This is a genomic window from Enterobacter sp. UNJFSC 003 (genome assembly GCF_036903355.1).
Classification (GTDB): domain Bacteria; phylum Pseudomonadota; class Gammaproteobacteria; order Enterobacterales; family Enterobacteriaceae; genus Enterobacter.
In genome coordinates, this window is record NZ_JBAKHK010000009.1 from 56411 (window position 1) to 113961 (window position 57551).

The following is a 57551-nucleotide window of genomic DNA, read 5'->3' on the forward strand; positions in this document are numbered from 1 at the left end:
GCATGCCCTGCGCCGGATCGTGGTTTTCCCAGAATACCTGCAGCAACTGCTCGTAACTGATAATTGCAGGGTCATATACCACGCGCACCGCTTCGGCATGACCGGTCTCGCCGGAGCACACTTCGCGATAGGTTGGGTTAGGTGTGTAACCGCCTGTGTAGCCCGCCGCGGTGCTGTAAACGCCGGGTAATTGCCAGTAAAGGCGCTCAACGCCCCAGAAGCAGCCCATGGCAAACAGGGCGATCTCCATTCCATCAGGAACGTTTGTCATTGAATGATTGTTGACGGCGTGCAGTGTCGCCACAGGCATAGGGGTGTTGCGTCCCGGTAATGCATCGGCTTGTGAAACCAGATGCTTTTTGTCGAATAAACTCACGGTGGGGCCTCCCGGGTAGCGATGTTTCGGTTAAGGTTGTCACGACGCGTTTAATTGAACACAATAAATGCGCTGAATGAGTCTAGATTTAATCATAAGAAATATTTGGGTGTTACACCCTTTTTCAACCCGTGATGTGGGTTTTTGGCTTAAAGGCCGTATTTTGCCGCGGAGCGGCACTTCATTTGCTTCCAGGGTGGAAACAGGGATATTCAGGAGAAAACGTGACAAAAATCCGCCAGTTATGTTTAGTCAGTGTGCTGCTGACAAGCGGGATTGCCAGCGCGGCGAATGTCCGTTTGCAGGTTGAGGGGTTATCCGGGGCGCTGGAAAAAAACGTGCGCGCGCAGCTGTCGACCATCGAAAGCGACGAAGTGACGCCAGACAGGCGTTTTCGCGCGCGCGTGGATGATGCGATCCGTGAAGGCTTAAAAGCGCTGGGTTATTACGAACCCACCATTGATTTCGACTTGCGCCCGCCTCCGGCCAAAGGGCGACAGGTGCTCATTGCCCGCGTCTCGCCGGGCGAGCCGGTATTGATTGGCGGCACAAATGTTGTGCTGCGCGGCGGCGCGCGTACGGATCGGGATTACCTGGATCTGCTGGGCACGCGTCCTAAAGTGGGCAGCGTGCTGAATCACGGCGATTACGACCACTTCAAACGCTCGTTAACCAACGTCTCTTTGCGCAAAGGGTACTTCGATAGCCAGTTCAATAAAAGCCAGCTGGGCGTGGCGCTCGACCGACGTCAGGCGTTTTGGGATATCGACTTCGACAGCGGCGAGCGCTACCGGTTTGGTGACGTCACCTTCGAAGGATCGCAGATCCGCGAGGAGTATCTGCAAAATCTGGTGCCGTTTAAAAAAGGGGATTACTACCAGTCAAGCGATCTCGGTGAACTGAACCGCCGTTTATCCGCGACCGGCTGGTTTAACTCGGTGGTCGTGGCGCCAGATTTTGCCGATGCGCGCGAAAGCAAAGTGTTACCGCTGCACGGCGTTGTGTCGCCGCGCACCGAGAACACCATTGAGATGGGCGGCGGGTACTCTACCGACGTGGGGCCGCGCGTCAGGGCGACGTGGAAAAAACCGTGGATGAACTCCTACGGCCACAGCCTGACTACCAGCGCCAGCATCTCGGCGCCAGAACAGCAGCTCGATTTCAGCTACAAAATGCCGCTGCTGAAGAATCCGCTCGAACAATACTATCTTCTGCAGGGCGGCTTTAAGCGCACCGATCTGAACGACACGGAGCAGGATTCCACCACGCTTGCCGTGTCCCGTTTCTGGGATCTTTCCAGCGGCTGGCAGCGCGCCATCAACCTGCGCTGGAGCCTCGACCACTTTACCCAAGCCAACGTGACCAACACCACCATGCTGCTTTACCCGGGCGTGATGATCAGCCGTACCCGCTCGCGCGGCGGCCTCATGCCGGTGTGGGGCGATTCCCAGCGTTACTCTATCGACTATTCCAACTCCGCTTGGGGATCAGACGTTGATTTCTCCGTGGTGCAGGCTCAAAACGTCTGGATCCGAACGCTTCTCGACAAGCACCGCTTTGTGATGCGCGGCAACCTCGGCTGGATTGAGACGGGCGATTTCGAACGCGTTCCGCCGGATCTGCGCTTCTTCGCCGGGGGCGACCGCAGCATTCGCGGCTATAAATTTAAATCTATCTCGCCAGAAAACGAAAAAGGCCAGCTGACCGGGGCATCCAAGCTAGCGACCGGATCGCTGGAATACCAGTACAACGTTAGCGGCAAATGGTGGGGCGCCATGTTTGTCGACGGCGGTGAAGCGGTGAACGATATCCGCCGCAGCGATTTTAAAACCGGCGCGGGCGTTGGCGTGCGCTGGCAGTCTCCCGTCGGGCCCATCAAGCTCGACTTCGCCGTACCGGTGGGTGACAAAGACGAACACGGTTTACAGTTTTACATCGGTCTGGGGCCTGAATTATGAGTTTATGGAAGAAGATAAGCCTCGGGGTGCTGATTTTTATCGTGCTGCTGCTTGGTACGGTCGCGTTTCTGGTGGGAACCACCACAGGTCTGCATTTGCTGTTTAATGCTGCCAACCGCTGGGTGCCGGGTCTGGAAATTGGTCAGGTCACGGGCGGCTGGCGCGATCTGCGTCTGAAGAATATCCGCTATGAACAGCCGGGCGTAGCGGTCAACGCGGGTGAATTCCACCTCGCGATAAAGCTGGGCTGCCTGCGTGACAGCAAGTTGTGCGTAAACGATCTGTCGCTAACGGATGTGAACGTGGCGATAGATTCAAAGAAAATGCCAAAATCTGCGCCGGTCGAGGAAGAGGACAGCGGCCCGCTTAACCTCTCTACGCCTTACCCGATTGCGCTCTACCGCGTGGCGCTGAATAACGTCAATATTAAAATCGACGACACCACCGTCTCGGTGATGGATTTCACCTCCGGCCTGCGCTGGCAGGAGAAAAACCTCACGCTGACGCCGACTTCCCTGCAAGGGCTGCTGATAGCGCTGCCGAAAGTGGCAAAAGTCGCGCAGGAAGAGATAGTCGAACCTAAGATCCAGAATCCTAAGCCGGAAGAAAAACCGCTGGGCGAAACGCTGAAAGATCTGTTCGCTAAACCGGTGCTGCCGGAGATGACCGACGTTCATCTGCCGCTAAACCTCAATATCGAAGAGTTCAAAGGTGAGCAGCTGCGTCTGACCGGTGATACCGATCTTACGGTCTACAACATGCTGCTCAAAGTCAGCAGCATTGACGGCAACATGAAGCTCGACGCGCTGGATATCGATACCAATCAGGGGTCCGTTAATGCGTCTGGTCACGCACTGCTGCGCGACAACTGGCCGGTGGACATCACCCTGAACAGCGCCCTTAACATCGACCCGCTGAAAGGCGAGAAGGTGAAGCTGAAGGTCGGCGGCGCGCTGCGCGACAAGCTGGAGTTTGGCGTTAACCTTTCTGGCCCGGTAGACATGGTATTACGCGGGCAAACCCAGCTGGCTGAGGCCGGTTTACCCCTCAATCTGGAGATCGTCAGCCAGCAGCTTTACTGGCCGTTTACCGGTGAAAAACAGTTTCAAGCCGATGACCTGAAGCTGAAGCTGAGCGGCAAAATGACGGATTACACGCTGTCGTTCCGCACCGCGGTGAAGGGGCAAGGCGTGCCGCCCGCGACCATCACGCTGGATGCGAAGGGTAACGAACAGCAGGTTAATCTCGACAAACTGACCGTCGCGGCGCTGGAAGGGAAAACCGAGCTGACCGCGCTGCTCGACTGGCAGCAGGCCATCAGCTGGCGCGGCGAGCTGAAGCTGACGGGGATTAACACCGCCAAAGAAGTGCCCGACTGGCCCTCCAGGCTGGATGGCCTGATCAAAACCCGCGGCAGTTTGTACGGCGGGACATGGCAGATGGACGTGCCGGAAATCAAGCTCACCGGCAACGTGAAGCAGAACAAAGTTAACGTTGAGGGCTCGGTCAAAGGCAACAGCTATCTCCAGTGGGTGATCCCTGGTCTGCACGTGGCGCTGGGGCGCAACACGGCGGACATCAAGGGCGAGCTGGGCGTAAAGGATCTCGATCTGGATGCCACCATCGACGCGCCGGGACTGGACAACGCGCTGCCGGGGCTTGGCGGTACGGCGAAAGGGCTTGTGAAGGTGCGCGGCACGGTGGATGCGCCGCAGCTGCTGGCGGATATTACCGCCAATAACCTGCGCTGGCAGGCGCTGTCCGTCGCGCGCGTTCGCGTGCAGGGGGACGTGAAATCCACCGATCAGATCGGCGGTAACCTCAACCTGCGCGTGGAGCGCATTGCCCAGCCCGATGTGAACATCAGTCTAGTGACGCTGGAGGCGAAAGGCACCGAGAAGCAGCACGATCTTCAGCTGCGCGTGCAGGGCGAGCCGGTGTCCGGGCAACTGCATTTAACGGGGAGTTTCGATCGCAAAGAGGAACGCTGGAGAGGAACGCTGGATAACACCCGTTTCAGCACGCCGGTGGGACCACTGGCGCTGACGCGATCTATTGCGCTGGACTACCGTAACGCCGAGCAAAAAATCAGCATTGGGCCACACTGCTGGACCAACCCGAACGCGGAGCTATGCGTGCCGCAGACTATCGACGCGGGGGCGGAAGGCCGTGCCCAGATCAACCTCAACCGCTTCGATCTGGCGATGCTGAAGCCGTTTATGCCGGATACCACTCAGGCCAGCGGCGTCTTCAGCGGAAAAGCCGATGTGGCGTGGGACACGACCAAAGAGGGACTGCCGCAGGGCAGCGTAACGCTCTCGGGCCGAAACGTGAAGGTCACGCAGGAGGTGAACGACGCCCCGCTGGCGGTGGCATTTGATACCCTTAATCTGAGTGCAGACCTGCATAATAACCGCGCGCAACTGGAGTGGCTGGTCCGTCTGACCAACAACGGACAGTTTGACGGCCAGGTGCAGATAACCGATCCGCAGGGGCGACGTAATCTCGGCGGTAACGTGAATATCCGCAACTTCAACCTGGCGATGGTGAACCCGATATTCTCCCGCGGGGAACAGGCGGCGGGGATGCTCAATGCTAACCTCCGTCTGGCCGGTGATGTGCAGAGCCCGCAGCTGTTTGGTCAAATGCAGCTAAACGGCGTGGATATTGACGGTAACTTTATGCCGTTTGATATGCAGCCAAGCCAGATTGCGATGAACTTTAACGGCAAAAGCTCGACGCTCACCGGCTCGGTGCTCACTCAGCAAGGCCAAATCAATCTGAGCGGTGATGCCGACTGGAGCCAGCTCGATAACTGGCGAGCCCGAATTGCGGCGAAGGGAAGCCGGGTGCGGATTACCGTTCCGCCAATGGTGCGTCTGGACGTCTCACCTGACGTGGTCTTTGTCGCGACGCCGAGCCTGTTCACTCTCGACGGACGCGTGGATGTTCCCTGGGCGCGTATCGTGGTGCACGACGTGCCGGAAAGCGCGGTCGGCGTCTCAAGCGACGAGGTGATGCTTAATGAAAATCTGCAGCCTATCGAACAGAAAAGCGCAGGCATACCGATCAACAGTAATCTGATCGTACACGTGGGGAATAACGTTCGCCTGAATGCGTTCGGACTGAAGGCGAGGCTCACGGGTGACCTGAAAGTAGCTCAGGATAAACAAGGCCTTGGCCTGAACGGGCAGATCACAATTCCTGAAGGGCGTTTCCATGCCTATGGTCAGGATCTGATTGTGCGTAAAGGCGAGCTGCTGTTCTCCGGCCCGCCGGATCAGCCGTTGCTCAATATCGAGGCCATTCGTAATCCGGAAGCCACTGAAAACGATGTGATTGCGGGCGTGCGCGTGACCGGATCTGCCGATGAACCGAAGGCGGAAATTTTCTCCGACCCGGCGATGTCACAGCAGGAAGCCCTTTCTTATCTGCTTCGCGGGCAAGGTCTGGAGAGCGGGCAGAGCGACAGTGCTGCAATGACATCAATGTTAGTGGGCCTGGGGGTTGCACAAAGTGGTCAGGTTGTGGGTAAAATCGGCGAGACGTTCGGCGTAAGTAATCTGGCGCTGGACACCCAGGGCGTGGGTGATTCCTCGCAGGTGGTGGTCAGCGGCTATGTACTGCCGGGTCTGCAGGTAAAATATGGCGTGGGGATCTTTGACTCACTGGCAACACTCACGTTACGCTACCGCCTGATGCCTAAGCTATATCTGGAAGCGGTGTCTGGTATAGATCAGGCGCTTGATGTGCTCTATCAGTTTGAGTTCTAGCAATGCGAATATTTGTCTACGGTAGTTTACGAACTAAGCAGGGCAACAGTCACTGGATGACGAACGCCCAGTTGATGGGTAATTACAATATTGAGAACTACCAGCTGTACAGCCTGGGCCACTATCCAGGTGCGGTTCCTGGTGAAGGAACGGTACAGGGTGAGGTTTATCGTATTGATAATGCCACGCTTGCCGAACTGGATGCCTTGCGCACCAGGGGCGGTGAATACGCACGCCAGTTGATCCAGACGCCATACGGGAGTGCATGGATGTATGTGTACCAGCGTTCGGTCGAAGGGTTAACGCGGATTGAAAGCGGTAACTGGTTAGACAGAGACCAGTACTGATAAACAACAACGCCACCGAAAGGTGGCGTTGTTGTTTTACTCATTCAACTCTCTTCTGTATCCCGTTTTCGGGTTAAAAACAGAGGAACGAACAGCATGATGTATGGGGCTATAAGCCACAACAAACACAATGCGCGTGAACGGCCATAGTAGTTTATGCACCGCGTATTGCTTGAAATGACCGGCAGGAAAAACAGTAAAAACAGCAGAATCGCATAATCGCTTCGATAAGGGATCCACAGGTAAAACAAAAACCAGGCAAGCTGGAATGCCATGATGCAGAGATACTGCCATTTGCTGTCCTTGCCGTGACAGTCAAACGCCTTTATGTAACCCATTTTTATGCTTTGAAGAAAGAAACTTAGCATGTAAAACGCTCACGATCGCGACGGTCAAGAGTGTGCTCGTCAGCAACGCCCCTAAAAAATAGCTGTGGGTGATATCAGTAGCACCCGAGCCTAAAGTATGCAATTTACTATATCCTCTATCTACTGCAACAAAAAGCGTATATAACCCGATGTTAATACAGAACTGAAGCAGACAAGAAGTGACAATATTCCTTGGGATTCTTTTTAATAGAGTGAGTAACGCATAAATAATACTTGCTGATAGAGCGAAGTAAAGCCCGTTAAATAAACTAGATAGTAAGGAGCTGTTTAATTCGCTGAATATTAAATTATCGCTTCCATAGTACCATGACAGATATTCAATATATGTACCTCTGCCAAATATAAAGGAGGCGATAATAAGGACGAATAGGCTCACGATATGGTTTTTCTTACTCATAATTTTGCTCCCTTAGATAGCAGCTCCTTCATCATTTTACTGGCTTCTAGCTGATCTTTGATTATGGCAAGGTCACGAGTATTGTGGTTATATTTTGCAATAGCGGTTGGCGTACCTTTACCACCATTGTCCATAAAGAAGACAATATCCTTACGACCATAAAGAAGAACTTGTGGGATGGGATCTCGCCCATAACTTACCGCCTGCGGCAGGGAGTGGATAGACTCTGTCGTGAGGAACCGAGGAATATTTTCATGCTCAATATTACCTAAAGGTGTTGTGGCAACAAGAGAGCCAATAAAATCGGTCGTATACACTAACGCATCTGTATCTTTGGTCGTTACTTTTGAACCCGTAATATATTTTATCTGTTGCCAAAGGGTAATATCTTTAGGGGTAACCTTAACGCCATCCATAAACATATCTTGCTTGCGTTTGAGCTGAATGACAGTACGGTGCACCTGTGTCAAAGAGGGGCTGATTTCCCCAATAGAAGGCATAAGACCATCGCGAGAATAAAGCCGTTCAATGATAAAATAAATCCCTGTTGGGCGGGCAACATCAATGTTAATGGATGACATAAGAATCCTATAATGAGTGGGGATTAATGTTCATCATGACAGTATGTTGTGAACAGCCAGGCTATTCAACCACTCCCACCATAAATGATAGGGTGTCTTTTCTATTTTTAATATCCAAATCAAAAAGAATGGGATTTATCTTAAATAATCCGTTTGTGCCGATTTTAACCAAAGAAATAAAAAAGCCCCGACCAGCGGGGCTTTATCGACAGGCAGTAAGAATTACTTCTTAGCAGCGCGTTCGAAGGACGCGATGATTTCTGCTTTCGCAGCTTCAGCGTTGTCCCAGCCGTCAACTTTAACCCACTTGCCTTTTTCGAGGTCTTTGTAGTGCTCGAAGAAGTGAGTGATCTGTGCTTTCAGCAGTTCTGGCAGGTCGTTCACGTCTTTGATGTGATCGTACTCTTTGCTCAGCTTGGTATGGGGTACCGCAACCAGCTTCGCATCTTCACCTGATTCGTCGGTCATTTTCAGCACGCCTACTGGACGGCAGCGAATAACTGAACCTGGCTCCAGTGGGTATGGCGTTGGGACCAGCACGTCAACCGGGTCACCGTCCAGAGACAGGGTGTGGTTGATGTAACCATAGTTGCATGGATAGAACATTGCAGTAGACATGAAACGGTCTACGAACAGGGCGCCGCTCTCTTTGTCCACTTCGTATTTGATAGGATCTGCGTTAGCCGGGATTTCGATAACGACGTAGATGTCTTCTGGCAGTTCTTTACCCGCAGGGACGTTGAGTAAGCTCATGTCGGTGTCCTTTAAAATGGATGGTAAACAAGTGGCAGGTATTATAGCCAACTGGCGCTGAATGTCTCCGCCTGTTTTCGCCTTCTCTCCTCGTTTGACTCACTTTTCAGACCGTTACCATGACAGGAAAATCCATAAACTCAGCCGCATTTTAAATGCAAAAATGAAAGCGATTACAAACTTGTGATTAACGTTTCATTCACTTTTCTGAAGTGTGATGTAACGCAATCCGTTACATATTTCATTGGCTATAGTCATTTCGCAGAACATCTTTTAACCAACAATAACTCACCCTACGAGGACGTTCATATGTGGAAGCGCTTACTTCTTGTCACAGCAGTTTCGGCAGCCATGTCGTCTATGGCGATGGCCGCACCTTTAACCGTAGGATTTTCGCAGGTCGGGTCTGAATCCGGCTGGCGCGCGGCTGAAACCAACGTTGCGAAAAGCGAGGCCGAAAAACGCGGTATTACGCTGAAAATCGCCGATGGTCAGCAAAAACAAGAAAACCAAATCAAAGCAGTACGTTCCTTTATCGCCCAGGGCGTCGATGCCATCTTCATTGCGCCAGTGGTTGCCACGGGCTGGGAGCCGGTGCTGAAGGAAGCCAAAGACGCTGAAATTCCCGTCTTCCTGCTCGATCGTTCCATTGATGTAAAAGACAAATCTCTCTATATGACCACCGTTACCGCCAACAACGTGCTTGAAGGGCAGTTGATTGGTGACTGGCTGGTGAAACAGGTGGATGGTAAGCCGTGTAACGTGGTTGAGCTGCAGGGTACCGTCGGCGCGAGCGTGGCCATCGATCGTAAGAAAGGCTTTGCCGAAGCGATCGCGAAAGCGCCAAACATTAAGATTATCCGTTCTCAGTCCGGTGACTTCACCCGCAGCAAGGGTAAAGAGGTCATGGAAAGCTTTATTAAAGCGGAAAACAACGGCAAGAACATCTGCATGGTTTACGCCCATAACGACGATATGGTGATTGGCGCTATCCAGGCGATCAAAGAAGCGGGCCTGAAGCCGGGCAAAGATATCCTCACCGGTTCTATCGACGGCGTACCTGACATCTACAAAGCGATGATGGACGGCGAAGCGAATGCCAGCGTTGAGCTGACGCCAAATATGGCTGGCCCGGCGTTTGACGCGCTGGAGAAATTCAAGAAAGACGGCACGCTGCCAGAAAAAGTGACGGTCACCAAATCCACGCTCTACCTGCCGGATACGGCGAAAGAAGAGTTAGAGAAGAAGAAAAACATGGGCTATTAAAACCCCTCGCTCCTCACCCTGACCCTCTCCCCATTAGGAAGAGGGAAAAAGGCGGGGGGCAGGGACTTAATCATTGGCACAGACATTCCCCTCTCCCCGCCGTGGAGAGGGTCAGGGTGAGGGGGAAAACTATGACCACTGCACAACACCAGGAAATCCTCCGTACAGAGGGCTTAAGCAAATTCTTCCCTGGCGTAAAGGCGTTGGATAACGTCGATTTTAGCCTGCGTCGCGGTGAGATCATGGCGCTGCTGGGCGAGAACGGGGCGGGGAAATCGACGCTGATCAAAGCCCTTACTGGCGTCTATCACGCCGATCGTGGTTCCATCTGGCTGGAAGGTAACGCCATCTCGCCGAAAAACACCGCCCATGCGCAACAGTTGGGCATTGGGACGGTATATCAGGAAGTGAACCTCCTGCCGAATATGTCGGTGGCGGATAACTTGTTCATTGGCCGAGAGCCACGACGTTTTGGCCTGCTGCGCCGCAAAGAGATGGAAGTGCGGGCGACAAATCTGATGGAATCTTACGGCTTCTCCCTCGACGTCCGCGAGCCGCTCAACCGTTTTTCCGTGGCGATGCAGCAGATTGTCGCCATCTGTCGCGCGATCGATCTCTCCGCAAAGGTGCTGATCCTTGATGAACCCACCGCCAGCCTCGATACCCAGGAAGTGGAGATGCTTTTCACCCTGATGCGCCAGCTGCGCGATCAGGGAGTGAGCCTGATCTTTGTGACCCATTTCCTCGATCAGGTCTATGAAGTGAGCGATCGCATCACGGTGCTGCGCAACGGCAGCGTTGTCGGCTGCCGTGAAACCCGCGAGCTGCCGCAGATTGAACTGGTCAAAATGATGCTGGGTCGTGAACTGGAGACTAACGCGCTCCAGCGTGCAGGCCGGACGCTGCTCAGCGATAAGCCGGTTGCCGCATTCACCGATTACGGCAAAAAAGGGGTCATCTCGCCGTTTAACCTGGAGGTCCGCCCCGGTGAAATTGTCGGCCTGGCAGGCTTGTTAGGCTCTGGCCGGACCGAAACCGCTGAAGTGATCTTCGGGATCAAGCCTGCCGACAGCGGCAGCGCCCTGATCAAAGGCAAACCGCAAACGATGCGTTCGCCGCATCAGTCCTCATGTCTGGGGGTCGGCTTCTGTCCGGAAGACAGGAAAACGGACGGTATTATTGCCGCCGCGTCGGTGCGGGAAAACATCATCCTTGCCCTGCAGGCGCAGCGCGGCTGGCTGCGTCCGATCCCGCGTAAAGAACAAAATGCGATTGCCGAACGCTTCATCCGCCAGCTCGGGATCCGTACTCCGAGCGCGGAGCAGCCCATTGAGTTTCTCTCGGGCGGTAACCAGCAGAAGGTATTGCTTTCACGCTGGCTGCTGACCAAACCGCAGTTCCTGATCCTCGACGAGCCGACGCGCGGCATTGACGTCGGCGCGCACGCAGAAATTATCCGCCTTATCGAAACGCTGTGCGCGGACGGTCTGGCGCTGCTGGTAATCTCGTCCGAGCTGGAAGAGCTGGTGGGGTATGCCGATCGCGTCATTATCATGCGCGACCGTAAGCAGGTGGCCGAGATCCCGCTGGATAAACTGTCCGTTCCGGCAATCATGAATGCCATCGCGGCTTAAGGAGTTCAACGTGATGCCCCGTTCTCTTTCACACGCTGGCGAGTCAAAGCGCCGCTTTAGCTGGCCAACCGGCACGCCGCAAATCATCGCGCTGCTGCTGGTGCTGCTGGTGGACAGCCTCGTCGCCCCGCATTTCTTCCAGATAATCGTCCAGGATGGCCGTCTGTTCGGCAGTCCTATTGATATTCTAAACCGCGCCGCGCCCGTAGCGCTGCTGGCCATCGGCATGACGCTGGTGATCGCGACCGGCGGGATTGACCTTTCCGTTGGCGCGGTGATGGCTATTGCCGGGGCCACTGCCGCCTCCATGACCGTCGCCGGGCATAGCCTGCCGGTGGTACTGCTGGCCGCGCTGGGATCGGGTGTCTTAGCCGGGCTGTGGAACGGTATTCTGGTGGCGGTGCTCAAGATACAGCCGTTTGTCGCCACCCTGATTCTGATGGTGGCTGGGCGCGGCGTGGCGCAGCTGATTACCTCCGGGCAAATCGTTACCTTTGACTCGCCGGGCCTGGCGTGGCTGGGCAGCGGCAAGCTGTTCTTCTTCCCGACGCCGGTCATTATTGTGCTGGCGACGCTCATCGTCTTCTGGCTCTTTACCCGCAAAACGGCGCTTGGCATGTTTATTGAAGCCGTTGGAATTAACATTCGCGCGGCACGAAATGCCGGGGTGAACACCCGGCTGATGGTGATGTTGACCTACGTCCTGAGCGGCGTTTGTGCCGCTATCGCCGGGGTGATTGTCACGGCGGATATCCGCGGGGCCGATGCCAACAATGCCGGGCTGTGGCTGGAGCTGGACGCTATCCTGGCGGTGGTGATTGGCGGCGGATCGCTGATGGGCGGGCGTTTTAACCTGCTGCTCTCCGTGATTGGCGCGCTGATTATTCAGGGGATGAATACCGGCATTTTGCTCTCCGGGTTCCAGCCGGAACTCAACCAGGTGGTGAAAGCGATAGTCGTGCTCTGCGTGCTGATCGTCCAGTCGCCGCGCTTTGTCAGCATCATTAAGGGGATCCGTGGCCATGATAAAACGTAATTTACCGTTAATGATCACGCTGGGCGTGTTTGTGCTGGGCTATCTCTACTGTTTGACCCAGTTCCCCGGCTTTGCGTCGACGCGCGTCATTTGCAACATCCTGACGGATAACGCTTTTCTCGGCATCATTGCCGTCGGCATGACCTTTGTGATCCTCTCGGGCGGCATTGATCTCTCCGTCGGCTCGGTGATCGCCTTCACCGGCGTGTTCCTCGCGAAGGCGATTGGCTTCTGGGGGATCTCGCCGCTGCTGGCCTTCCCGCTGGTGCTGGTAATGGGCTGTGCGTTTGGCGCCTTTATGGGGCTGTTAATCGACGCGCTGAAAATCCCGGCCTTTATTATTACGCTCGCCGGGATGTTCTTCCTGCGCGGCGTGAGCTATCTGGTGTCGGAAGAGTCGATTCCGATTAACCACCCGATCTACGACACGCTTTCGAGCCTGGCGTGGAAAATCCCCGGTGGCGGTCGCCTGAGCGCGATGGGGCTGCTGATGCTGGGCGTGGTCGTGATTGGCATTTTTCTTGCCCACCGCACCCGGTTTGGTAATCAGGTATACGCCATTGGCGGGAGCGCTACGTCGGCAAACCTGATGGGGGTCTCCACCCGCAGCACGACGATCCGTATTTATATGCTCTCGACCGGGCTGGCGACGCTGGCGGGTATTGTGTTCTCGGTGTATACCCAGGCGGGCTACGCGCTGGCAGGGGTTGGGGTCGAGCTGGATGCGATTGCGTCGGTGGTGATTGGCGGCACGCTGCTGAGCGGGGGGGTGGGAACGGTGCTGGGCACGCTGTTTGGCGTGGCAATCCAGGGGCTGATTCAGACCTATATTAACTTTGACGGCACGCTCAGCTCCTGGTGGACCAAGATAGCCATCGGTATTCTTCTCTTTATTTTTATCGCGCTGCAGCGCGGCCTGACGGTGCTCTGGGAAAACCGCCAGAGTTCACCTGTTACGCGTGTGAACACATCAGTAACAGGGCGATAACACCCTGAATTTGCTTAAAGTCTAAACATTTTCCGGTAGCGGCCGATACTCTTTTTTTATGCCCAGAAATATCTCGCTACCGGAAATAACATCATGCTGAAAACGCTATCGATTCGTACCGGCTTGCTCTCTTTACTGGCCGTTATGACACTTCTGCTGCTGCTGGTCAGCGGTATTGGCATTTATGCCCTCACCCAGAGTTCCGCTTCGCTCCAGCGCATCAATCACCTTCAGGGTGAGCAGATGGTGCAGCTTAATTCTGGCTATACGCTGATCCTGCGCGCGCGTAATGAAGCGGGCCAGGCCGTCCGACTGATGGAAATCGGCATGCTGGACGATGCGTCCAAATCGGTGAAAACCATCAACCAGGAAGTTGGCCAGGCGCAGAAAACGTTGAAAAGCGTCATTGACGGTGGCGTAGCGGATAAGCAGGGACAGCAGCTGCTGGATAACGTGGCTGCGAGCCTGGCCGCGTATAACCAGCAGGGGATTGCCCCGATGCTGAAAGCCCTGAACGATCAGAGTGCCGACAGCTATTACGACCTGCTGGAGAACAAGCTGATACCGGTGGCGAAGCAGTTTGATAATGATATGCAGGCGTTTCAGACGTGGAGCGAAGCGCGTGGCAAGGCAGAAGTCAACGCCGTGCAGTCGAGCAAAAAACACGTTTTAATCCTGATTATTGTTGCCGCGCTACTAACGGCGGGCATTATCGTGCTCGCCTGGCTGGTGCTTCGCCATATGCTGCTCAAGCCGCTTTCTGCGTCGATTGCCCAGCTGGAAAACGTGGCGGCGGGTGATTTAACCCACATGCTGAACGCCCCGGCGAGCCAGGAATTTAATCGCCTCAACGCGGCCATTGAGGAAATGCGCCAGTCCCTGATGGGATCGGTGCTGCGGGTGCGCGATGCCAGCTCGCAAATTGACACAGGCAGTCGTGAGCTGACGGCAGGAAATATCAATCTTGCCCAGCGCACGGAATCCACCGCGACGTCGCTCGAGCAAACGGCGGCCAGCATGGAAGAGATCACCGCCACGGTGAAACTTAACGCCGATAACGCCGAGCAGGCACACCAGCTGGCGAAATCCGTGTCTGACACCGCCGATCACGGCAGCGAAATGGTCTGCTACGTGATCGAAAAAATGCGCGATATCTCCGGTAGCTCGGCGCGTATCGCTGACATCCTGAGCGTCATTGACGGTATTGCGTTCCAGACCAACATTCTGGCACTGAACGCCTCCGTGGAAGCGGCGCGCGCGGGTGAACAGGGGCGTGGCTTTGCCGTCGTCGCGGGCGAGGTGCGTAATCTGGCGAGCCGCAGTGCCGATGCGGCAAAAGAGATCCGTTCGCTTATCAGCGACTCGCAAGCCCACGTTAGCGAAGGCAGTGAACTGGCGCAGCAGGCTGGCGAAACAATGGATGAGATCGCAACAGAAGTGCTGCGTATGACGAAACTGATGCGTGAAATTGCTACCGCGTCTCAGGAACAGAGTCGCGGCATTGAGCAGGTGAATATTGCTGTGAATCAGATGGATGAAACCGCACAGCAAAATGCGGCGCTGGTGCAGCAGTCTTCTGCCGCGACACGCTCTCTGGAAGAGCAGTCGCGTGAGCTGATGGAAGCGATGTCCTCATTCAAACTGACGGTTCAGACTGCAGCGTAATAATACCAAGCCCTGGTCTATTCTGTGCCAGGGTTTTATTTGTTTCTGAATTTACCGCATTGATATTATCATGAATACCGCCAATCAATATTTCCAGCGAGTGGGTTAAGGCTAATGCTTTTTCGGTTGGCTCAAGATATAAGCCTTTACGGAAAAATAAAGGTTCATCAAAGAATTGATTAAAACGTTTTAATGCCAGACTCACCGCAGGGCGTGACATCTCCAGGCGGATAGAGGCCTTCGCCATGCTGCCACAGCGCACCACTTCAATAAATACAGGGATAAGATTTAAATCAATGCCGGTACTGGCACGAGAATAGTTTTTCATTGCGATTATGCTCCAGAGAATATTTGTCAAACTGTTATGGAAATAATGCAGGAGCAATGCTGAATATTAAAGCGTCATTTTTATAAACACTTATACGGTAAAATATATAAATGAAGCGGGGAGCCGTACTGGCTCCCCGCGTTGAGGCTATTACGCGTCCGGGAATTCACGAATCAAACGTTCAACGTCTTCAACCATATGGTTGTTGCCGACGAAGAATGAACGACGCTGGTGCAGGCTTTCTGGAATGATGTCCAGAATACGCTCTTTACCGTCGCTTGCCTTGCCGCCGGCCTGTTCGGCCAGGAATGCCATCGGGTTGCATTCGTACAGCAGGCGTAGCTTCCCGTCCGGGTGGCTTGCGGTGCTTGGGTACAGATAAATGCCGCCTTTCAGCAGGTTGCGGTGAAAGTCCGCCACCAGAGAACCGATATAGCGGGAGGTATAAGGGCGCTGGGTCGCATGATCTTCTTCCTGGCAGAATTTGATGTATTTCTTCACGCCCGTCGGGAATCGGATGTAGTTGCCTTCGTTAATGGAGTAGGTGTTTCCCTTCTCCGGGAAGCGCATACGCTCCTGGCTCAGGCAGAACACGCCCAGCGATGGATCGTAGGTGAAGGCGTGAACACCACAGCCGGTGGTGTAGACCAGCATGGTGGAGGAGCCATAAACGACGTAACCGGCAGCGACCTGCTGACTGCCCGGTTGCAGGAAATCTTCTTCGGTGACCGGCGTGCCAACAGGCGTCACGCGGCGGTAGATGGAGAAAATGGTACCGACAGAAACGTTAACGTCGATATTGGAGGAGCCGTCCAGCGGATCCATCAGAACGACGTATTTTGCGTGTTCGCAGCCTTCGAATACGACGATTTCATCTTCTTCTTCAGAGGCGATACCCGCAACGATGTCGCGCGCGCGCAGTGCAGCTTTCAGTTTTTCATTTGCGAACAGGTCGAGTTTTTGTTGAACCTCGCCCTGAACGTTCTCGGCACCGCTGGCACCCAGGATATCGACCAGACCGGCCTTGTTGATATCACGGTGGATGATCTTAGCGCCCAGCTTTATTGCCGACAGCAAAGCAGTGAGTTCACCGGTAGCATGAGAGAACTCGTGCTGCTTTTCGACAATAAATTCACCTAACGTTTTCATAACACTTTCCCTGCATCTTATGTGAGTAGAGCGATCGTATGTTCACTAAAACGACTAAAGCCCAACAATCTTAACAAATATTCAAATGTTAGCGCAGAGGTGAATCGCGCCAGCAGGATACGGATTTTCCTGAAATGCGTTTCACACCCGCTGACATGTGAGTAAAATGTGCGCCACATTGAAGAAGGATAGTGACGTATGCGCATTCATATATTGGGGATTTGTGGCACTTTCATGGGCGGGCTGGCAATGCTGGCGCGCTCGTTGGGCCATGAAGTGACAGGTTCGGACGCCAATGTGTATCCGCCGATGAGCACGCTTCTGGAGAAAGAGGGGATTTCTCTCATTCAGGGTTATGACGCCAGCCAGCTTGATCCTCAACCGGATCTGGTGATCATTGGCAACGCCATGACCCGTGGTAATCCGTGTGTCGAAGCGGTGCTGGAACGCAATATTCCGTTCATGTCTGGCCCACAGTGGCTGCATGATTTCGTCCTGCGCGACCGCTGGGTTATCGCGGTTGCCGGTACGCACGGCAAAACGACTACTGCCGGTATGGCCACCTGGATCCTTGAAGCCTGCGGTTACAAGCCGGGCTTTGTGATCGGCGGCGTGCCGGGCAATTTCGACGTCTCTGCGCGTCTGGGTGACAGCCCGTTCTTTGTGATCGAAGCCGATGAATACGACTGTGCATTCTTCGACAAGCGCTCCAAGTTCGTGCATTACTGCCCGCGCACGCTGATCCTCAACAACCTTGAGTTCGATCATGCGGATATCTTTGACGACCTGAAGGCTATCCAGAAACAGTTCCATCACCTGGTGCGCATCGTCCCGGGTCAGGGGCGTATCATCCTGCCGGAGAACGACATCAACCTGAAGCAGACGATGGCGATGGGCTGCTGGAGCGAGCAGGAGCTGGTGGGCGAGCAGGGACACTGGCAGGCGAAAAAACTCAACACCGATGCCTCCGAGTGGGAAGTCTTACTCGACGGCGAAAAAGTGGGTGAGGTGAAGTGGGGCCTGGTCGGGGAGCACAACATGCACAACGGCCTGATGGCGATTGCTGCGGCGCGCCACGTCGGCGTACTGCCTGCGGACGCGGCCAATGCGCTGGGGACGTTTATCAACGCACGTCGTCGTCTGGAGCTGCGCGGTGAAGCCCATGGGGTAACGGTGTATGACGATTTTGCACACCATCCGACGGCCATTCTGGCAACCCTGGCGGCACTGCGCGGGAAAGTGGGCGGCACTGCCCGCATTCTGGCGGTGCTGGAGCCGCGCTCAAACACCATGAAGATGGGGATCTGCAAAGACGATCTCGCGCCGTCCTTAGGTCGTGCCGATGAAGTCTTCCTGCTACAGCCGCAGCATATCCCCTGGCAGGTGGCAGAAGTGGCTGACGCGTGCATTCAGCCCGCGCACTGGAGTGCGGATGTTGACGTGCTGGCGGATATGGTGGTGAAAGCTGCCCAGCCTGGCGACCATATTCTGGTCATGAGCAACGGCGGTTTTGGTGGGATCCATCAGAAGCTGCTGGACGGTCTGGCGAAGAAAGCGGCAGCGGTAGAGTAAGCGCCTCACCCCAGCCCTCTCCCCAAAGGGGAGAGGGGAACAGGCGACGTGTGTATTACTCTTCGTTCTCGGACAGCTCGCGCAGATACTGGAAAATCAGGCGCGCAGACTTCGGCGGCTTATTCCCTTCTTTCTCTTTCTTCGCATTGCGGATCAGCGAACGCAGCTGCTGGCGGTCGGCATCCGGCCACAGGTTCAGCACTTCAGGTACGGCATCATCACCCTGCTCAATCAGGCGGTCGCGGATCTGCTCCAGCTTATGGAACAGCGCAACCTGCTGGTTGTGGCGGTTTTTCAGTTTGTCCAGCGCCTGGCGAATCGGCTCGACGTCGCGCTGACGCAGCATTTTACCGATAAGCTGAAGCTGGCGACGACGACCTTCTTTTTTGATTTTCTGTGCCAGTTCAATGGCATCGCGCAGATCCTGGTCGAGCGGGATCTTATCCAGCGCGTTTTTACCCAGTTCTACCAGTTCTCCGCCAAGCTGTTTTAACTCTTCGGCGTCACGTTTAATTTCACTTTTACTGACCCAGATGATCTCATCATCTTCGTCTTCGATGTCATCACCGGGAACGTCGTCGAGCCAGTCTTCGGGCTGCTTAGTCATGTCAGGCTCCTTTAAAAAAGAGGCTAATGTTACCAGTTAAGACGCGCACTGAAAAACGGTTCTCTGTTAGACTTCAATTAACTCTCTCTTACAGTATGGCATTTGCGATGAAAGTAACCTCACAAGTTGAAGCGCAGCGTAAGATTCTGGAAGAAGCCGTCTCCACCGCGTTGACGCTCGCTTCAGGTAAATCAGATGGCGCCGAAGTGGCAGTCAGCAAAACCACGGGCATTAGCGTGAGCACCCGCTACGGCGAAGTGGAGAATGTAGAATTCAACAGCGATGGCGCTCTGGGGATTACGGTTTACCACCAGAATCGCAAAGGCAGCGCGTCTTCCACCGATTTGAGTCCGGATGCCATTGCCCGTACGGTGCAGGCGGCGCTGGATATCGCCCGTTACACCTCTCCCGATCCTTACGCTGGCGTAGCGGATAAAGATCTGCTGGCATTTGACGCGCCGGACCTCGATCTGTTCCACCCGGCTGAAGTGACCCCGGATGAAGCAATCGAGATGGCCGCGCGTGCCGAGCAGGCTTCTCTGCAGGCCGATAAACGTATCACCAATACCGAAGGCGGCAGCTTTAATAGTCACTACGGCATCAAGGTATTTGGCAACAGCCACGGCATGCTGCAGGGGTACTGCTCAACCCGCCACTCGCTCTCAAGCTGCGTGATTGCTGAAGAGAACGGCGATATGGAGCGTGACTACGCGTACACCATTGGCCGCGCGCTGGGTGATTTACAGTCTCCGGAGTGGGTGGGGGCAGAATGCGCGCAGCGTACGCTCTCTCGCCTGTCACCGCGCAAGCTCTCCACCATGAAAGCCCCGGTAATTTTTGCCAACGAAGTGGCGACTGGCCTGTTCGGTCATCTGGTGGGCGCCATTGCGGGCGGCTCGGTGTACCGTAAATCGACCTTCCTGCTCGACTCGCTGGGTAAACAGATCCTGCCAGAGTGGCTGACGATCGAAGAGCACCCGCATCTGCTGAAAGGACTGGCCTCTACGCCGTTCGACAGCGAAGGCGTGCGTACAGAACGTCGCGATATCATCAAAGACGGCATTCTGACCCAGTGGCTGTTGACCAACTACTCTGCGCGCAAGCTGGGGCTGAAAAGCACCGGTCACGCGGGCGGCATCCATAATTGGCGCATTGCCGGACAGGGCCTGAGCTTTGAGCAGATGCTGAAAGAGATGGGCACCGGCCTGGTCGTGACCGAGCTGATGGGGCAGGGCGTAAGCGGCATTACCGGGGATTATTCTCGCGGTGCGGCGGGCTTCTGGGTCGAAAACGGCGAAATTCAGTATCCGGTGAGCGAGATTACCATCGCCGGCAACCTCAAGGACATGTGGCGCAACATCGTTACGGTCGGTAACGATATTGAAACACGTAGCAATATACAGTGTGGTTCTGTACTTCTGCCCGAAATGAAAATAGCGGGTCAATAGCGATAGTGTTTTCTTAATAATAAAAAAGGACGTGAGCAATGCGTAAACACCTGTTAGCGATCGTCGCAGCTTCAACGCTGGTTCTTGGCTCTTCTGCGTTTGCTGCCGATCTTGAAGACAACATGGACATCCTCAGCCAAAACCTGAAGGTGGTGCAGAAGACGGACAATGCGGCGGACATGAAGGACGCATTGACCAAAATGCGTGAAGCGGCGCTGGATGCCCAAAAAGCGACGCCGCCGAAGCTGGAAAACAAACCGGCTGACAGCGCTGAAATGAACGATTTCCGCCACGGCTTTGACGTGCTGGTCGGTCAGATCGACGGCGCGCTGAAGCTTGCTAATGAAGGCAAGGTGAAGGAAGCCCAGGCGGCGGCCGATCAGTTTGTCACCACCCGCAACACGTATCACAAAAAGTATCGTTAATGGCCTGCCCGAGCGGGGTCGCGTTAAGCGCCTCCGCTCACACTCTTTCCCATCCCCATAAGAAAACCTTATCCACATCACATTTCAACGCGCTTGCCCGTAACCTTTTCCGCTTCGCTTACCCCTTATTTGCCGCGCGATAGCGTGATATTCATCACGTAAATCCAGCGTTTTATCCATATTCAGCGCATTTATGTGGCACAGATCACTGCTGCGGCTCGCCTTTCCACTTCGAAGTGGAAAACAACTCGCTACAAACAATTCCCCTGCAACGTTAGTTTTATTCCAGAGCCATAAACGGGGTAAGACCAGTGATTAACGGAGCGGTAATGAACGACGTTGGGGAACAGTCGCTGCAGACAGAGCAGCTCGCGACCACCATGCTGCAGCAGGTATATGCCCTGCTGGCCCGAAACAACATCATCCCCAATGCGGTACAGGAGCAGATGCTGACCTCCCACGTTCGCGCAATGGCGCACCGGTCCGTGACCGGCGAACCGCTGCCGGAGGTTGAAGCAGAACTGTTCGACGAAATTTCACCCGATTCAATGCGGCTTGCCCGTGAAGTGGTAGCGCAGTTTGGCAATCTTCCTGATGAAGAGGCCTGGCTGCTCTCCGTTCACTTCGAAGTCGCGAAAGACAACCTTTAAGGAGCAACACATGGAACAGATTACAGTCGTGATTGGCGATCGCCTGGGCAAAGGTCAGAAAGTGGCCACTGGTGTCGAAAAAGCAGGTGGACGCGCGGTTGTCGTACCGGGTATGGCTGCCGATATGAAGCTCGGTGACGTGATGAAAGCGGAAAACGCCACCTTCGGCATCTCCTTCTGCGGCAGCGGCGGCGCGGGCGCAATTACTGCTCAGACCAAATATGGCTACAAAGCCAAATACGGCATGCGTTCCGTGGAAGAGGGCGTGACCGCCATCAACGAAGGCTGCAACGTGCTGGGCTTTGGCTTTATGGATAAAGAAGAGCTGGGCGAGCGTCTGGTGCAGGCGTGGCAGAAAAAATACGGCGCATAAGCATGAAAGAACAGTTCACAACCACGGTGAGAGTGAAGGGCAAAGGCGACGCCAAAGCGCGCGCCTTTGCCGACGCGCTCAACCACGTTCAGGCCGCGGTGATGAAAGCCTCACCGCATATCTTACTGCGTATTGAGCCACAGGATGTGCAGGTTGTTCAGGCGCAAGAAGCGGTGCGGAAAGAAGCGTTTCTGTTCTTCTTTTTGCGCCGGGAAAGACGCACCTACAGCGTGGAGCTGGATGTGACCGTCAACGTGACCGCCATCAATCTCGACCAGGTGGATTTCGTCACGCAACGCTGATTATTCATAAAAGGGCAGACTGATGTTCTTAATTATATTAATAAAATCGCTCATCATCGGCGGCCTGGTGGGCGTCGGTGTCGGAGCCGGGGCTGCACGCATGTTTCATGCGCCTACCACACAGGGTATGGGCGCGTTTCGTACGTTGGGGGAACTGAACTCCTGTGAAGGGGATCCGGCTTCTCACTTCTCCTTTGGGTTAGGCTTCTTCTTTAACGCCTGGGCCTCTTCCGTGGCCGCAGGGGCGTTCACACAGGACGTTGACCACCGCATCATCCCGAACTGGGGTGCTGCTGCACTGATGATCAAAAACCGTAACGTCGGCGAAACGCTGCACGATCCCCGCAAAATGGCGATTGCCTGCGGCGTGATTGGCATGATTGTCGTCACCTTCCTTAATCTTACCGCCTCCTCCGTTCCGGCTGCGCTTCAGGTCACCGCTGTTAAGGTGCTGGTGCCTGCGGCTAACCTGCTGGTCAACACCGTCATGCCGGTGATCTTCTGGCTGGCCGCTATCGATGCGGGTAAAAAATCCGGATTCTGGGCCACCGTCTTTGGCGGCGCGGCGCAGCTGATCATGGGGAACGCCGTACCGGGTCTGGTGCTGGGGATCCTGATCGGTAAAGGCGTTGAAGAGAGCGGCTGGAACCACGTTACTAAAGTGATGATGGCCGCCATCGTCGCGCTGTTCGTGCTGAGCGGCTTCTTCCGCGGCTTCGACATGAAGATGATCGAATCCTTCCATCTGACCGTGCCGAACTGGCTCGACATGATCCACAGCTCGCTCAGCGGCAAATAACAGGAGCCTCTACATGGAACAGAATAAAGGTTTTTGGTATGCCGACTGGTCGTTCCCGATCTTCGTTGGCCTGCTTTCCTCCGGCGTATTCGCCGGGACGCACATGTACTACCTCTACGGTATCGGCGCGTTTAACGAAGTGGCCTTCGTGGCGATGCTGAAGGCGGGAATGGATACCGGCGTATACGGCGCGGTTGCGGCGTTCGGCGCCAGCTTCCTGTTCGCGCGCATCATCGAAGGCTCTCTGGTCGGTATTCTTGATATCGGCGGGGCGATCCAGACCGGCGTGGGCCTGGGCGTGCCGGCGCTGCTGCTGGGCGCGGGCATCATGTTCCCGGTGACCAACTTCATTGCCGCGCTGATTACCGGCCTGGTAATTGGTCTGGCGATTGGTTACGTCATCATCCTGGCGCGTAAGTTCACCATCAATCAGAGCAACTCCACCTACGGTGCAGACGTGATGATGGGCGCGGGTAACGCCTCCGGCCGCTTCCTCGGGCCGTTGATTATCCTCAGCGCCATGACCGCCTCCATTCCGATTGGCGTGGGTTCACTCTTAGGCGCGCTGCTGTTCTACATCTGGCAGAAGCCGATTACCGGCGGCGCGATCCTCGGTGCCATGCTGTTGGGCTGGCTGTTCCCGGTCGCCCTTTAATACCCGCGGGCGCTCAGGCGCCCGCCTTATCAGGAGATCCTCATGTTTGATTTACTCCTGCGCCGTGCGCGCCTCACCGACGATACCCTGACCGATATCGCCATTCAGGATGGGAAGATCGCGTCGCTGGGCGAGATTGACGCTCCCGCGCATAAAACGGTTGAGCTTAACGGCGAAGTCTTTGTGAGCGCTGGCTGGATTGACTCACACGTCCACTGTTACCCCAATTCCCCGATTTATCACGACGAACCGGACAGCGTCGGCATTGCGACTGGCGTCACCTCCGTGGTAGATGCGGGCAGTACCGGGGCCGACGACGTAGATGACTTCTACGAGATGACCCGCAAAGCCTCAACCGAGGTGTTTGCCCTGCTGAATATCTCCCGCGTGGGGCTGATTGCGCAGAACGAACTGGCCAATCTGGCCAACATCGACGCCGACGCGGTCAAACAGGCGGTGAAGCGTCACCCTGATTTTATCGTCGGCCTGAAGGCGCGCATGAGCAGCAGCGTGGTCGGTGAGAACGGTATTACGCCGCTGGCGCGCGCGAAAGCCATTCAGGAAGAGAATGGCGATTTGCCGCTGATGGTCCACATCGGCAACAACCCGCCGAACCTCGACGAAATCGCCGAACTGCTGAGCTCGGGCGACATCATTACCCACTGCTATAACGGCAAGCCAAACCGTATTTTGACGCCGTCCGGCGAACTGCGCGCCTCCATCACCTCTGCCCTGAAGCGCGGCGTGCGTCTGGACGTTGGCCACGGCACGGCGAGCTTCAGCTTTGAGGTGGCGAAACGCGCCATCGCGATGGGCATTCTGCCGCACACCATCAGCTCGGATATTTACTGCCGCAACCGCATCAACGGCCCGGTGGGCTCGCTGGCGAGCGTGATGTCGAAGTTTCTCGCCATCGGCATGTCATTGCCGCAGGTGATTGAGTGCGTCACCGCGAACGCCGCCGATGGTCTGCGCCTGACGCGTAAAGGCCGCATTCAGCCGGGTCTCGACGCTGACCTGACGCTGTTCACGGTTAAACGTCAGCCGACGCTGCTGACGGATGCAGAAAACGACAGCCTGCAGGCTGAACACATTCTGGTGCCGCTTGCCGCGATCCGCGCGGGCAAGGGCTACATGACCGAACAAGGGAGCACGGAACATGCCTTCGATTTATGAGAAGTACAACTTAAAGCAAGTCATCAACACCTCTGGCCGCATGACGGCGCTGGGCGTCTCCACGCCGCGCCCGGAAGTGGTACAGGCGGCGATGGACGGCATGAATCACTATTTTGAAATGAAGGATCTGGTCAATAAAACCGGGGAATACATTGCGAAGCTGCTGGATGTGGAAGGGGCGACGGTGGTCTCCTGCGCATCGGCCGGTATCGCCCAGTCCGTGGCGGCGGTGCTGGTCAAAGATAGCGACTGGCTGCTGGAAAACCTGCACGTGACCCCTATTGAGAACAACGAAATCGTCCTGCCGAAAGGCCATAACGTTAACTTCGGCGCGCCGGTGGGCACCATGGTGGCGCTGGGCGGCGGTAAGCTGGTGGAAGCGGGCTACGCCAATGAATGCTCCGCCGATCAGCTGGCGGCGGCAATTACTCCACGCACCGCGGCGATCCTCTACATTAAGTCTCACCACTGCGTGCAAAAAAGTATGCTCAGCGTAGAGCAGGCGGCAGTGGTCGCGCGCAAGCACGATCTGCCCCTGATCGTTGACGCGGCAGCGGAAGAAGATCTGCATACCTACTACCGATCCGGAGCCGATCTGGTGATCTACAGCGGCGCGAAGGCGATCGAAGGGCCCACCAGCGGCCTGGTGATCGGCAAAACTCAGTACGTCGAGTGGGTGAAGCGCCAGACGGCGGGGATTGGTCGCGCGATGAAGGTGGGTAAAGAGGGCATTCTTGGCCTGACCTGCGCCATCGAATATTACCTTACCGCGACCAAGGAGAGCGGTGCAGAGATGGTGGCGAAGATGACGCCGTTTATCGACGCGCTCAACACCCTGAATGGCGTCACCGCGCGCGTGGTCTGGGACAGCGCCGGTCGCGATATCGCCCGTACCGAGATTAAATTTGACGAAGCGACCACCGGCGTCGGCACCGGCGAGCTGGTGAACGCGCTCAAGCAGGGCGAATACGCCATTTACTTCCGTGGCTACAAGGCCAACGAAGGGATTATCGAAGCGGACGTGCGCAGCGTAAACGCAGACCAGCTGAACATCGTGTATCGCCGCATTAGCGAAGTATTAGGACAGGAGAAAAAAGCATGAAACTGACCCCCAACTTTTACCGTGACCGCGTCTGCCTGAACGTGCTGGCAGGCTCGAAAGCCAACGCCAGCGCCATTTACGAGGCGGCGGAAGGCCATGTGCTGGTGGGCGTGCTCTCCAAAAATTACCCGGATGTGGCGAGCGCGGTGGCCGATATGCGCGAATACGCCGCCCTGATTGATAACGCGCTCTCCGTAGGCCTTGGTGCGGGCGATCCGAACCAGTCCGCGATGGTGAGCGAAATTTCCCGCCAGGTACAGCCGCAGCACGTTAACCAGGTCTTTACCGGCGTGGCAACCAGCCGCGCGCTGCTGGGGCAGAACGAATCGGTCGTCAATGGCCTGGTTTCCCCAACCGGCACCGTCGGGAGGGTGAAAATCTCCACCGGCCCGCTGAGCAGCGCGGCGCCGGACGGTATCGTGCCCGTTGAAACCGCCATTGCCCTGCTGAAAGATTTCGGCGGCAGCTCAATCAAATACTTCCCGATGGGCGGCCTCAAGTGCCGTGACGAGTATAAAGCAGTGGCGGAAGCCTGCGCCCGTCACGACTTCTGGCTGGAGCCAACCGGCGGCATCGATCTGGAAAATTATGAAGAGATCCTGCAGATCGCTCTGGACGCGGGCGTGAGCAAAATCATCCCGCATATTTACAGCTCGATTATCGACAAAGCCAGCGGCGATACGCGCCCGGAAGATGTGCGCACGCTGCTTGAAATGACGAAGAAACGCGTGAAGTCATAAACGTTAAAGGAGCCACCATGCACACCCGTAACCTGCTTGTCGCTTCACTCTCTTTACTTGCTGCCTCAGCAGCCGCCCAGACGCAGTTCGCCTGGGTGGGGACCTACAACCCCAACGGTGAAGGGCTGTACCGTTTTACCGTCGACCCGCAAACGGGCGCGCTTGGCAATAAAACGCGGGTGAGTGAACTTCCCAACGCTGCCCAGCTGACGGTCTCGCACGACGGCAAAACGCTGTATGTGGCAAGCGAACTGGAGCAGGGCGTGGTGCAGGCGCTCCGGGTGGATAATCACGGTGAGCTGAGCGTGCTTAACCAGGTGTCCTCCGGCGGGGCCGGGCCGGTTTATCTTTCGCTGACGCCAAATGGCCAGCACCTGCTAGTGGCCAACTACGTCAGCGGGTCGATTGCCGTATTACCGGTCAAGGCAGACGGCAGCCTGGGTGACGCCACGGATCAGCACCAGGATCAGGGTGAGCCGGGCGCAGCAAAACCGGAAGCCGCTGCGGAGGGCAGCTTTGCCATCAGCGACCACAACGGCCCTCACGCGCACATGATCGCCGCCGATCCGAGCGGGAAATACGTGTTTTCCACCGATCTGGGGCTGGATCGCATCTACCAGTACCGCTTTGACGATCGAACAGGCAAGCTGACGCCGAACGATCCGCCGTTTATCCGCGCCTCTTCAAACGGTGCCGGGCCGCGCCACTTCGTTTTTACGCCAAAGGGGGATGCCCTGTGGCTGATTAACGAAGAGGCGTCTACGCTGACCCACTATACCGTTGAGGCAAACGGCACCCTGAAAGAGGGCAAGACGCTCTCCGCGCTGCCAACAGGTTACAAAGGCACCAGTTTTGCTGCCGGACTCGCATTAAGCGCCGATGGCAAGCAGCTGTATGTGGCTAACCGTTTGCATAACAGCATCGGGCACTTTACCGTAACGGCAGAGGGCACGCTGACGCATCAGGACGATGTGTGGACGCGGGGGGATTACCCGCGCACCCTGACGCTGGATAAACAGGGGCGTTGGCTGTACGTCATGAACCAGCGCAGCGACAACATCACCCGTTTTCGCGTGGCGCAGGACGGTAAGCTGAACTTCGAGCCAGACTACACCCCGGTCGGCAGTCCATCCCAGATGGTCATTTCACCCTAAGCTGTAAGAGGACAACCCCGTGCGATTCCCGAACCAACGTTTAGCGCAACTTTTCGATCTGTTGCAAAACGAGACGCTGCCGCAGGACGAGCTGGCGCAGCGGCTGTCGGTCTCCACGCGAACTGTCCGGGCTGATATCACCGCCCTGAACGCGCTGCTGGCAAGCCACGGCGCGCAGTTTATCCTGAGCCGAGGGAATGGCTATCAGCTTAAAATTGACGATGCCGAGCGCTATCAGCAGCTGCAGGCATCGCATCCTCGGGCGCTGCGTATTCCTCGTACGGGGCCAGAACGCGTGCACTATCTGGTGGTCCGTTTTCTCACCTCGGCGTTTTCCCTCAAGCTGGAAGACTTGGCGGACGAGTGGTTTGTCAGCCGCGCCACGCTGCAAAGCGACATGGCGGAAGTGCGCGAGTGGTTTCACCGCTACCACCTGACGCTGGAAACCCGCCCGCGCCACGGCATGAAGCTGTTTGGCAGCGAGATGGCCACCCGCGCCTGTCTGACCGACCTGCTCTGGGAGCTCGCGCAGCAGGACAGCCTGAACCCGCTGGTCACGGACGTTGCGCTCAATGCAGGCGTTGCTGAACAGATGGTGCCCGTGCTGCACGACGCGCTGACCCGCCATCACATCCGCCTGACCGATGAAGGCGAGCTGTTCCTGCGTCTGTACTGCGCGGTGTCGGTGCGTCGTATCAGTGAAGGTTATCCGCTGCCGGAATTCCACGCGGAAGATGTGGAAGAGAACGTGCGTGAAGCGGCAAAAGATATTGCTGTAACCGTCCAGCAGCTGGCGGGCAAAGCGCTTTCACCTTCTGAAGAGAGCTGGCTGTGCGTGCACATTGCAGCGCGGCAAATCCAGGAGATTGCTCCCAGCGCGATCAATGCCGACGACGATGAAACGCTGGTAAATTACATCCTGCGCTACATCAACACCCACTATAACTACAACCTGCTCAGCGACGAGCAGCTGCATGCGGATCTGCTCACGCACATCAAAACCATGATCACCCGCGTGCGGTATCAAATCATGATCCCCAATCCGCTGCTGGATAACATCAAGCAACACTACCCGATGGCGTGGGATATGACCCTGGCGGCGGTGTCGAGCTGGGGCAAATACACGCCGTACGTCATCAGCGAAAACGAGATTGGCTTCCTGGTGCTGCACATTGGCGTTGGGCTGGAGCGCCACTACAACATTGGCTATCAGCGCCAGCCGCGCGTGCTGCTGGTGTGCGATGCGGGTAACGCGATGGTGCGAATGATCGAAGCGGTGCTGCAGCGCAAATATCCACAGATTGAGGTGGCGCGTACCCTCACCCTGCGCGAGTACGAGCTGGCAGACGCGATTGCCGAAGACTTTGTTATCTCCACCGCCCGCGTGAGTGAAAAGTCGAAGCCGGTGGTGATGATTGCGCCGTTCCCTACCGACTACCAGCTTGAGCAGATCGGCAAGCTGGTGCTGGTTGACCGCACCCGTCCGTGGATGCTCGATAAATACTTCGACGCGACCCACTTTCGTATTCTCGACAAATCCGTTGACCAGCAAACGCTGTTCCGCGAGCTGTGCGCGCAGCTTGAGGGCGAAGGCTTTGTTGGCGCGGAGTTTCTGGATTCGGTCGTCGAGCGTGAAGCCATCGTCAGCACCATGCTCGGTGACGGCATCGCGTTGCCGCACTCCCTCGGCCTGCTGGCGCAGAAAACCGTGGTCTATACGGTGCTCGCGCCTCACGGCATTCCGTGGGGAGACGAAACCGCGCACGTCATTTTCCTGCTGGCCATCAGCAAAAGCGAATACGAAGAGGCGATGGCGATCTACGATATCTTCGTCACCTTCCTGCGCGAACGGGCGATGACGCGACTCTGTAGCTGCGGTGATTTTGCCGAGTTTAAGGCGGTGGCGATGGAGAGTTTGAGCCGGTTTTGAGAGGCGTTATCCAGAATTCGATGTAATGCGAATGTAATGCTAAAATGCATTACATATTCGTTTCTACTGGAGGCATAATGGCCACGCTTAACGTCCGTCTGGATGATAAACTCAAAAACGAGGCTTACGCCGTGCTGGAAAAACTCAACATCACCCCTACGGAAGCGGTACGATTACTGTTTCAGTACGTAGCTGAAACAGGGCGCATGCCCGTGAAAACGGTCACGATTAGTGACAGCGAAGATGCGCTGATACAGACGGTCCGGGAGCGGCTGGCTAATCCGCAAAAGGGCGTTAAGGTTAGTCTGGATGACTTATGAACTGGCATTTGACCCGAGGGCGTTAAAGGGAATGATAGTGAAAAAAAGAGAAAGCAGCCGTTTATCATGATGCAAACAAACGGCTCTAATGCTCACCGCAAATGATGCACAACCTGGTTGCTGCTGCCGCGCCAGATTAGCGCCGGGTCTTTTAAATCCTGCACGAACTTGCCGTCGACCAGCACGTTAATCAGATCCACCACTTCCCTTTGCTGCGCGTTCAGTTCATCCAGCTTATATCCCGTCCACACCCAGATATCTTTTCCCGCACATTCGCGGCGAATGCGTTTTACCAGCTTCAGAATATCCGGCACGTTTTGCGGGTGCAGGGGGTCGCCACCGGAGAGCGAAACCCCCTGGCGGTGAATGCGGGTGTCGTTCAGGTCGTTGACGATCCGGTCTTCCATCTCGGCGGTAAACGGCATGCCGGAATTGAGACGCCAGGTGCTTTTGTTGTAGCAGCCAGGGCATTCATGAACGCAGCCTGAGACAAACAGGGTGCAGCGGGTGCCGGGGCCGTTGACGATGTCGACGGGATAGTACTGGTGATATCGCATAGAAAATGTCCAGAGAATGTGTGCGCGCTGATGCCCTCACCCCGGCCCTCTCCCACAGGGAGAGGGGGGAGAACCCGGTGAAGAACTCAACCGATCTGCCCATTCCCCAAATGCTTCACGCGGCGCTTCACCTCTTCTTGCTTACCGGCGTTAAACGGACGCGCATCCGGGCTGCCGAGATAGCCGCACACGCGGCGGGTGACGGAGACGCGAGCGGCATCATGGTTGCCGCATTTCGGGCAGGTAAAGCCTTTGCTGGTGCACTCAAACTCACCGGTAAAACCGCACTCATAGCACTCGTCGATTGGCGTGTTGGTTCCGTAATACGGCACGTGCTGGTAGCTGTAATCCCACACGTCTTCCAGCGCTTTCAGGTTGTGCTGGATATTCGGGTATTCGCCGTAGCAAATAAAGCCGCCGTTGGCGATTGGGGGATACGCCGCTTCAAAGTCAATCTTGTCGTACGGGTTCACCTTCTTCTCGACATCGAGGTGGAAACTGTTGGTGTAGTAACCTTTATCGGTTACCCCTTCCACAATGCCAAACTCGGCGGTATCCAGACGGCAGAAGCGATCGCACAGGTTTTCGCTCGGCGTGCTGTACAGGCTGAAGCCGTAGCCGGTTTCATTCTTCCACTGGTCAACGGCATCACGCAGGCGCTGAACGATCGCGACGCCTTTTTCACGCAGGGCTTCGCTGTCATAGACATGCTTATCGCCAAACAACGCATTGATGGTTTCGTGAATGCCGATATAGCCCAGCGAAATAGACGCACGGCCGTTTTTGAAGATCTCTGAAACGTCATCGTCTGCCTTCAGACGCACGCCGCAGGCCCCTTCCATATAGAGGATAGGGGCGACGCGGGCTTTCACCCCTTCCAGACGCGCGATACGGGTCATCAGCGCTTTCCGCGCCAGCTGCAGACGTTCATCCAGCAGCGCCCAGAAGGCTGCTTCATTGCCTTTGGCCTCCAGCGCAATGCGCGGCAGGTTGAGGCTGATAACGCCGAGGTTATTACGCCCGTCGTGGATCTGCTCACCGTTTTCATCTTCGTACACGCCGAGGAAGCTGCGGCAGCCCATTGGGGTTTTAAACGAGCCGGTCACTTTGACTACCTGGTCGTAGTTCAGAATGTCTGGATACATGCGCTTGCTCGCACACTCCAGCGCCAGCTGTTTGATGTCGTAGTTCGGATCGCCAAACTTGTGGTTCAGGCCGTCGCGGATGGCGAACACCAGTTTCGGGAACACCGCGGTTTTGCGGTTTTTGCCCAGGCCCGAGATACGGTTACGCAGAATGGACTGCTGAATCAGACGCGACTCCCAGCTGGTGCCAAGACCAAAACCGAAGGTCACAAACGGCGTCTGGCCGTTAGCCGTGTGCAGCGTGTTTACCTCATATTCCAGCGACTGGAAGGCGTCGTAGCACTCTTTTTCGGTGCGGGAGCGGGCATAGCCGTCGGCGTCCGGGATATGCCACTCTTCTGCGGTTTTGCGATGTTTGTTGAAGCTCTCGGTCACGAACGGGGCCAGCACTTCATCTATGCGATTAATGGTGGTGCCGCCGTAAATGTGGCTCGCCACCTGGGCGATAATCTGGGCGGTGACCGCGGTCGCCGTGGAGATCGATTTCGGCGGTTCAATCTCGGCGTTACCCATTTTAAAACCGTGGGTCAGCATACCTTTCAGGTCGATCAGCATGCAGTTGAACATCGGGAAGAACGGCGAATAGTCGAGATCGTGGTAGTGGATCTCTCCGCGCTCGTGCGCAGACACCACGTCGCGCGGCAGCAGATGCTGGCGCGCATAATGTTTGGCGACAATACCGGCCAGCAGGTCGCGCTGGGTCGGGATGACCTTACTGTCTTTATTGGCGTTTTCGTTGAGCAGGGAAGAGTTGGTCTGCTCCACCAGGCCGCGAATTTCCTGGTTCAGGCGACCGCGCTTCTCACGTTGAACGTCACGATCGTGGCGGTACTCAATATAGGCGCGTGCCAGCTGCTTATAGGGGCCAGACATCAGCTGGTTCTCAACCGCGGTCTGGATATCGTTGATATCCACCTGACTGCGCGCGTTCATCTGGCTGCTAACGACTTCTGCGACGGTGGCGCAGTAATCTGCGTCATCGACTCCCGCTGCTTTAGCTGCACGCAGAATGGCTTCTTTGATGCGCTCTGATTTAAACGGCACTTTACAGCCATCTCGTTTCATCACATGCGGTGTCATGATCACTCCATTTTAAAAACAGGTTATCCACAGAGGTGGAGAAGTATTCACCGGACTTATTGCCAACCAGGCCAGCGACTTCCCTCGTTCCCAACGCCTGTTATCCACAATTCAAGGAAGGCGGGTCGCCGTCTTGTTGTAGGAATAATAGACGATAAATACAATATATTGGGTCGGCGTGCATTTTAAGTGCTACATATAGTGATTTGCATCAAACATGTTTGCGATTTTTTTGATTCAGAACAAAGTAAAAAGACGAGAGTACAAACGGCGGGCGCTTCAGCGTTTGTAAATTAGGGCTGGAAAAATCTGATTAATTATTCAACAAAAACAGTAAAATAAACCGGGCGCAGGAACGCGCCCGGCAGGATGATTACGACTGTAACCACCAGATGGCTTCAAACGGACGCAGCGCCGTTTCGTGTGGTGAAGGGTAGTTGCTCATGACCACCTCCCACTCGCCGCTGAGGAGGTCTATCTGACACGCCTGAGACGCGTTGCTCAGGTTCGCCACCACGACCAGGGTTTGCCCCTGCCAACGGCGGCGATAGCACCACAAGGAAGGGTGTTCAGGCAGTAAATCCTCATAATCGCCCCACGTCAGCACCGGCAGGGTTTTACGCAGGCGAATCAGGGATTGATAGGCGTAGAACACCGAGTCCGGGTCATCAAGCGCAGCACGGGCGTTGACGATTTCGTAGTTATCGCAGACGCCAATCCAGGGGTCGCCCTCGCTGAAGCCCGCATTGTGTGAGGCATCCCACTGCATCGGCGTGCGGCCGTTGTCGCGAGACTTGCTCGCCAGAATCGCCAGTAATTCATCCGGATCGCGACCGTTTGCCCGCAGTTCGGCGAACATGTTCAGGCTTTCTACGTCGCGGTAATCAGTAATGCGGCTGAAGTGCGGGTTGGTCATGCCGATCTCTTCGCCCTGATAGATATACGGCGTGCCCTGCATCCCGTGCAGCACCATGCCGAGCATCTTCGCCGCCGGCACGCGATATTCCCCTTCGTCGCCAAAGCGCGAAACAATGCGCGGCTGGTCGTGGTTACACCAGAACAGCGCGTTCCACGCTTTGTTGTGCATCCCCTGCTGCCAGTGGGTAAACAGGGTTTTCAGCGCCACGAAGTCCGGTTTCGCCCGGGTCCATTTTTCGCCACCCGGATAATCGACCTTCAGGTGGTGGAAGTTAAAGGTCATTGACAGCTCGCGCCCGTCGAGTGCGGCATACTGCTGGCAGTTTTCCAGCGAGGTCGACGACATCTCGCCCACCGTCATCAGATTGCGCGGCGTAAACACGTCGCGACTCATCTCCTGCAAGTATTCGTGAACGCGCGGTCCGTCGGTGTAGAAGCGGCGACCGTCGCCGATCGTGTCGTCCGGGAACGTCTGGTCTTTCGAGATCAGGTTAATCACGTCGAGGCGTAAACCGTCCACGCCGCGATCGGCCCAGAATTCGCACACCTTTTTCAGCTCGGCACGCACGTCAGGGTTTTCCCAGTTGAGATCCGCCTGCTCGGGGGCAAACAGGTGCAGGTAATATTGCTCGCTCTCCGCGTGCCAGCGCCAGGCGTTGCCGCCAAACTTGGAGCGCCAGTTATTGGGCAGCGCATCCGGCGTGCCGTCGCGCCAGATGTAGAACTGGCGGTACGGGCTCGCTTTGTTCAGCGACTCGCGGAACCAGGCGTGCTGCGTCGACGTGTGGTTAAACACCATATCCAGCACGATGCGGATGCCGCGTTCGTGCGCCTGAGCCACCAGCTCGTCGAAGTCATCCAGCGTACCGTAGGCCGGGTCGATGGCGGTGTAATTCGCCACGTCGTAGCCGTTATCCACCTGCGGTGAGATATAAAACGGCGTCAGCCAGATGGCGTCAATGCCGAGCGTTTTCAGGTAGTCCAGTCGCTGGGTCACGCCGCGTAAATCGCCGGTGCCGCGCCCGGTGGTGTCCTGGAAGCTCTTTGGGTAAATCTGATAGATGACGCCGTTCTGCCACCAGTGAGGGAGGGTATTCATAATGCGTTCCTGCAAATGCGAAGGGGCGCAACTGCGCCCCGAAAGATGAAGTTAAACAATCTGCAGCGTGCCCTGACGGAACTTACGCTGATAAATCACGGTAGTGAGCGCCATGGGGACAATAATCGCGACCGCCATTGCCAGGGCAAACACCTGCCAGAAAGCGGGCTGGATGGAGAGGATACCCGGCAGGCCGCCAACGCCAATTCCGTTCGCCATCACGCCGTTCAGGCCGCACAGCAGGCCTGCCAGACCGGAACCGATCATCGCGCAGAGCATGGGGAAACGGTATTTCAGGTTGATGCCGTACATGGCCGGTTCGGTGACGCCGAGGTAAGCGGAGATGGCTGCCGGAACGGAGATCTCACGCTCGTTATGCTTACGGCTGACGATGATGATGCCGGTGACCGCCGACGCCTGCGCAATATTAGACAGCGCGATGATAGGCCAGACCGGCGTGCCGCCGAGGCTCTGGATCATCTGCATATCAATCGCCAGCGTGGTCTGGTGCACGCCGGTGATCACCAGCGGGGCGTACAGGAAGCCAAACAGCGCGGCACCAATCGGCGCGAAGCTGCCGGTCATCAGGTGACGGACCGCGAAGGCCACGCCGTCGCCAATCATGCGGCCAAACGGACCAATAAACGCATGCGCCAGGAACACCGCCAGAATCAGCGAACAGACCGGCACTACTACCAGATAAAGGTAATCCGGCACGATGCGCTTCAAGCGGGTTTCAATAAAGCCCAGCGCCAGACCGGCCAGCAGTGCCGGAATGACCTGCGCCTGATAGCCCACTTTGGCGATGGTAAACAGGCCGAAGTTCCACACTTCCGGCACTTGCTGACCAAGTAAGTAAGCGTTCATTAACTGTGGAGAGACCAGCGTCACGCCCAGCACGATACCCAGAATCGGCGTACCGCCCATCTTGCGCACCGCAGACCAGCAAATCCCGACCGGCAGGTAGAAGAAGATGGCTTCGCCAATCAGCCACAGGAAATCATAGATGCTTTGCAGCGCGGGATACATCTGCGCCAGGGTTTTGCCGTCGCTCATCGGCACATCGCCAATGACGTTACGGAAACCTAAAATTAAGCCCCCGCTGATCAGCGCTGGCAGCAGCGGGAAGAAGATCTCCGCAAAGTGAGAGATCAGCTGCTCGTGCCACTTCATATTCTGGCGTGCGGCTTTCTTCGCCTGCTCTTTATCGGCAGAAGAGTGCCCGGTTGTCGCCAGCAGAGCTTGATAGTAATCGCCCACTTCGGTACCAATCACCACCTGGAATTGCCCGGCGTTGGTGAAGCAGCCTTTTACCATTTTCAGTTCTTCAATGGCTTTCGGATTGGCCTTGGCCGGATCGTTCAACACGAAGCGCAGGCGGGTAATACAGTGGCTGACGGTCGCGATGTTTTCGCGTCCGCCCACCAGGACGATCAGCTGATCGATATCGGCTTGTTTGACTTTACTCATCATGAAACCTCATGACTGATGGATAGGGGTAATGACCTGAGCGCAAGCCTACTCCTTCAGCGTGACGGCGAAAATGGGAACGTTCCCGAAATCAGGCGACGATCACAATAATCCGTTTAACGGGGGTTACGAAAGATGGGCGGGAATAACGATCTGACGCGGCTCAGCGCGCCCGTTGATCTGCTCGATCAGCTGCGCGGCGGCCTGCCTGCCGGACTCGGCGTAGCCTGGGTCGACGGTGATAATTTCCGGGTGCAAAAACTTCATCAGCGGCGTACTGCCCACGCTCGCTACCTGCAGGTTATCGATGCGTTGTTCCTGAATATATTTACTCGCGCCCAGCGCCAGGGTGTCCGTAGCGCAGACCAGCGCGGTAGTTTGCAGGGTCAATACGCTGGCGACCTGCTCATAACCCTGCTTCATGCCCAGCCCCGGAAGGGAGGCCACGGCGGGCAGGTTATGCTTTTTACAAAACGCCAGGTACGCCTCGTGACGGCGCTTGCCGGTGGTCACGTCCACGTGCGGAACGCCCAGATAGCTAATGTGACGATGGCCATCATCGTACAGACGCTGCATCAGGGTAATAATGGCTCCTTCGTCGTCGTAGCAGACGGAGGCAAAACCGCTGGCATCGCGCGCCAGCAGAACCAGAGACGGCTGCCAGGGTTTCAGCATCTCCTCTTTAATGCCGGTAAAGCCAAACAGCACCACGCCATCAATGTTGCGGCGCTGGAGCATACCCAGATGTTCTTCAACCAGCTGCGGCGAGAACTGACTCTCCATCATGATCGGGTCATAGCCCTGCTCGTAAAAGGCGGGGAGCATGGTCTGAACGGCGAGATTTTCTGAAAGGGAATCCAGGCGCGACACGATAATGGCGACCACTTTATCACTCTGTCCACGCATGGCGCGGGCGGAGCGGGAAGGGGAGAAACCGTGCTGATTCATTACCGCCTCAACGCGCTCGCGCGTGCGCTCGCTAACCCCGCTTTCGTTGTTCAGCACGCGCGAGACGGTGGATTTCCCCACGCCGCTTAAACGCGCGATGTCTTTAATCGTAAGGCGGTTCTGCATGCTGTATTCCCTGTAACAACGATAATATGGTCAATTGAGCCTAACGCCGTAGCGTGATTTCGCTATGGGCAAAGTCTGGTTTACGTTCGGTTTATTTGCGTGGGGTTATAATACCGCCCGAAGCACCGCTAAGGGTACGCTTAAATCCTTATACTGCTCGGCGAAACCTGACTTTTTACTTACCGGAGGCAACATGGATCCCGATCCCACACCTCTCCTCAACGGGAGAATGCATTCTATCCGGTAAGCCAGCCTGTTGCTGACTCACCGGTGATGTGAGGCAGCAACGTCATAAACGTTCCTGCTTGAAAATTTGAGTGCCTCTCAGGTACGGCTTTGCCACGCCTGAAGGTAATGCTGCATCCGCGTTTGCGGGTGCGGAGGAATGACTATGTTTAAAAATATTACCCGTCAGCTGCAGGCGCTGCTGAGCCGCCACCTGCCGCATCGTCTTGTCCAACGCGATCCGCTGCCAAATGCCAAAAACATGGCTGGCGCCGCGATCCCCGCTTCCCTTACCGAACGCTGCCTGAACGTGGCGGCGATGGATGAAAATGAAGTCTGGCGCGCCTTTGGCGGCCACCCCGAAGGGCTGAACGCGTCCGAAGTCGAAAAAATTCGCGCCGTACATGGCGATAATCAAATCCCGGCGCAAAAGCCGTCTCCGTGGTGGGTGCATCTGTGGCTCTGCTATCGCAACCCGTTTAACCTGCTGCTGACCGTGCTGGGCATTATCTCCTATGCCACTGAAGATCTGTTTGCCGCTGGCGTTATCGCCCTGATGGTCGGCATCTCCACGCTGCTGAACTTCATTCAGGAAGCCCGCTCCACCAAAGCGGCGGACGCCCTAAAGGCGATGGTCAGCAACACGGCAACCGTGTCGCGCGTGATTAACGATCTTGGTGAAAACGCCTGGCTCGAACTGCCGATTGACCAGCTTGTTCCGGGCGATCTGGTCAAGCTCGCCGCCGGGGATATGATCCCGGCAGACTTACGCATCATTCAGGCGCGCGATCTGTTTGTGGCGCAAGCGTCGTTGACCGGTGAATCCTTGCCGGTCGAAAAGGTGGCGCGCAGCCGCGACCCGCAGCAGATGAACCCGCTCGAGTGCGACACCTTGTGTTTTATGGGCACCACGGTGGTCAGCGGCACGGCGCAGGCGATCGTGACCGCTACCGGCGGCAACACCTGGTTTGGGCAGCTTGCCGGGCGCGTAACGGAGCAGGAAAGCGAGCCTAATGCGTTCCAGAAAGGCATTGGCCGCGTCAGCATGCTGCTGATCCGCTTTATGATGGTGATGACGCCGATTGTGCTGCTGATCAACGGCTACACCAAAGGCGACTGGTGGGAAGCGGCACTGTTTGCGCTCTCCGTAGCCGTGGGCTTAACGCCGGAAATGCTGCCGATGATTGTCACCTCCACGCTGGCGCGCGGGGCGGTCAAACTGTCCAAACAAAAGGTGATCGTCAAACATCTGGATGCCATCCAGAACTTTGGCGCGATGGATATTCTCTGCACCGACAAAACCGGCACCTTGACCCAGGATAAAATCGTGCTGGAGAACCACACCGATATCGCCGGTAAAACCAGCGAGCGCGTGCTGCACAGCGCCTGGCTGAACAGCCACTACCAGACCGGCCTGAAAAACCTGCTCGACGTCGCGGTGCTGGAAGGGGTGGATGAAGAGTCAGCCCGCACGCTCTCCGGCCGTTGGCAGAAGGTGGATGAGATCCCGTTCGACTTTGAGCGCCGCCGGATGTCGGTGGTCGTCAGCGAGCAGCCGGACGTGCATCAGCTGATCTGCAAAGGGGCGCTACAGGAAATTCTCAATGTCTCAAGCCAGGTGCGTCATAACGGCGATATCGTTCCGCTGGACGAGACCATGCTGCGCCGCATCAAGCGCGTCACCGATAACCTGAACCGTCAGGGGCTGCGCGTGGTGGCGGTAGCCAGTAAATTCTTGCCCGCGCGGGAAGAAGACTATCAGCGTATCGACGAATCCGATCTGATCCTTGAGGGCTATATCGCCTTCCTCGATCCGCCGAAAGAGACCACTGCACCGGCGTTAAAAGCGCTGAAAGCGAGCGGCATCACCGTCAAAATCCTGACCGGCGACAGCGAGCTGGTGGCCGCCAAGGTGTGTCATGAAGTGGGGCTGGATGCGGGCGACGTCGTGGTTGGCAGCGATATTGAACACCTCACCGACGACGAGCTGGCGAAACTCGCCTTGCACACTACGCTGTTTGCCCGACTGACCCCGATGCACAAGGAGCGCATCGTTACCCTGCTGCGTCGCGAGGGGCACGTTGTGGGCTTTATGGGCGACGGCATCAACGACGCGCCGGCCCTGCGCGCGGCGGATATCGGCATTTCCGTGGACGGCGCGGTGGATATTGCCCGTGAGGCGGCTGATATCATCCTGCTGGAAAAGAGCCTGATGGTGCTGGAGGAGGGCGTTATCGAAGGGCGTCGCACCTTCGCTAACATGCTCAAGTACATCAAAATGACCGCCAGCTCCAACTTCGGTAACGTTTTTAGCGTGCTGGTGGCGAGCGCGTTTCTGCCGTTCCTGCCGATGCTGCCGCTGCACCTGCTGATTCAGAACCTGATGTACGATGTGTCTCAGGTGGCGATCCCGTTTGATAACGTGGACGACGAGCAGATCCAAAAGCCGCAGCGCTGGAACCCTTCCGATCTGGGGCGCTTTATGCTGTTCTTTGGCCCGATCAGCTCCATCTTCGACATTCTGACCTTCTGCCTGATGTGGTTTGTGTTCCACGCCAACACGACGGAGCATCAGACGCTGTTCCAGTCCGGCTGGTTCGTGGTTGGCCTGCTGTCGCAAACGCTGATTGTGCATATGATCCGCACGCGTCGAATTCCGTTCATTCAGAGCCGCGCCGCGTGGCCGCTGATCATCATGACCGGGATTGTGATGGCGCTCGGTATCGCGCTGCCGTTCTCGCCGTTGGCGAGCTACATGCAGCTGCAGGCCTTACCGCTAAGCTACTTCCCATGGCTGGTGGCGATCCTCGCGGGCTACATGGTACTGACGCAGATGGTGAAAGGGTTCTATGCTCGCCGGTATGGGTGGCAGTAGCTTTCTTCTCAAATTCAACAACCTGTGATCTCCGTCATGGCATTTGCTTGACGACAAATTAAGCGCATGTTACCAGAATGTTTTGCCTTTTTTGGCCCGTCAAATAAGGAACATTCATGTTACGGTACAGCCTCTTAACCGCCGGGCTTATGCTCGGCGCGTCTGCTTTTGCCGCGCCGGCAGGCGACCTTCCTCTGATGCCCTGGCCCGCCAAGGTCGAACGCCCGACAGCGCAGGGCGCGCTGGTGCTTAACGATAAAATTTCCGTCAGCGTCAGCGGGGATGATCTCGGTGACGCCGTAAATCGTCTTCGCCAGCGTATTGCCCTGCAAACCGGTTGGACGCTGCAGCCGCAGGTCAAGACGCCTCAAAAACCCACCATCCGTATCGCGATTGCCAAAAAGGTCAAGCCGCAGCCGCTGCCGGACAGCGACGAAAGCTACAGGCTTACGGTGGATGCTAACGGCGTTGATATCTCCGCGAACACCCGCTTCGGCGCGCTACGCGCCATGGAAACGTTGCTCCAGCTCGTTCAGAACGGGGCGGAAAACACCTCTCTGCCGTGGGTCTCGATTGAGGATGCGCCGCGCTTCCCGTGGCGCGGGCTGCTGCTCGACTCGGCGCGCCATTTTATTCCGCTGCCGGATATCAAACGCCAGATCGACGGCATGGCGGCCGCCAAGCTGAACGTGCTGCATTGGCATTTGACCGACGATCAGGGCTGGCGCTTCGCCTCGACGCGCTATCCGAAGCTGACCCAGCTTGCCAGCGACGGGCTGTTTTACACCCCGGAGCAAATGCGCGAGATCGTGCGTTACGCCACCGAGCGCGGCATCCGCGTGGTGCCAGAAATCGATATGCCTGGGCACGCTTCGGCCATTGCCGTCGCCTATCCGGAACTGATGAGCGCGCCGGGGCCGTATGACATGGAGCGCCACTGGGGCGTGTTGAAACCGGTGCTGGATCCGACAAAAGAGGCAACGTACACCTTTGCCGACGCGATGGTCAGCGAACTGGCGGCGATCTTCCCCGATCCGTATCTGCATATCGGCGGTGATGAGGTGGACGACACGCAGTGGAAAGCGAGCGCCGCGATCCAGAAATTTATGCGTGACAATAAGCTGGCGGACAGCCACGCGCTGCAGGCGTATTTCAACCGCAAGCTGGAAACGATCCTCGAAAAGCATCACCGACAGATGGTGGGCTGGGATGAGATCTATCATCCTGACCTGCCAAAAAGTATTCTGATCCAGTCCTGGCAAGGTCAGGACGCGCTGGGACAGGTGGCGCAGAATGGCTATAAAGGCATCCTTTCAACCGGTTTTTATCTCGATCAACCCCAGTCCACCGCCTATCACTACCGCAACGAAATCGTGCCGCAGGGCTTAAGCGGCGTGGATGAGATTGGCGATACCGACAGCGCCCAGAGTTGGGCCTTCAGCATGCCGCGCCTGAAGGGCAAGCCGGTTGAGGGAAGCTTCACGCTGGTGAAGGGGGAGTCGGGCTGGCGCGGGTTTATTGATTTCGCCGGAAAATCGCGGCGTGCGGTGGAGAACATTCAGTGGCGTGATGACAACCAGGTCACTTTCACCGTCGATACCTGGATGGGGGAAACGCGCCCGGTGGTGTCTGTCGATAACGATAAGCTGAGCGGCTATTTTCTGGTAGGGAACGCCCGCTACCCGATTAGCGGCACGCGTCTGAATGACGTACCAAAAGGCATTCCGCCTGTGGTGCCGGATGCGGCGAATCAGGCCAATCTGCTGGGTGGCGAAGCGGCACTGTGGGCGGAAAACGTGGTCGCACCGGTGCTGGACATCCGCCTGTGGCCGCGTGCCTTTGCGGTGGCGGAGCGGTTATGGTCAGCGAAGGACGTGAAGGACGTCGACAACATGTATATGCGCCTGCAGGCGATGGACAGCTGGTCGACGGTCTCGGTCGGACTGCAGCAGCATACTCAGCAGCAGGTGCAGTTCACCCGCCTGGCGAATAATGCCGACACGCTGCCGCTGCACATCCTCGCCCAGGCGGTAGAGCCGGCGCAGTATTACACGCGTCAGCACCTCAAGTTCCAGGCCGGAAATTATCATCAGTTCGAGCCGCTCAACCGCTTTGCGGATGCGCTGAACGCCGAAAGCACCACCGTGCGCCAGATGAACAGATGGGCCGATCGTCTGGTGAGCGACGCGGAAGACGCTGAAAGCGCCGACGCGCTGCGTCACGTGTTTACCCGCTGGCAAAGCAATACCAGCGACGCGCTGGCGTTAAGCGAAAACAGCTATCAGCTGAAGGCGATCAAGCCGGTGATTCAGGAAGTCGACAAGCTTTCGTCGATTGGCCTGAGGCTAACGGATTTGGTGGCACGGCAGGGGACGCTTGACGACAACGAGATTGCGTCGATTCAGAGCGAGCTGGATAACGCGGCGAAGGTGCAGGACGAGGTGGTGATTGCGGCGGTGTACCCGCTGGAGACGCTGCTCAGAGCGACGCGGAATCAGTAGTCATAAAAAAGGCAGCCCGGGCTGCCTTTTTTTATCGTCAAAGCGAATTAGCGACGTACGGCAATCGCTTCGATTTCAATTTTCACGTCTTTTGGCAGACGCGCCACTTCAACGCAGGAGCGTGCTGGGAAGGTCGCGTTGTGCTCATTAAAGAAGGCTTCATACGTGGCGTTAACGGTGGCGAAATCGTTCAGATCTTTCACGAAAACCGTCGTTTTGACGATATCACCCACTTTCAGACCCGCGGATTCAACGATAGCCTGCACGTTTTCCAGCGACTGACGTGCCTGAGCGGCAACGTCTTCCGGCACGGCACCGGTTTTTGGGTTAACCGGGATCTGACCAGAGGTGATGATCATGCTGCCCAGATCAACGCCCTGAACGTATGGACCAATAGCGGCTGGTGCATTTTCCGTCGCGAGTACTTTGCTCATGTTTTCTCCAGAATTACAGCGTTAAGAATGTTCCCGGCCATTATAACAGCCGGGATTTCATTACCAACCTCAATTAGTTGGCCAGCACCACATAATGAGAAAACTCTTTTTCGCAGTATTTGCATTTGAGTGCGATGTCATCGGCGCGTTTTTTCACTGCAAAACTGGAGGAAACCGGCTCAGCATGACTGATACAGTTGCTGTTCGGGCAGACCAGCACGCTTTCAATGCGCTCCGGCAGGCTCGGACGGGATTTGCCCACCACGTCGTAATCGTCAATGCGATTAACGGTGGCGTCCGGCGCGTACAGCGACAGCTGGTTGACCTGCTCGTCGGTCAGGAAGGTGTTCTCGATTTTAATCAGGTCCTTGCGGCCCATTTCCCCTGACGGCAGGTTCAGGCCGATGGTGATGCGCTGGTCGGTCTCGGTCAGCTTGAACAGCGTCAGCAGCTTAAAGCCGACCTGCGCAGGGATGTGGTCAATCACGGTGCCACGTTTGATGGCTTCAACCTGGAGTTTATTATCGTGTGTCATTGTCATTTCCCCTTACAGAGCCAATTCGCGATTCAGAACCAGTGCCAGTAACGCCTGGCGGGCGAAGATGCCGTTTCCGGCCTGTTGGAAGTACCAGGCGTGCGGCGTTTTATCCACGTCTGTGGTGATCTCATCGATGCGCGGCAGCGGGTGCAGGACCTTCATGTTGTCGCGCGCGCCCTCAAGGTCGCTGGCGCGCAGCACGAACTGCGCCTTCACGTTGGCGTATTCGGACGGGTCCAGACGCTCTTTCTGCACGCGAGTCATGTAGAGAATATCCACGTTGCCCATCACTTCTTCGATGCTGGCGTGCAGGCTCCACGGGATACCTTTCTCGTCCAGCATATCGAGAATGTATTGCGGCATCGCCAGGGCGTCCGGGGCGATGAAGAAGAAGCGGTTGCCGTTAAATTTTGCCAGCGCCTGGGTCAGGGAGTGAACGGTACGGCCATATTTCAGGTCACCCACCATCGCGATGTTCAGGTTCTCAAGCGTGCCCTGAGTTTCCTGAATGGTGAACAGATCCAGCAGGGTCTGCGTCGGATGCTGGTTGGCACCGTCTCCGGCGTTCAGCACCGGAATACCGCCGGAAAACTCGGTCGCCAGGCGCGCCGCGCCTTCCTGCGGATGGCGCATGACAATCGCATCCACGTAGGTACTGATCACTGAAATGGTGTCCGCCAGGGTCTCGCCTTTTTTACCCAGCGAGGTGTTGCTGCTGTCTGAGAAGCCCACCACGCTAGCGCCCAGGCGATGCATGGAGGTTTCAAACGAGAGGCGGGTGCGGGTCGAGGCTTCAAAGAAGCAGCTCGCAATCACCTTGTGCTTCAGCAGCTCCGGTTGCGGATTGGCCTTCAGTTTTGCCGCGGTTTCCAGAACCAGTTCCAGCTCTTCGCGGCTGAGATCGTTTATGGAAATGATGTGTTTTTGATAAAGCGGATTCATGTTTATCTCCTGACGCCGGGCAAAAAAAAGCCCCTCAAATGAGGGGCTCTGGGAATAGGTTGTGCAACGGGAAGAAAAACGGCAGGCCAGCGTCTGATTTCAGACGCGGTAAGACGTTATGTCGAACACGCTTGACCATGCTTCCTCCCGGCAAATTGTCGGGCATTATACGCAGCTCGCTTTTCGGATCAAGCGATTTAATGCACGCTTTACTCAATGCAAACGGTTCTTTATGAATATTAATGCGTTCTGAGTAAATAATTAATTTGCTTATGCACCAGTGCGGTCCGCTTCACGACCCGGGGGGCAACCCAGACAATACTGCTTCCTGCCACCACGCCTAAAATTTCCGGTAACTGGTGATAATCCAGAATACGCGCCACCGCGCGGCCATATCCGGCGACGGTACGAATAAGGATAAATTCGCTATTATGCTCCACGCTGACCACCATTTCGGAAACGGTCCGCGCGGCGTCAGGGGCAGGGCGCAGTTGAGGATTCAACGAATAAATCTTTAGCCCTTTAGCATTTCGAATTTTTATGACTCCGAGCAACTTGAGCAGACGCGAAACGGTGGACTGGCTGATGGTCTCAAAACCACGCTCCTGTAAATCGCGGCGGATCTCTTCCTGGGAGAGATAACTCTTTTCTGCGATCAGACGCTGGCAAACCGTCAGCTGAAGCTGTTCTTTTGGAGAGTAATCACCATATTCCGTCATAACTATTTCCCATGTAAGTGGCTGAAAAAATGCCCGGCGGACCGGGCCTACAACTTCAAATATTCACAACAACGCCCCCAGGCTTAGCGCCACCATAATCACCACCGTCAAAATCCCCAGCAGCGGCGCCACCCATTTCAGATAACGCACGTAGGGCACGCGGGCGATAGCCAGCCCGCCCATCACAACGGCAGAAGTGGGAGTGACCAGGTTAACGATGCCAGAGGCCGACTGGTAAGCCGTGACCACCAGGTCGCGGTTGACGTTAGCGAAATCGGCAAGCGGCGCCATGATCGGCATCGTCAGAACGGCCAGGCCGGACGAAGAAGGCACAAGAAACGACAACACCACCTCCAGCCAGTACATCACGTTGATAAACGCCACCGTGGATAACCCGGTGACCATGCCCTCGGCGCTGTGCAAAATGGTGTGGGTAATCATGCCTTTATCCATGATCACTACGATACCGCGGGCGATGCCGATAATCAGCGCGACGCCCAGCAAATCTCGTGCGCCGTTGATAAAGGTTGAGGTCAGCTCCTCTTCGCTCATGCGGGCAATCAGGCCGACGATAATGGCGCTGGCGAGGAACACCGCCGAGATCTCCGCCATCCACCAGCCCAGCACCGCCACGCCGTAAATCATTACCGCGAAGGCGAGCGCGAAAATCACGAGGATGATTTTGCGCACCGGGGTAAATTCCAGCGACTGCTCGCCCTTGCTGCCGAGGAAATGGGCGAGGTTCTCTTCCTGCTTGTCGGCGACGATGGAGAGCGACGGATCCTTGCGAACCTTGCGGGCGTAACGCATCACCCACGCCACGCAAATGATCCAGCCGATAACCAGCAGCGCCACGCGCAGGGCGATGCCGTTCGTGAAGGGGATCCCGGCGGCGTTAGCGGCGATCACCGTGGCAAACGGGTTGATGGTTGAGCCAAGCGTGCCGATCCCGGCCCCCAGCAGCACGGTAGAAGCCGCCACCACCGGATCAAAACGGGCGGCCAGCATGACGGGAACCAGCAGGGTGTAGAATGGCAGCGACTCTTCGGCCATGCCGTAAATCGTGCCGCCTGCGGCAAACAGCGCCATCAGGATCGGGATCATCCACTCTTCCCGCCCGCGTAGTCGCGTGGTGACGCGCTCGATTCCGGCGTCAATCGCGCCGGTTTTGGTGACGATCCCGAGAAATCCGCCGATGATCAGGATAAACAGCGCCACGTCGATCGCCCCGGCCTGGCCGGAGACCGGATCGTACAGGCCGGCAATCGGCGCCATCAGCACGGAGACGATCCCCTGCGGATGCGCCGCCACGTGTGCGTAGGTTCCGGCAACCGGGACTTCTTTGCCGAGCGCTTCGTTCATCGCCATCTGATACTGACCGGCGGGGACTATCCAGCTCAGCGCGGCGACAACGGCGATCAGAAAAAAGAGAATGGTGTAAGCGGAGGGAAACTTGAACTTGCCCATGATCTGCTCCTTAAACCCGGCGCACCCCGCGGCGCGCCGGGCGGTAATTAGTCGCCGAGTGTCGCCACCATGACCGCTTTAATGGTATGCATGCGGTTTTCTGCTTCGTCGAAGACGATAGCGTTCGGGGATTCGAAGACCTCTTCGGTCACCTCCAGTCCCTTCAGCCCGTAGGCCATCTCGATTTCGCGGCCGACCCTGGTGTGCTCGTTGTGAAACGCCGGCAGGCAGTGCATGAATTTCACGTTCGGGTTACCGGTGGCCTTCATCACTGAGGCGTTAATTTGGTACGGCGTCATCAGGCTGACGCGCTCGGCCCAGGCCTCTTTTGGCTCGCCCATGGAGACCCACACGTCGGTGTAGAGGAAATCGGCCCCGTGCACGCCTTCTTCCACGTCGTCGGTAAGGGTGATGCGCGCGCCCGTCTCTTTGGCGATGGCGCGGCACTGTTCAACCAGACGCGCTTCCGGCCAGAAGGATTTCGGTGCGACCAGGCGTATATCCATCCCCATTTTCGCGGCGCCGACCATCAGGGAATTGCCCATGTTGTTGCGCGCGTCGCCCAGATAAGCAAAGCTCAGCTCCGGCAGGGTTTTGCCCGGCGCGTGCTCCAGCATGGTCATTAGGTCGGCAAGGATTTGAGTGGGGTGGAACTCGTCGGTCAGGCCGTTCCACACCGGCACGCCCGCGTACTCGCCCAGCTCTTCGACAATCGCCTGGCCGTAGCCGCGATACTCGATGCCGTCATACATCCGCCCCAGCACGCGGGCGGTATCTTTCATCGACTCTTTATGGCCAATCTGGGAGCCGCTTGGGCCGAGGTACGTCACCTGCGCGCCCTGGTCGAACGCGCCCACTTCAAACGCGCAGCGGGTGCGGGTGGAGGTTTTTTCAAAGATCAGAGCGATGTTTTTCCCCACCAGGGTTTGCTTTTCGCGTCCGGCTTTTTTGGCCGCCTTTAGCTCGATGGCGAGGTCGATCAGGTACTGGATCTCTGCCGGGGTGTAGTCCAGCAGTTTGAGGAAGTTACGGTTTTTCAGGTTGATGGTCATGTGAGAAATCCTTTTAAAATAAGTGTTCAGTTACGAATCAACGTGCCTTTCTCGCCCGCCAGAATCTCCGCGCCGTCGGCCAGCGCGCCGATCCCGGCTATCCCATTGCAGGCTTCAACAAATTCACGGCAGGCGGCCACCTTTGGCCCCATCGAACCGGCGTCGAACGGCATGCCCTTGAGCAATTCCGGCGTGACCTGCGCCAGCGGGCGCTGGGTCGGGGTGCCCCAGTCGAGGTATACCGCGTCGGCATCGGTCAGGATCAGCAGGGCATCGGCCTCGATCTGACGTGCGAGCAGGGCGGCGGAGAGGTCTTTGTCGATCACCGCTTCAATCCCGCGATAGCCGTTGGCGTTTTCCACCACCGGCACGCCGCCGCCGCCGTTGCAGATCACCAGATGGTCGCGCTGGATCAGCGCCGTGATGGCGTCACTCTCAACGATGCGTTTCGGCTGTGGTGAGGGCACTACGCGGCGGAAGTGGCTGCCGTCGGCCTTGAATACCCAGCCTTTTTCCGCCTGCAGCGCGTTTGCCTGGGCTTCGCTGTAAACCGGGCCGATGTATTTGGTCGGGTTGCTAAACGCCGGGTCGGCGGCATCCACCTCTACCTGGGTGAGCAGAACGCTCACCTCGCGCTGGGGCAGGGTGTTTTTCAACGCCTGCTGGAGCATGTAGCCGATCATTCCCTGGCTTTCAGCCCCCAGGACGTCGAGCGGGTAGGGGGCAACTTTGTCGTAGGCGCTGTTCTGCAGCGCCAGCAGCCCGACCTGCGGCCCGTTGCCGTGCACCAGCACCACGCGCCACTGCGCCGTCAGCCCGGCGATAATGCGGGCCGCTAGCGCGATGTTCTGGCGCTGGGTCTCCGCCTCCAGCGGCTCGCCGCGTTTCAGCAGCGCGTTACCGCCAAGCGCCACAACCAGAGTGGGTTTTCTTTCCATGATGACTCCTTTAAATTCCGTCGCGTTCCAGTGGGCAGCTCATGCAGCGCGCGCCGCCGCGACCGCGCCCCAGCTCGTCGCCAGGAATCGGCAGCACGGTGATCCCCGCTTTGTCGTATTTCTCGTTGGTCCACACGTTGCGCTCGTAGCCAATCACCACGCCCGGGCGGATGGTCAGCACGTTATTGGCGTCGTTCCACTGCTCGCGTTCGGCTTCAAACGCATCGCCGCCGGTAGTAATCAGGCGCACCTGGTTAATGCCGAGGGCTTTTTCGATAGCGTGCAGCAGGTCAGTTTCCTGGGTGCGCAGCAGGCCGCCGCGGCCGTCCGGGGTGAGCGTCCAGCACTGGGCGTCTTTGCGTACCACTTCCGGGTAGACGGAGAAGGTGTCCACGTCGATGTGGGTCATCACGGTGTCGAGATGCATGCAGGAGCGATGTTTTGGCAGCTCGACGGCGATCACGCGCTCGGCCTGGCGGTGTTTGAACAGGCTGTTGGCGAGAAACTCCACGCCCTGCGGGGTGGTGCGCTCGGACATGCCGATTAATACCGCTCCGCGGCCAATCACTAATACGTCGCCGCCTTCTAGCGTCGCGTGGTCGTAATTAATGTTTTCATCACCGAAATACTTAATAAAATCCCCGTCGGCAAAAGCGGGATGCCAGCGATATATTGCCCGCAGGTTATTGGTTTCACGCTGGCGCGCGGGTTTTGCCATGGGGTTAATCGACACGCCGTTATAAATCCAGCAGGAGGTATCGCGCGTAAATAAATGATTGGGCAGCGGCTTCATAATAAAATCATTCGCCGTGTGGGTATCGACCACCATATTTTTAATGGCCGCAGGGATTTCGCCGTAGGTTAATCCTCCGCTTAACCGGCGGGCCAATTCGCGGTGCGGCATATCCGCCAGCCAGCCGCGGACGTCGCCGGCAAAGGTCGGGCCGAGACGATAGTCGGAGATTTGCGTATCCAGAAGCCAGGCTTTGGCCTCTGTAATATCAAGCGTTTGGGTGAGAAGGTCGGTCAACAGCAGGACTTCCACACCCTGCTCGCGCAGCGTGTTCGCGAAGAGGTCATGTTCTTCACCTGCCCGTTCAACCGAGAGCACATCATCGAATAACAGCTCCTGGCAGTTCGACGGCGTTAGCCGTTTCAGACTTAAATTTGGGCGGTGCAGCATAACGCTACGCAATTGACCAATTTCAGAACCGACGTAATGCTTTTCCATAATTATTCCTTTAACTGTTTTTTCAGAATAAAAAGGGCATGCGCCATGTGACATGTATATTTTCATGGCGGCTAAGCTCAATTGATTTCGTGATTCATACTAGGCAGTTAAATAATCCGTATTGTGATGCTGCTCACGCGAAAACGGATATTAAGGGGTTTGTTTTCATTTGCATGATTCGCATCAGATAATGATTAATTGGTTATTTTGATGAGGTGAATAGCTAAGCAGGATTCGTTGTCATTATTTGTGGTTGTTATTATTTTGTAGAAATTAATCTTTTGAAACGATTAGTTATCACGCTGATTTTAAATGATTTATTATTGATTGAGGAATGAGTATGCAATTATGGTTGTTAACTATTTTTGATTTAAGGAAAATCAATAAATAATTATGGGTTTTTAAAAGCAATTTATTAGAACGGTAAAGTGTGAGGTGGTAGTGGTTTTTGTTATTAAAGGTTATATATCAAAGGATTATTTTTTTGCGCGCCAGCCCGTCGCTGATGTTATGCATAATCACTGCATAAATGCCTGACCGTGATTAACAGGGAATTAACACAATCCCCGATAAACATGCGTTCGCGCAAATCTCGTCTAAAAAGAAGTGGTATGGCAGTGCGAATTCTCGTATAAAAGATAAAAATGAAACGATGTTTTATATTGAGGGTTTGATCATGATTGTTGGCAACATCCACCATCTGCAGTCCTGGCTGCCTGACGAACTGCGTCAGGCCATTGAGCACGTTAAAGCCCACGTCACCGACGCCACGCCGCTTGGCAAGCACGATATTGACGGCAACAGCCTGTTTTATCTGGTGTCTGAAGACATGACCCAGCCGTTTGCCGAGCGCCGCGCCGAGTATCACGCGCGCTACCTGGATATACAGATCGTCATGAAGGGCCAGGAAGGTATGACCTTCAGCACCCTGCCGCACGGTACGCCGGACACCGACTGGCTGGTGGACAAAGACATCGCGTTCCTGCCGGAAGGCGAGCAGGAAAAAACCGTGGTGCTGAGCGAAGGTGACTTTGTCGTCTTCTATCCGGGTGAGGTCCATAAGCCGCTGTGTGCGGTGGGGATGCCGGCTAAGGTTAGGAAAGTGGTCGTGAAAATGCAGGTTGAGTAACCCCTCACCCCTCGCCCCGCTGGGGTGAGGGGTGAGCGGACAATATGTGATCCAGCTTAAATTTCCCACACTCCTTCTTTCCTTCCCATTTACCTGCGCCTTTTCTGCGTCATAGTATGGTCATTAAATTAATGAACGCTGTTCTATAATGTAGAACAAAATGATTCAGCCAGGAGATCTCATGTCGCAGACTGTGTTATTCACGGGAATCATTCCCCCCGTCTCCACCATCTTTACCGCCGATGGCCAGCTTGATAAGCAAGGCACCGCCGCGCTGATCGACGATCTGATCCGCGCGGGCGTTGACGGCCTGTTCTTTCTGGGCAGCGGCGGCGAATTCTCTCAGCTCAGCGCCGAAGAGCGTAAAACCATTGCGCGCTTTGCTATCGGTCACGTCGATCGCCGCGTGCCCGTGCTGATTGGCACCGGCGGCACCAACGCCCGGGAAACCATTGCGCTCAGCCAGCACGCCCAGCAGGCGGGGGCCGACGGCATCGTGGTGATCAACCCTTACTACTGGAAAGTATCGGAAGCGAACCTGATCCGCTATTTCGAGCAGGTGGCCGACAGCGTCACGCTGCCGGTAATGCTCTATAACTTCCCGGCGCTGACCGGGCAGGATCTGACCCCTGCGCTGGTCAAAACCCTGGCCGACTCGCGAAGCAATATTGTCGGCATTAAAGACACGATCGATTCCGTCGCCCATCTGCGCAGCATGATCCTCACCGTCAAAGCGGCGCATCCGCATTTCTCGGTGCTGTGCGGCTATGACGATCATCTCTTTAATACCCTGCTGCTCGGCGGCGACGGGGCGATCTCCGCCAGCGGCAACTTTGCGCCGCAGGTGTCGGTGAATCTTCTGAAAGCCTGGCGGGATAAAGACGTGGCGAAAGCGGCTGAGTATCATCAGACCCTGCTGCAAATCCCGCAGATGTATCAGCTCGATACGCCGTTTGTGAACGTGATAAAAGAGGCGATTGTGCTCTGCGGGCGTCCGATCTCCACGCACGTGCTGCCGCCCGCGTCACCGCTGGATGAGCCGCGTAAGGCACTGCTGAAAACCCTGTTGCAACAGCTCAAGCTCTGCTGAGCCGGAAGACAACCATGACCATCGAGACAATTTTTACCCCGCAGGACGATGCGTTTTATGCCGTCATCACCCATGCGGCGGGGCCGCAGGGCGCGCTGCCGCTGACCCCACAAATGCTGATGGAATCCCCCAGCGGCAACCTGTTCGGCATGACGCAGAACGCCGGAATGGGCTGGGACGCCAACAAGCTGACCGGCAAAGAGGTGCTGATTATCGGTACCCAGGGCGGCATCCGCGCCGGAGACGGACGCCCGGTCGCGCTGGGCTACCACACCGGGCACTGGGAGATCGGCATGCAGATGCAGGCGGCGGCGAAGGAGATCACCCGCAACGGCGGGATCCCGTTTGCGGCCTTCGTCAGCGATCCGTGCGACGGGCGTTCGCAGGGTACGCACGGCATGTTCGACTCCCTGCCGTACCGCAACGACGCGGCGATCGTGTTTCGCCGCCTGATCCGCTCGCTGCCAACGCGCCGGGCGGTCATTGGGGTCGCGACCTGCGATAAAGGGCTGCCTGCGACCATGATTGCGCTGGCCGCGATGCATAACCTGCCGACCATTCTGGTGCCGGGCGGGGCGACGCTGCCGCCGACCGTGGGGGAAGACGCGGGCAAGGTACAGACCATTGGCGCGCGCTTCGCCAACCATGAACTCTCATTGCAGGAGGCCGCCGAGCTGGGCTGTCGCGCCTGCGCGTCGCCGGGCGGCGGCTGCCAGTTCCTCGGCACCGCGGGCACCTCGCAGGTGGTTGCCGAAGCGCTGGGGCTGGCGCTGCCGCACTCCGCGCTGGCACCATCCGGGCAACCTGTTTGGCTGGAGATCGCCCGCCAGTCGGCACGGGCGGTGAGCGAGCTGGATAACCGCGGGATTACCACGCAGGACATCCTGACCGATAACGCCATCGAAAACGCGATGGTGATCCACGCGGCGTTCGGCGGCTCGACCAATTTACTGCTGCACATTCCGGCCATCGCCCACGCGGCGGGCTGCACTATTCCGGACGTTGAACACTGGACGCGCGTCAACCGCAGGGTGCCACGCCTGGTGAGCGTGCTGCCCAACGGCCCGGACTACCACCCGACCGTGCGCGCGTTCCTGGCGGGCGGCGTGCCGGAGGTGATGCTCCACCTGCGCGATCTCGGCCTGCTGCACCTGGATGCGATGACCGTCACCGGCCAGACGGTGGGCGAGAACCTCGACTGGTGGCAAGCATCCGAACGGCGGGCGCGATTCCGCCAGTGCCTGCGCGAGCAGGATGGCGTGGATCCAGATGACGTGATCCTCCCGCCCGGGAAGGCAAAAGCGAAAGGGCTGACCTCGACGGTCTGCTTCCCGACGGGCAATATCGCGCCGGAAGGCTCGGTGATCAAAGCCACGGCAATCGACCCGTCGGTGGTGGATGACGATGGCGTTTACCGCCACACCGGCCGGGTGCGGGTATTTGTCTCGGAAGCGCAGGCGATGAAGGCCATCAAGCGGGAAGAGATTGCGCAGGGCGATATCATGGTGGTGATCGGCGGCGGGCCGTCCGGCACCGGCATGGAAGAGACCTACCAGCTGACCTCCGCGCTGAAGCATATCTCGTGGGGCAAAACGGTGTCGCTTATCACCGATGCGCGCTTTTCGGGCGTGTCGACGGGGGCCTGCTTTGGCCACGTGTCGCCGGAGGCGCTGGCGGGCGGGCCTATCGGCAAGCTGCGCGATAACGACATCGTTGACATTGCGGTCGACCGCCTGACGCTGACCGGAAGCGTGAACTTCATCGGCACGGCGGACAAGCCGCTGACGCCGGAAGAGGGCGCGCGCGAGCTGGCAGTAAGGCAGACGCACCCGGACCTGCACGCCCACGACTTTTTGCCGGACGATACCCGGCTGTGGGCGGCGCTGCAGTCGGTGAGCGGCGGCACCTGGAAAGGCTGTATTTATGACACCGATAAAATCATTGAAGTAATTAACGCCGGTAAAAAAGCGCTCGGCATTTAATTATTTTCTGAGATAAAACCGTCTGCGGGAAATATCCCACGGACGGCTTGGTTGTTTTTGTTATTTAATAATATAAACAATGAGTTGCAATATATCGTTGGCGTCACAAAAGCAAAATAACGTAATTCGAAAATAAGATATGACCATTGCTGAATAATTGAGCAGCTCATTACACTCTATTAACACGATGTTGTGAAATCAGCATACGAAAATAAAGGTGCAATGATGATGCAATTAACGATGAAAGATAAAATTGGCTACGGGCTGGGTGACACCGCCTGCGGCTTCGTCTGGCAGGCCACGATGTTCCTGCTGGCCTATTTCTACACCGACGTCTTCGGCCTGTCGGCGGGGATTATGGGCACGCTGTTTTTGGTCTCCCGCGTGCTCGACGCCGTGACCGATCCGCTGATGGGGCTGCTGGTAGACCGCACCCGCACGCGGCACGGCCAGTTCCGCCCGTTCCTGCTGTGGGGCGCCATCCCGTTCGGCATCGTCTGCGTGCTGACCTTCTACACGCCGGACTTCTCCGCGCAGGGCAAAATCATCTATGCCTGTGTGACCTACATTCTGCTGACCCTGGTCTACACCTTCGTTAACGTCCCATACTGCGCCATGCCGGGCGTGATCACCGCCGACCCGAAAGAGCGCCACGCCCTGCAGTCCTGGCGCTTTTTCCTTGCCGCAGCGGGGTCGTTGGCCATCAGCGGCGTCGCGCTGCCGCTGGTGAGCATCATCGGAAAAGGCAACGAACAGGTCGGTTACTTTGGCGCCATGTGCGTGCTGGGGTTGAGCGGCGTGGTGCTGCTGTATGTTTGCTTCTTCACCACCAAAGAGCGCTACACCTTTGAAGTGCAGCCCGGTTCGTCGGTCTCTAACGATCTCAAGCTGCTGCTGGGCAACAGCCAGTGGCGGATCATGTGCGCGTTCAAGATGATGGCGACCTGCTCTAACGTGGTTCGCGGCGGGGCGACGCTGTACTTCGTCAAGTACGTGATGGATCACCCGGAGATGGCGACGCAGTTTTTACTTTACGGCAGCATCGCTACCATGTTCGGCTCGCTCTGCTCCTCTCGCCTGCTGGGACGCTTTGACCGCGTGAAGGCGTTCAAGTGGATTATTGTGGTGTACTCGCTGATCAGCCTGCTGATTTTCTTCACCCCGGCCGAGCACATGGCCCTGATTTTCGCTCTCAATATTCTGTTCCTGTTTGTCTTTAACACCACCACGCCGCTGCAGTGGCTGATGGCTTCTGACGTGGTGGATTACGAGGAGAGCCGCAGCGGGCGCCGCCTCGACGGGCTGGTGTTCTCCACCTACCTGTTCAGCCTGAAGATTGGCCTGGCGATTGGCGGGGCGGTGGTGGGCTGGATCCTGGCCTACGTGAATTACTCCGCCAGCACTGCCGTGCAGCCGGTCGAGGTGCTGACCACCATCAAAATTCTGTTCTGCGTGGTGCCGGTGGTGCTCTACGTGGGCATGTTCATCATGCTGTCGCTCTACACGCTCAGCGACGCCCGCGTGGAGGCTATTAGCCAGCAGCTGATCAAGCACCGCGCGGCGCAAAGTGACGCCGTTCCCGCCGCTGCGACAGCCGCATCCCATTAACTGGAGGCAACATGACAACCATTACTAACCCGATCCTGACCGGCTTTAACCCGGACCCGTCGCTGTGCCGCCAGGGCGAGGACTACTACATCGCCACCTCGACCTTCGAGTGGTTTCCCGGCGTGCGCATCTACCACTCCCGCGACTTAAACACCTGGTCGCTGGTCAGCACCCCGCTTGACAGGGTGTCGATGCTGGACATGAAGGGCAACCCGGATTCCGGCGGTATCTGGGCGCCGTGCCTGAGCTACGCTGACGGGCAGTTCTGGCTGCTCTACACTGACGTGAAAATTGTCGATTCGCCGTGGAAGAACGGCCGCAACTTTCTCGTTACCGCACCGTCCATTGAGGGGCCGTGGAGCGAGCCGATTCCGATGGGCAACGGCGGGTTTGACCCGTCCCTGTTCCACGACGAGGATGGCCGCAAATACTACCTCTACCGCCCGTGGGGGCCGCGCCACCACAGCAACCCGCACAACACCATTGTGATGCAGGCGTTTGATCCGCAGACCGGCACCCTCTCGCCGGAGCGCAAAACCCTGTTTACCGGTACGCCGCTCTGCTACACCGAAGGGGCGCATCTGTACCGCAAAGAGGGCTGGTACTATCTGATGGTGGCCGAGGGCGGCACCAGCTATGAGCACGCGGTCGTGGTGCTGCGTTCAAAATCCATCGACGGGCCGTACGAGCTGCATCCAGAGGTGACGATGATGACCAGCTGGCATCTGCCGGAAAACCCGCTGCAAAAAAGCGGGCACGGCTCGCTGCTGCAGACGCATACGGGAGCGTGGTATATGGCCTACCTCACCAGCCGGCCCCTGCGCCTGCCCGGTGTGCCGCTGCTGGCCTCCGGCGGGCGCGGCTACTGCCCGCTGGGGCGTGAGACCGGTATCGCCCGCATTGAATGGCGCGACGGCTGGCCGTACGTGGAAGGCGGCAAACACGCGCAGGTCACCGTGCCGGGTCTGCCGGTGGCGGAAAGCCCGGCATCTTCCCCGGCCAGCTGGCGGGACGATTTTGACGGCGGCACGCTCGACCCTGAGCTGCAGACCCTGCGTATCCCGTTCGATGACAGCCTTGGCTCGCTCACCGCGCGCCCGGGCTACTTACGGCTCTACGGCAACGACTCGCTCAACTCGACCTTCACCCAGTCGACCGTGGCGCGCCGCTGGCAGCACTTCACCTTCCGCTCAGAAACGCGGATGCAGTTCTCGCCGGTCCACTTCCAGCAGAGCGCGGGGCTGACCTGCTACTACAACAGCAAAAACTGGAGCTACTGCTTTGTGGACTACGAGGAGGGGCAGGGCAGAACGATTAAGGTTATTCAGCTCGACCACAACGTGCCGTCGTGGCCGCTGCACGAGCAGCCGATTCCGGTGCCGGAACATGCGGAGAGCGTCTGGTTGCGGGTGGACGTGGATAAACTGGTCTATCGCTACAGCTACTCGTTCGACGGCGAGAGGTGGCATACCGTGCCGGTCACCTATGAGGCGTGGAAACTGTCGGATGACTACATCGGCGGGCGCGGCTTCTTCACCGGCGCGTTTGTGGGGCTGCACTGCGAGGACATCAGCGGTGACGGCT

General features: G+C 56.9%; 51 protein-coding genes and 1 pseudogene (2 of these 52 running past the window's edge). 30 read left to right on the forward strand and 22 right to left on the reverse strand.

Features of this window, described 5'->3' with window-relative positions; all coding sequences use genetic code 11:
• Positions 1 to 376, reverse strand: partial view of a peptide-methionine (S)-S-oxide reductase MsrA gene (msrA, locus tag V5P19_RS18215; protein ID WP_334406117.1) — the 5' portion only. It extends 266 nt beyond the left edge of the window; 376 of the gene's 642 nt are visible here — the first part of the coding sequence; it begins with the start codon at positions 374 to 376; its stop codon lies beyond the left edge, outside the window.
• A gap of 224 nt (positions 377 to 600) precedes the next feature.
• On the opposite strand from msrA, the gene tamA reads away from it, so the two are divergent.
• The 3 genes from tamA to V5P19_RS18230 are packed head-to-tail and all read left to right on the forward strand — an operon-like array spanning position 601 to position 6454.
• Positions 601 to 2334, forward strand: a complete 1734-nt coding sequence (tamA, locus tag V5P19_RS18220; protein ID WP_334406119.1) for an autotransporter assembly complex protein TamA — start codon at positions 601 to 603, stop codon at positions 2332 to 2334.
• On the forward strand, positions 2331 to 6107 hold the full coding sequence (gene tamB, locus V5P19_RS18225; protein WP_334406121.1) for an autotransporter assembly complex protein TamB: 3777 nt from the start codon (positions 2331 to 2333) through the stop codon (positions 6105 to 6107). Before tamA ends, tamB begins: the two co-directional genes overlap by 4 nt.
• 2 nt (positions 6108 to 6109) lie before the next feature.
• The gene (locus V5P19_RS18230; protein WP_119935791.1) at positions 6110 to 6454 is read left to right on the forward strand and encodes a gamma-glutamylcyclotransferase; all 345 of its coding nucleotides are present in this window, start codon (positions 6110 to 6112) and stop codon (positions 6452 to 6454) included.
• Positions 6455 to 6490: 36 nt separating this feature from the next.
• On the opposite strand, the gene V5P19_RS18235 is transcribed toward V5P19_RS18230, so the two are convergent.
• The 4 genes from V5P19_RS18235 to ppa all read right to left on the reverse strand — a co-directional run bounded on the left by V5P19_RS18235 (position 6491) and on the right by ppa (position 8574).
• Entirely contained in the window at positions 6491 to 6748 is a 258-nt protein-coding gene (locus tag V5P19_RS18235) for a hypothetical protein (RefSeq protein WP_334406122.1), read from the reverse strand.
• Between the two features lie 21 nt (positions 6749 to 6769).
• Positions 6770 to 7240 (reverse strand): hypothetical protein, encoded by a 471-nt coding sequence (locus tag V5P19_RS18240; RefSeq protein ID WP_334406123.1) that lies wholly within the window; start codon positions 7238 to 7240, stop codon positions 6770 to 6772.
• On the reverse strand, positions 7237 to 7821 hold the full coding sequence (locus V5P19_RS18245) for a hypothetical protein (RefSeq protein WP_334406125.1): 585 nt from the start codon (positions 7819 to 7821) through the stop codon (positions 7237 to 7239). The genes V5P19_RS18240 and V5P19_RS18245 overlap by 4 nt, the downstream gene beginning before the upstream one ends.
• A gap of 222 nt (positions 7822 to 8043) precedes the next feature.
• A complete protein-coding gene (gene ppa, locus V5P19_RS18250) occupies positions 8044 to 8574 on the reverse strand; it encodes an inorganic diphosphatase (RefSeq protein WP_010427397.1) in 531 nt (176 codons plus the stop codon).
• A 309-nt stretch (positions 8575 to 8883) separates the two neighbouring features.
• Between ppa and ytfQ the strand changes: the two genes are divergently transcribed.
• From ytfQ to V5P19_RS18275, 5 genes are all read left to right on the forward strand, one after another.
• Complete coding sequence (ytfQ, locus tag V5P19_RS18255; protein ID WP_334406127.1) at positions 8884 to 9840, forward strand: galactofuranose ABC transporter substrate-binding protein YtfQ; 957 nt, start codon at positions 8884 to 8886, stop codon at positions 9838 to 9840.
• Between the two features lie 131 nt (positions 9841 to 9971).
• Positions 9972 to 11474, forward strand: coding sequence for a galactofuranose ABC transporter, ATP-binding protein YtfR (gene ytfR, locus V5P19_RS18260; RefSeq protein ID WP_334406129.1), 1503 nt, complete (start codon positions 9972 to 9974; stop codon positions 11472 to 11474).
• Between the two features lie 10 nt (positions 11475 to 11484).
• The gene (ytfT, locus tag V5P19_RS18265) at positions 11485 to 12510 is read left to right on the forward strand and encodes a galactofuranose ABC transporter, ATP-binding protein YtfT (RefSeq protein ID WP_334406131.1); all 1026 of its coding nucleotides are present in this window, start codon (positions 11485 to 11487) and stop codon (positions 12508 to 12510) included.
• The gene (gene yjfF, locus V5P19_RS18270) at positions 12497 to 13498 is read left to right on the forward strand and encodes a galactofuranose ABC transporter, permease protein YjfF (protein ID WP_334406133.1); all 1002 of its coding nucleotides are present in this window, start codon (positions 12497 to 12499) and stop codon (positions 13496 to 13498) included. Before ytfT ends, yjfF begins: the two co-directional genes overlap by 14 nt.
• Positions 13499 to 13591: 93 nt before the next feature.
• Complete coding sequence (locus V5P19_RS18275; RefSeq protein ID WP_334406135.1) at positions 13592 to 15163, forward strand: methyl-accepting chemotaxis protein; 1572 nt, start codon at positions 13592 to 13594, stop codon at positions 15161 to 15163.
• On the opposite strand, the gene V5P19_RS18280 is transcribed toward V5P19_RS18275, so the two are convergent.
• Both V5P19_RS18280 and fbp read right to left on the reverse strand, forming a co-directional pair.
• On the reverse strand, positions 15135 to 15491 hold the full coding sequence (locus tag V5P19_RS18280) for a LysR family transcriptional regulator (RefSeq protein WP_334406137.1): 357 nt from the start codon (positions 15489 to 15491) through the stop codon (positions 15135 to 15137). The two genes, V5P19_RS18275 and V5P19_RS18280, sit on opposite strands and share 29 nt — an antisense overlap.
• 150 nt (positions 15492 to 15641) lie before the next feature.
• Positions 15642 to 16640, reverse strand: a complete 999-nt coding sequence (gene fbp / locus V5P19_RS18285) for a class 1 fructose-bisphosphatase (protein WP_334406139.1) — start codon at positions 16638 to 16640, stop codon at positions 15642 to 15644.
• Between the two features lie 198 nt (positions 16641 to 16838).
• Here fbp and mpl point away from each other — a divergent pair, with 198 nt between their 5' ends.
• Complete coding sequence (gene mpl / locus V5P19_RS18290; protein WP_334406141.1) at positions 16839 to 18212, forward strand: UDP-N-acetylmuramate:L-alanyl-gamma-D-glutamyl-meso-diaminopimelate ligase; 1374 nt, start codon at positions 16839 to 16841, stop codon at positions 18210 to 18212.
• Between the two features lie 55 nt (positions 18213 to 18267).
• On the opposite strand, the gene yjgA is transcribed toward mpl, so the two are convergent.
• Complete coding sequence (gene yjgA, locus V5P19_RS18295) at positions 18268 to 18819, reverse strand: ribosome biogenesis factor YjgA (RefSeq protein WP_334406143.1); 552 nt, start codon at positions 18817 to 18819, stop codon at positions 18268 to 18270.
• Between the two features lie 95 nt (positions 18820 to 18914).
• Here yjgA and pmbA point away from each other — a divergent pair, with 95 nt between their 5' ends.
• From pmbA to V5P19_RS18360, 13 genes are all read left to right on the forward strand, one after another.
• Entirely contained in the window at positions 18915 to 20267 is a 1353-nt protein-coding gene (gene pmbA / locus V5P19_RS18300; RefSeq protein WP_334406145.1) for a metalloprotease PmbA, read from the forward strand.
• A 38-nt stretch (positions 20268 to 20305) separates the two neighbouring features.
• Positions 20306 to 20692, forward strand: a complete 387-nt coding sequence (gene cybC / locus V5P19_RS18305) for a cytochrome b562 (RefSeq protein ID WP_334406147.1) — start codon at positions 20306 to 20308, stop codon at positions 20690 to 20692.
• 311 nt (positions 20693 to 21003) lie between these two features.
• Positions 21004 to 21342, forward strand: coding sequence for a glycine dehydrogenase (locus V5P19_RS18310; RefSeq protein ID WP_334406149.1), 339 nt, complete (start codon positions 21004 to 21006; stop codon positions 21340 to 21342).
• Between the two features lie 10 nt (positions 21343 to 21352).
• The gene (locus V5P19_RS18315; protein WP_334406151.1) at positions 21353 to 21715 is read left to right on the forward strand and encodes an SFCGS family glycine-rich protein; all 363 of its coding nucleotides are present in this window, start codon (positions 21353 to 21355) and stop codon (positions 21713 to 21715) included.
• A 2-nt stretch (positions 21716 to 21717) separates the two neighbouring features.
• On the forward strand, positions 21718 to 22017 hold the full coding sequence (locus V5P19_RS18320) for a DUF4312 family protein (RefSeq protein WP_006810338.1): 300 nt from the start codon (positions 21718 to 21720) through the stop codon (positions 22015 to 22017).
• A gap of 22 nt (positions 22018 to 22039) precedes the next feature.
• Positions 22040 to 22816: a DUF4311 domain-containing protein gene (locus tag V5P19_RS18325; protein ID WP_334406153.1), complete on the forward strand. Its 777-nt coding sequence runs from the start codon at positions 22040 to 22042 to the stop codon at positions 22814 to 22816.
• A gap of 13 nt (positions 22817 to 22829) precedes the next feature.
• Entirely contained in the window at positions 22830 to 23471 is a 642-nt protein-coding gene (locus tag V5P19_RS18330) for a DUF4310 family protein (protein WP_006179056.1), read from the forward strand.
• A gap of 42 nt (positions 23472 to 23513) precedes the next feature.
• Positions 23514 to 24647, forward strand: a complete 1134-nt coding sequence (locus tag V5P19_RS18335; protein WP_334406157.1) for an amidohydrolase/deacetylase family metallohydrolase — start codon at positions 23514 to 23516, stop codon at positions 24645 to 24647.
• A complete protein-coding gene (locus tag V5P19_RS18340) occupies positions 24631 to 25749 on the forward strand; it encodes a DgaE family pyridoxal phosphate-dependent ammonia lyase (RefSeq protein ID WP_334406159.1) in 1119 nt (372 codons plus the stop codon). The genes V5P19_RS18335 and V5P19_RS18340 overlap by 17 nt, the downstream gene beginning before the upstream one ends.
• The gene (locus tag V5P19_RS18345; protein ID WP_334406161.1) at positions 25746 to 26489 is read left to right on the forward strand and encodes a KDGP aldolase family protein; all 744 of its coding nucleotides are present in this window, start codon (positions 25746 to 25748) and stop codon (positions 26487 to 26489) included. Before V5P19_RS18340 ends, V5P19_RS18345 begins: the two co-directional genes overlap by 4 nt.
• A 17-nt stretch (positions 26490 to 26506) precedes the next feature.
• Positions 26507 to 27643, forward strand: coding sequence for a lactonase family protein (locus V5P19_RS18350; RefSeq protein WP_334406162.1), 1137 nt, complete (start codon positions 26507 to 26509; stop codon positions 27641 to 27643).
• A gap of 19 nt (positions 27644 to 27662) precedes the next feature.
• Positions 27663 to 29573: a PRD domain-containing protein gene (locus V5P19_RS18355; RefSeq protein ID WP_334406164.1), complete on the forward strand. Its 1911-nt coding sequence runs from the start codon at positions 27663 to 27665 to the stop codon at positions 29571 to 29573.
• Positions 29574 to 29650: 77 nt separating this feature from the next.
• Positions 29651 to 29893 carry a type II toxin-antitoxin system RelB/DinJ family antitoxin gene (locus tag V5P19_RS18360; protein WP_025759087.1) on the forward strand — a complete coding sequence of 81 codons (243 nt, stop codon included), beginning with the start codon at positions 29651 to 29653 and terminating at the stop codon, positions 29891 to 29893.
• A gap of 92 nt (positions 29894 to 29985) precedes the next feature.
• On the opposite strand, the gene nrdG is transcribed toward V5P19_RS18360, so the two are convergent.
• From nrdG to treR, 5 genes are all read right to left on the reverse strand, one after another.
• Positions 29986 to 30450 carry an anaerobic ribonucleoside-triphosphate reductase-activating protein gene (gene nrdG, locus V5P19_RS18365; protein WP_334406170.1) on the reverse strand — a complete coding sequence of 155 codons (465 nt, stop codon included), beginning with the start codon at positions 30448 to 30450 and terminating at the stop codon, positions 29986 to 29988.
• Between the two features lie 86 nt (positions 30451 to 30536).
• Positions 30537 to 32675: an anaerobic ribonucleoside-triphosphate reductase gene (gene nrdD / locus V5P19_RS18370; protein WP_334406172.1), complete on the reverse strand. Its 2139-nt coding sequence runs from the start codon at positions 32673 to 32675 to the stop codon at positions 30537 to 30539.
• A 373-nt stretch (positions 32676 to 33048) separates the two neighbouring features.
• Positions 33049 to 34692, reverse strand: coding sequence for an alpha,alpha-phosphotrehalase (treC, locus tag V5P19_RS18375; protein WP_334406174.1), 1644 nt, complete (start codon positions 34690 to 34692; stop codon positions 33049 to 33051).
• Positions 34693 to 34743: 51 nt separating this feature from the next.
• The gene (gene treB / locus V5P19_RS18380; RefSeq protein ID WP_334406213.1) at positions 34744 to 36162 is read right to left on the reverse strand and encodes a PTS trehalose transporter subunit IIBC; all 1419 of its coding nucleotides are present in this window, start codon (positions 36160 to 36162) and stop codon (positions 34744 to 34746) included.
• A 126-nt stretch (positions 36163 to 36288) separates the two neighbouring features.
• Complete coding sequence (gene treR, locus V5P19_RS18385; RefSeq protein WP_334406176.1) at positions 36289 to 37236, reverse strand: trehalose operon repressor TreR; 948 nt, start codon at positions 37234 to 37236, stop codon at positions 36289 to 36291.
• Between the two features lie 391 nt (positions 37237 to 37627).
• On the opposite strand from treR, the gene mgtA reads away from it, so the two are divergent.
• Together mgtA and V5P19_RS18395 are read left to right on the forward strand one after the other, a co-directional pair.
• Complete coding sequence (gene mgtA, locus V5P19_RS18390; protein WP_334406178.1) at positions 37628 to 40336, forward strand: magnesium-translocating P-type ATPase; 2709 nt, start codon at positions 37628 to 37630, stop codon at positions 40334 to 40336.
• A 116-nt stretch (positions 40337 to 40452) separates the two neighbouring features.
• Positions 40453 to 42837 (forward strand): family 20 glycosylhydrolase, encoded by a 2385-nt coding sequence (locus tag V5P19_RS18395; protein WP_334406180.1) that lies wholly within the window; start codon positions 40453 to 40455, stop codon positions 42835 to 42837.
• 47 nt (positions 42838 to 42884) lie between these two features.
• On the opposite strand, the gene ridA is transcribed toward V5P19_RS18395, so the two are convergent.
• The 4 genes from ridA to V5P19_RS18415 all read right to left on the reverse strand — a co-directional run bounded on the left by ridA (position 42885) and on the right by V5P19_RS18415 (position 44890).
• On the reverse strand, positions 42885 to 43271 hold the full coding sequence (gene ridA / locus V5P19_RS18400) for a 2-iminobutanoate/2-iminopropanoate deaminase (RefSeq protein ID WP_334406182.1): 387 nt from the start codon (positions 43269 to 43271) through the stop codon (positions 42885 to 42887).
• Positions 43272 to 43344: 73 nt separating this feature from the next.
• Positions 43345 to 43806, reverse strand: coding sequence for an aspartate carbamoyltransferase regulatory subunit (pyrI, locus tag V5P19_RS18405; protein ID WP_014830457.1), 462 nt, complete (start codon positions 43804 to 43806; stop codon positions 43345 to 43347).
• A gap of 12 nt (positions 43807 to 43818) precedes the next feature.
• Positions 43819 to 44751: an aspartate carbamoyltransferase gene (gene pyrB, locus V5P19_RS18410; protein ID WP_248060595.1), complete on the reverse strand. Its 933-nt coding sequence runs from the start codon at positions 44749 to 44751 to the stop codon at positions 43819 to 43821.
• A gap of 34 nt (positions 44752 to 44785) precedes the next feature.
• Positions 44786 to 44890, reverse strand: a complete 105-nt coding sequence (locus tag V5P19_RS18415) for a pyrBI operon leader peptide (RefSeq protein WP_168769597.1) — start codon at positions 44888 to 44890, stop codon at positions 44786 to 44788.
• Here V5P19_RS18415 and V5P19_RS18420 point away from each other — a divergent pair.
• A pseudogene (locus V5P19_RS18420) lies at positions 44870 to 44994 on the forward strand (hypothetical protein). The gene V5P19_RS18415 and the pseudogene V5P19_RS18420 overlap by 21 nt on opposite strands.
• On the opposite strand, the gene V5P19_RS18425 reads toward V5P19_RS18420, so the two are convergent.
• The 5 genes from V5P19_RS18425 to arcA all read right to left on the reverse strand — a co-directional run bounded on the left by V5P19_RS18425 (position 44991) and on the right by arcA (position 50158).
• Positions 44991 to 45470, reverse strand: a complete 480-nt coding sequence (locus V5P19_RS18425) for an ArgR family transcriptional regulator (RefSeq protein WP_334406191.1) — start codon at positions 45468 to 45470, stop codon at positions 44991 to 44993. The pseudogene V5P19_RS18420 and the gene V5P19_RS18425 sit on opposite strands and share 4 nt — an antisense overlap.
• Positions 45471 to 45533: 63 nt before the next feature.
• Positions 45534 to 46937, reverse strand: coding sequence for a YfcC family protein (locus V5P19_RS18430; RefSeq protein WP_334406193.1), 1404 nt, complete (start codon positions 46935 to 46937; stop codon positions 45534 to 45536).
• A gap of 47 nt (positions 46938 to 46984) precedes the next feature.
• Complete coding sequence (argF, locus tag V5P19_RS18435) at positions 46985 to 47989, reverse strand: ornithine carbamoyltransferase (protein WP_334406195.1); 1005 nt, start codon at positions 47987 to 47989, stop codon at positions 46985 to 46987.
• 26 nt (positions 47990 to 48015) lie between these two features.
• Positions 48016 to 48927 (reverse strand): carbamate kinase, encoded by a 912-nt coding sequence (arcC, locus tag V5P19_RS18440; protein WP_334406197.1) that lies wholly within the window; start codon positions 48925 to 48927, stop codon positions 48016 to 48018.
• Between the two features lie 10 nt (positions 48928 to 48937).
• The gene (arcA, locus tag V5P19_RS18445; protein ID WP_334406199.1) at positions 48938 to 50158 is read right to left on the reverse strand and encodes an arginine deiminase; all 1221 of its coding nucleotides are present in this window, start codon (positions 50156 to 50158) and stop codon (positions 48938 to 48940) included.
• Between the two features lie 676 nt (positions 50159 to 50834).
• On the opposite strand from arcA, the gene V5P19_RS18450 reads away from it, so the two are divergent.
• From V5P19_RS18450 to V5P19_RS18470, 5 genes are all read left to right on the forward strand, one after another.
• Positions 50835 to 51287: a YhcH/YjgK/YiaL family protein gene (locus V5P19_RS18450; RefSeq protein ID WP_334406201.1), complete on the forward strand. Its 453-nt coding sequence runs from the start codon at positions 50835 to 50837 to the stop codon at positions 51285 to 51287.
• A gap of 181 nt (positions 51288 to 51468) precedes the next feature.
• Positions 51469 to 52377, forward strand: a complete 909-nt coding sequence (yagE, locus tag V5P19_RS18455; protein ID WP_334406203.1) for a 2-keto-3-deoxygluconate aldolase — start codon at positions 51469 to 51471, stop codon at positions 52375 to 52377.
• Between the two features lie 14 nt (positions 52378 to 52391).
• Positions 52392 to 54359, forward strand: a complete 1968-nt coding sequence (yagF, locus tag V5P19_RS18460; protein WP_334406205.1) for a xylonate dehydratase YagF — start codon at positions 52392 to 52394, stop codon at positions 54357 to 54359.
• A 225-nt stretch (positions 54360 to 54584) separates the two neighbouring features.
• Positions 54585 to 55967 (forward strand): MFS transporter, encoded by a 1383-nt coding sequence (locus V5P19_RS18465; protein ID WP_334406215.1) that lies wholly within the window; start codon positions 54585 to 54587, stop codon positions 55965 to 55967.
• An 11-nt stretch (positions 55968 to 55978) separates the two neighbouring features.
• A protein-coding gene (locus V5P19_RS18470; RefSeq protein WP_334406207.1) for a glycoside hydrolase family 43 protein crosses the window boundary here: on the forward strand, positions 55979 to 57551 show its 5' portion. Its footprint extends 41 nt past the window's final position; only the first 1573 of its 1614 coding nucleotides appear in the window; the start codon lies at positions 55979 to 55981; the stop codon falls past the right edge of the window.

What these genes read in the sequence shown, in the direction of transcription:
- tamB (WP_334406121.1), top strand. Translation starts at nt 2,331, where the DNA reads ATGAGTTTATGGAAGAAGATAAGCCTCGGGGTGCTGATTTTTATCGTG.
- V5P19_RS18230 (WP_119935791.1), top strand. Translation starts at nt 6,110, where the DNA reads ATGCGAATATTTGTCTACGGTAGTTTACGAACTAAGCAGGGCAACAGT.
- V5P19_RS18235 (WP_334406122.1), bottom strand. Translation starts at nt 6,748, where the DNA reads ATGGCAGTATCTCTGCATCATGGCATTCCAGCTTGCCTGGTTTTTGTT.
- V5P19_RS18240 (WP_334406123.1), bottom strand. Translation starts at nt 7,240, where the DNA reads ATGAGTAAGAAAAACCATATCGTGAGCCTATTCGTCCTTATTATCGCC.
- V5P19_RS18245 (WP_334406125.1), bottom strand. Translation starts at nt 7,821, where the DNA reads ATGTCATCCATTAACATTGATGTTGCCCGCCCAACAGGGATTTATTTT.
- ppa (WP_010427397.1), bottom strand. Translation starts at nt 8,574, where the DNA reads ATGAGCTTACTCAACGTCCCTGCGGGTAAAGAACTGCCAGAAGACATC.
- ytfQ (WP_334406127.1), top strand. Translation starts at nt 8,884, where the DNA reads ATGTGGAAGCGCTTACTTCTTGTCACAGCAGTTTCGGCAGCCATGTCG.
- ytfR (WP_334406129.1), top strand. Translation starts at nt 9,972, where the DNA reads ATGACCACTGCACAACACCAGGAAATCCTCCGTACAGAGGGCTTAAGC.
- yjfF (WP_334406133.1), top strand. Translation starts at nt 12,497, where the DNA reads ATGATAAAACGTAATTTACCGTTAATGATCACGCTGGGCGTGTTTGTG.
- V5P19_RS18275 (WP_334406135.1), top strand. Translation starts at nt 13,592, where the DNA reads ATGCTGAAAACGCTATCGATTCGTACCGGCTTGCTCTCTTTACTGGCC.
- V5P19_RS18280 (WP_334406137.1), bottom strand. Translation starts at nt 15,491, where the DNA reads ATGAAAAACTATTCTCGTGCCAGTACCGGCATTGATTTAAATCTTATC.
- fbp (WP_334406139.1), bottom strand. Translation starts at nt 16,640, where the DNA reads ATGAAAACGTTAGGTGAATTTATTGTCGAAAAGCAGCACGAGTTCTCT.
- mpl (WP_334406141.1), top strand. Translation starts at nt 16,839, where the DNA reads ATGCGCATTCATATATTGGGGATTTGTGGCACTTTCATGGGCGGGCTG.
- yjgA (WP_334406143.1), bottom strand. Translation starts at nt 18,819, where the DNA reads ATGACTAAGCAGCCCGAAGACTGGCTCGACGACGTTCCCGGTGATGAC.
- pmbA (WP_334406145.1), top strand. Translation starts at nt 18,915, where the DNA reads ATGGCATTTGCGATGAAAGTAACCTCACAAGTTGAAGCGCAGCGTAAG.
- cybC (WP_334406147.1), top strand. Translation starts at nt 20,306, where the DNA reads ATGCGTAAACACCTGTTAGCGATCGTCGCAGCTTCAACGCTGGTTCTT.
- V5P19_RS18315 (WP_334406151.1), top strand. Translation starts at nt 21,353, where the DNA reads ATGGAACAGATTACAGTCGTGATTGGCGATCGCCTGGGCAAAGGTCAG.
- V5P19_RS18320 (WP_006810338.1), top strand. Translation starts at nt 21,718, where the DNA reads ATGAAAGAACAGTTCACAACCACGGTGAGAGTGAAGGGCAAAGGCGAC.
- V5P19_RS18325 (WP_334406153.1), top strand. Translation starts at nt 22,040, where the DNA reads ATGTTCTTAATTATATTAATAAAATCGCTCATCATCGGCGGCCTGGTG.
- V5P19_RS18330 (WP_006179056.1), top strand. Translation starts at nt 22,830, where the DNA reads ATGGAACAGAATAAAGGTTTTTGGTATGCCGACTGGTCGTTCCCGATC.
- V5P19_RS18335 (WP_334406157.1), top strand. Translation starts at nt 23,514, where the DNA reads ATGTTTGATTTACTCCTGCGCCGTGCGCGCCTCACCGACGATACCCTG.
- V5P19_RS18340 (WP_334406159.1), top strand. Translation starts at nt 24,631, where the DNA reads ATGCCTTCGATTTATGAGAAGTACAACTTAAAGCAAGTCATCAACACC.
- V5P19_RS18345 (WP_334406161.1), top strand. Translation starts at nt 25,746, where the DNA reads ATGAAACTGACCCCCAACTTTTACCGTGACCGCGTCTGCCTGAACGTG.
- V5P19_RS18350 (WP_334406162.1), top strand. Translation starts at nt 26,507, where the DNA reads ATGCACACCCGTAACCTGCTTGTCGCTTCACTCTCTTTACTTGCTGCC.
- V5P19_RS18360 (WP_025759087.1), top strand. Translation starts at nt 29,651, where the DNA reads ATGGCCACGCTTAACGTCCGTCTGGATGATAAACTCAAAAACGAGGCT.
- nrdG (WP_334406170.1), bottom strand. Translation starts at nt 30,450, where the DNA reads ATGCGATATCACCAGTACTATCCCGTCGACATCGTCAACGGCCCCGGC.
- nrdD (WP_334406172.1), bottom strand. Translation starts at nt 32,675, where the DNA reads ATGACACCGCATGTGATGAAACGAGATGGCTGTAAAGTGCCGTTTAAA.
- treC (WP_334406174.1), bottom strand. Translation starts at nt 34,692, where the DNA reads ATGAATACCCTCCCTCACTGGTGGCAGAACGGCGTCATCTATCAGATT.
- treB (WP_334406213.1), bottom strand. Translation starts at nt 36,162, where the DNA reads ATGAGTAAAGTCAAACAAGCCGATATCGATCAGCTGATCGTCCTGGTG.
- treR (WP_334406176.1), bottom strand. Translation starts at nt 37,236, where the DNA reads ATGCAGAACCGCCTTACGATTAAAGACATCGCGCGTTTAAGCGGCGTG.
- mgtA (WP_334406178.1), top strand. Translation starts at nt 37,628, where the DNA reads ATGTTTAAAAATATTACCCGTCAGCTGCAGGCGCTGCTGAGCCGCCAC.
- V5P19_RS18395 (WP_334406180.1), top strand. Translation starts at nt 40,453, where the DNA reads ATGTTACGGTACAGCCTCTTAACCGCCGGGCTTATGCTCGGCGCGTCT.
- ridA (WP_334406182.1), bottom strand. Translation starts at nt 43,271, where the DNA reads ATGAGCAAAGTACTCGCGACGGAAAATGCACCAGCCGCTATTGGTCCA.
- pyrI (WP_014830457.1), bottom strand. Translation starts at nt 43,806, where the DNA reads ATGACACACGATAATAAACTCCAGGTTGAAGCCATCAAACGTGGCACC.
- pyrB (WP_248060595.1), bottom strand. Translation starts at nt 44,751, where the DNA reads ATGAATCCGCTTTATCAAAAACACATCATTTCCATAAACGATCTCAGC.
- V5P19_RS18415 (WP_168769597.1), bottom strand. Translation starts at nt 44,890, where the DNA reads ATGGTCAAGCGTGTTCGACATAACGTCTTACCGCGTCTGAAATCAGAC.
- V5P19_RS18425 (WP_334406191.1), bottom strand. Translation starts at nt 45,470, where the DNA reads ATGACGGAATATGGTGATTACTCTCCAAAAGAACAGCTTCAGCTGACG.
- V5P19_RS18430 (WP_334406193.1), bottom strand. Translation starts at nt 46,937, where the DNA reads ATGGGCAAGTTCAAGTTTCCCTCCGCTTACACCATTCTCTTTTTTCTG.
- argF (WP_334406195.1), bottom strand. Translation starts at nt 47,989, where the DNA reads ATGACCATCAACCTGAAAAACCGTAACTTCCTCAAACTGCTGGACTAC.
- arcC (WP_334406197.1), bottom strand. Translation starts at nt 48,927, where the DNA reads ATGGAAAGAAAACCCACTCTGGTTGTGGCGCTTGGCGGTAACGCGCTG.
- arcA (WP_334406199.1), bottom strand. Translation starts at nt 50,158, where the DNA reads ATGGAAAAGCATTACGTCGGTTCTGAAATTGGTCAATTGCGTAGCGTT.
- V5P19_RS18450 (WP_334406201.1), top strand. Translation starts at nt 50,835, where the DNA reads ATGATTGTTGGCAACATCCACCATCTGCAGTCCTGGCTGCCTGACGAA.
- yagE (WP_334406203.1), top strand. Translation starts at nt 51,469, where the DNA reads ATGTCGCAGACTGTGTTATTCACGGGAATCATTCCCCCCGTCTCCACC.
- yagF (WP_334406205.1), top strand. Translation starts at nt 52,392, where the DNA reads ATGACCATCGAGACAATTTTTACCCCGCAGGACGATGCGTTTTATGCC.
- V5P19_RS18465 (WP_334406215.1), top strand. Translation starts at nt 54,585, where the DNA reads ATGATGCAATTAACGATGAAAGATAAAATTGGCTACGGGCTGGGTGAC.